Here is a 55,041-nt window from a genome sequence, read left to right as displayed (position 1 = left end):
TTCGCGGTCACCGACATGCTGTTCCGCCAGCAGAACGATTGGGTGCTGAAGAACACCACCGAGACCCTGACGCGGATCGGCAAGCAGGCCGGCCTCACCCAGCAGCAGGTCGAGGCCTGCCTGAAGGACCAGGCGCTGCTCGACAAGATCGCCGCCGACCAGAAATATGCCAGCGACGTGCTGAAGGTCGATTCGACGCCGACTTTCTTCATCAACGGCGAGAGGATCAAGGGCGAGGCCTCGTTCGAGGAATTCGCCAAGAAGATCAATCCGCTGCTGAAGAGCTGATGTTCTCGCTCGACGCCTGATTCGCATCTCGAAAGCCGTATCTTTCCCGGCATAAATCCCTTGGGAAAAGCGGCTTTCGCTGGTTGCCCTCGCGGCGCACCGCGGCCATTGTCCAGCCGCATGAGCCGCTTCGCGCGACTCACCCAGACAGCGACATTGCCTTCCATGGTATTGTCCCGGCAGGGAGATTCGCGCCTGCCAACAGAGATGCGTGTTTATGAAAATCACCCGCCTGCGCCTTCACGGCTTCAAGTCCTTCGTTGAGCCCACGGACTTCGTCATCGAGCCCGGCCTGACCGGCGTGGTCGGTCCCAACGGTTGCGGCAAGTCGAATCTCGTCGAAGCGCTGCGCTGGGCGATGGGCGAAACCTCGTACAAATCGCTGCGCGCCGCCGACATGGACGCGGTGATCTTTGCCGGCTCCGGCAACCGTCCGGCACGCAACCACGCCGAAGTGACGATGACGATCGACAATGCCGATCGCACCGCGCCGGCGGCGATGAACGACAGCCAGCTTCTGGAAGTCTCCCGCCGCATCGAGCGCGAGGCCGGCTCGGTCTATCGCATCAACGGCCGCGACGTGCGCGCCCGCGACGTACAGATCCTGTTCGCGGACGCCGCCACCGGCGCGCGCTCGCCGGCTCTCGTCCACCAGGGCAAGATCGGCGAGATCATCCAGGCCAAGCCGGAACAGCGCCGCCGCGTGCTGGAAGACGCCGCCGGCGTCGCCGGCCTGCATGCCCGCCGCCATGAGGCCGAGCTGCGGCTGAAGGCGGCCGAAACCAACCTCACCCGCGTCGAGGACGTGATCGGCCAGCTCGCGGGCCAGATGGAAGGCCTGAAGAAGCAGGCCCGCCAGGCGGTGCGCTATCGCGAGGTCGCCGCCAAAGTCCGCAAGGCCGAAGCCACGCTGTACCATCTGCGCTGGATCGGCGCGCATGCCGACGTCAACGAATCCGGGCAGACCCACGATCTCGCGGTGCGCGAAATGGCCGAGCGCACCCAGCACCAGGCCGAAGCCGCCCGCATCCAGGCCATCCGCGCCGCCGAAATGCCGGCGCTGCGCGATGCCGAGGCACGCGCCGCAGCCGGGCTCCAGCGCCTGACCAATGCCCGCGAGCTGCTCGACCGCGAGGAAGAGCGCGCCAAGGAGCGCGTCGCCGAGCTCGAGCGGCGCCTCGCGCAGTTCGAAGGCGACATCTCCCGCGCCCAGCAGCAGACCATGGACGCCGACGTCGCCCTCCAGCGGCTCGACGCAGAAGACGCCGAGCTGAAGGAAGAGATCAAGTCGCGCGTCGAGAAGCGCTCCGGCGTCGACGAACGCGTCGCCGAAGCCGAGGCGGTGCTGACCGAAACCGAGCAGAAATTCGCCGAGCTCACCACCGCGCTCGCCGACCTCACCGCCAAGCGCAACCAGCTCGAGGCCAACGTCCGCACTCACCGCGACAAGCTCGCCCGGCTCGACCAGGAAATCGCGAATGTGGCGGCCGAAGAGCAGAAGCTTGCGCAGGAGACCGGCGGCTTCGGCGATCTGGACGAGCTGACCGCTGTGGTCGAGACCGCGGAGCAGACGCTGGCCGCCTCGGAAGCCGCGGCACAGGCGAGCGAAGCGGCCCATGTCGCGGCGCGTCAGACGCTGGAATCCTCCCGCTCGCCGCTGGTCGAGGCCGACAAGCGCGTGCAGAGGCTCGAAACCGAGGCGCGCACGATCTCCAAGATCGTCAATGGCGAGACCAAGAATCTGTGGCCGCCGATCATCGACGGCATCACCGTCGACAAGGGCTTTGAAAAGGCGATCGGCGCCGCGCTCGGCGACGACCTCGATGCGCCGATCGACCCGTCGGCGCCGATGCGCTGGACCAATGTCGGACACACCGAAGGCGATCCGGCGCTGCCCGAAGGCGTCGTGCCGCTCGCCGATCACGTGCAGGCGCCGGCCGAGCTGGCGCGCCGCCTGGCGCAGATCGGCGTGGTACCGCGCGAGCGCGGCGCGGAGCTCGTGTCGCAGCTCAAAACCGGCCAGCGACTGGTCTCGCCCGAGGGCGACGTCTGGCGCTGGGACGGCTTCGTTGCCGCCGCCCACGCCCCGACCGGCGCCGCACGCCGCCTTGCCGAGCGCGCCCGCCTCGTCGACATCGAGAACGAGCTGGAGCAGGCCCGCATCGACGCGCAGATCAAGCGCCAGGCGCTGGAGAACGCCGAGGCCGAGCTGCAGATGGCGTCCAGCACGGAAGGCGCGTCGCGCGAAGCCTGGCGCGCCGCGCAGCGCGAGCTCAACGTCGCGCGTGAGCGCCATGCCACCGCCGAGCGCGAGATCGGCCGCCACGCTGCGCGCAAGGCGACGCTGTCGGAAGCGCACAGCCGTCTCGCCGCCGACCGCGCCGAGGCCGAAGCCGCGTATGAAAACGCCGCAGCCGGCATCTCCGAGCTGCCGTCGAGCGAGGACACCGAAACGCGTCTCGCCGCCGTCCGCAGCGACATCGAAGGCCATCGCCGCATGGCCGCCCAGGTCCGCGCCGAGGCACAGGCGCTGGCGCGCGAAGCCGAGCTCGCCGACCGCCGCGTGCAGGCGATCCTCGCCGAGCGCACCGAGTGGCAGAATCGCAAGGAGAGCGCGGCCTCCCACATCGACACCATCCAGGCCCGTATCGCCGAGCTCACGGTCGAGCGCAGCGAGCTCGAAAACGCACCGGCCGTGTTCGCGGAGAAGCGCAGCGCGCTGATCACCGAGATCGAGTACGCCGAGAACGACCGCCGCATGGCCGCCGACGCGCTCGCCACCGCGGAAAGCGCGATGGCGGAGACCGATCGCGTCGCCAAGCTGACGCTCGAGGCGCTGTCCAGCGCCCGCGAGACCACTGCCCGCGCCGAGGAGCGCATGGAAGGCGCGCGCCGCCGGCTCGAGGATGTCGAGCGCGAGATCCGCGACATGCTCGAGGTCGAGCCGCAGGCGGTCGCCGGCCTCGCCGAGATCGAGCCAGGCGCCGAGCTGCCGCCGCTGCACGACATCGAGGAAGACCTCGAAAAGATGCGCCGCGACCGCGAGCGCCTCGGCGCAGTCAACCTGCGCGCCGAGGAAGAGCTGCGCGAGGTCGACACCCAGCACACCAGCCTCGTCACCGAGCGCGACGACCTGGTCGAGGCCATCAAGCGGCTGCGTCAGGGCATCCAGAGCCTCAACAAGGAGGCGCGCGAGCGGCTCCTGACCTCGTTCGAGGTCGTCAACAACCACTTCAAACGCCTGTTCGTCGAGCTGTTCGGCGGCGGCGAGGCCGCGCTGCACCTGATCGAGAGCGACGATCCGCTGGAAGCCGGTCTGGAAATCATCGCCAAGCCGCCGGGCAAGAAGCCGCAGACGCTGTCGCTGCTCTCGGGCGGCGAGCAGGCGCTGACCGCGATGGCGCTGATCTTCGCAGTGTTCCTCACCAACCCGTCGCCGATCTGCGTGCTGGACGAAGTCGACGCGCCGCTCGACGACCACAACGTCGAACGGTACTGCAACCTGCTGCACGAAATGACGAGCTCGACCGACACGCGTTTCATCATCATCACGCACAACCCGATCACGATGGCGCGGATGAACCGCCTGTTCGGCGTCACCATGGCCGAGCGCGGCGTGTCCCAGCTCGTGTCCGTCAGTCTGGCCGAGGCGGTGGACATTCTCGATCAGAACGTGGCGTGATAGCTCCGGCGTCATTCCGGGGCTCGCAACGCGAGAACCCGGAATCTCGCGCTACAATCCCGAGCTTCCGGGTTCGCGACTTCGTCGCGCCCCGGAATGACGGTGGGCCAACATGATCGCCCCCACCCTCCCCGCCGAGCTGAAAGCGGCCCTCGACGGCAAGCTTCAGGGCTTCTCGCGCAGCGATGCCGCACAGCGCTCCCAGAAAATCTCGACCACCTATCGCGCAGGCGGCGGCTCCGGCACGATCAAGTCGGAAGCCGATGCCCTCGCCTACGCGCTTGCGCGCATGCCGGCGACCTATGCGGCGGTCGCCGCAAGCCTGAACGCGCTGACCGAGATCGCACCAAGCCTTGCCCCGGAAACGCTGCTCGACGTCGGTGCAGGCCCGGGCACCGCGAGCTGGGCCGCTGCCGAAGCCTTTCCGTCGCTGCAAGACTTTACCCTGCTCGATGCCAACGCCACGCTGAGCCGGCTCGCGCTCGAACTGGCGCGTGACAGCTCGCGGCTCGCGGAGTGCCGCTACCTGCCCGGTGACGCCGGCGGTAACCTCATCGAGGTCTCGCCAGCCGATCTCGTCGTTGCAAGCTACATCATCGGCGAGCTCAGCGAGACGGAGCAGCGCGCGCTCACCGAGGCGATGTGGGCGAAGGCGCGCCACGCGCTGGTCGTGATCGAGCCCGGCACGCCCGCCGGCTACGCCCGCATTCTCGCACTGCGCCAGCAATTGATTGCGGCCGGCGCTTTTGTCGCCGCGCCCTGCCCGCACGAAAAGCCCTGCCCGCTCACTCCGCCCGACTGGTGCCATTTCAGCCAGCGCCTGCCGCGCTCGCAGGCGCATCGCCAGATCAAGGGTGCCGAGGTGCCGTTCGAGGACGAGCGCTTCATCTACGTGGCCCTGACCCGCACGCCGCCTGCAACGCGCGCGGCGCGCGTGCTGGCACCGCCGGATGTCGGCAAGGCCGAGATCACGGCAAGGCTCTGCACCCAGAGCGGCATTGAACTTGCGAAGGTGCCCCGCCGCGACAAGACCGCCTATGCGCGTGCCCGGCGCTGGCGTTGGGGCGATGCCGTTGTTGCCGAAAGTTAACCTCGTTTGAGGGCTTTCGCCTTGAACTCGGATGGCTCCCGGTCCGACCAAGTCTTACCTTTCCCCTCGGACTCTCATCCTGCGCCAATTTGGTCTACCCTGGCGCCCGTCTTCTTCCCTCTTCAGGAGTTCTCCATGTCGACCGGCTGGATCGTTCTCGGCGTCATCGTCGTCCTCGTGCTGTTCGCCTTCAGCGCCTATAACCGCCTGGTGGCGCTGAGCCAGCGCGTCGGCCAGGCCTTTGCCGACATCGACGTCCAGCTCAAGCAGCGTCACGATCTGATCCCGAACCTGGTCGAGACGGTGAAGGGCTATGCCTCGCACGAGCGCGGCACGCTCGACGACGTCATCAAGGCGCGCAACTCGGCGATGTCGGCGCAGGGCCCGGCGCAGGTCTCCGCAGCCGAGAACCAGCTCTCCGGCGCGCTCGGCCGGCTGATCGCACTGTCGGAGGCTTATCCCGACCTCAAGGCCAACGCCAACTTCCAGCAGCTCGCAAGCGAGCTCTCCGACCTCGAGAACAAGATCGCGGCGAGCCGCCGCTTCTTCAACAACGCGGTGCAGGAGTACAATACCGGAATCCAGCAGATGCCCGCTGCGCTGTTCGCCGGCATGTTCGGCTTCACCAGGAAGGACTTCTTCGATCTCGGCGCCAGCCGTACCGAGGTCGAGGCCACGCCGCAGGTGAAGTTCTGATTGCCTCGCATGCCGATCGTTTTCCTCCGTCATTCCGGGGCGATGCGTAGCATCGAACCCGGAATCTCGAGGTTCCGGGTTCACGCCTCCGGCGCGCCCCGGAACGACGGACTTTGACAAAGACGCGCCATGGCCGCGTATGGTCTCTACACGCACATTGCCTCGAACAAGTTTCGTTCGATGCTGCTGCTCGCCGGCCTGTTCATGCTGGTCTACGTGCTGGTCTATGCCGGCGCACTGGTTGCCGAGGTCGTCATCGACGGCAATGGCACGGTCACCTACTATCTGAGCCGCGCCCTCACCGACCTGCTCAAAGCCGCGCCGTTCGCGACGATCGCGGCGGCGCTCTGGGTCGTGATCGCCTATTTCTTCCACCAGTCGATGATCGACGCCGTGACCGGCGGCCACGACGTCACCCGGCAGGAGCAGCCGCGGCTCTACAATCTGCTGGAAAACCTCTGCATCTCGCGCGGCATCACCATGCCGAAGCTGAAGATCATGGAGAGCCCGGCGCTGAACGCATTCGCGACCGGCCTCAATCCGCGACAATACTCCATCACCGTCACCACCGGCCTCCTCGACGCGCTGAACGACAAGGAGATCGAGGCGGTGCTGGGCCACGAGCTGACCCATATCAAGAACGGCGACGTGCAGCTCATGGTCGTCGCCGTCATCATCGCCGGCGTGGTCGGCTTCTTCGGCGAGTTGTTCTTCCGCCTGTTCACGAACTTCAACTGGAGCTCCGGCTCCAGCGGCTCGCGGTCGTCGGGCTCCTCCTCGTCATCGAGCGACAGCAAGAACTCCGGCGGAGGGGCGGTGATCGTCATCATCATCGCGGTCGTGCTGATCGTGGTGGCCTGGCTGTTGTCCCAGGTGGTGAAGCTCGCATTGTCGCGGTCGCGCGAATTTCTCGCCGACGCTGGCTCCGTCGAGCTGACGAAAGATCCTGACGCGATGATCTCGGCGTTGCGCAAGATCGAGGGCCGCGGCGAGCTGCCTGGCGCGACCTCGGCGGTGATGGAGCTCTGCGTCGACAATCCGCGCGAGGGCTTTGCCGATTTGTTCGCGACCCATCCCTCGGTGCAGTCCCGGGTCGACGCGCTGGTCAAGTTCGCCGGCGGCCACGACCCCGGTCCGCTGCCGGACCCCGCTGAAGCGACGGATCAGCCCGAGACGGAACAACCGGAGGCGCAGGCCACCCCGCAGGATGCGCAGCCGCTGCCGCATGGGCCGTGGAGCGACACAGGCCGCCCAGCCAATCCGCCGCCCGTGCCCGCTCCAGGCCCCTCAGGATCCCCGGCGGGCAATCCGATGGGACCTTGGGGCCGCCACTGAGGGCGTGATTTACCGCTATACGCGGCGGGTTTCCCAGTGATCAGGAAAAACCTCGGGAATTGCCGTAGTTGGGGCCCAAGGAATTGAATTCTCCCTTGTTTCTGCCATGTTCGCGCCCAACAGCAGACTTGGGACCATCTTTGGGACATCGATTTGGGGCCTGGCCGATTGCGACCTCGCGATCGGGGGCGCGCGTTAGGGGACAGCAATGGCAAAGCCGGCAGTGGTTGTGGTGGGCGCGGACAAGGGCGGGGTCGGCAAGACCACGGTATCGCGGACCCTGCTCGATTATTTCTCAGCCAACAACGTGCCGACGCGCGCGTTCGATACGGAGTCTCCGCGCGGAACCCTGAAGCGCTTCCACCCCGACATCACCGAGATCGTCGACATGACGACGACGGCGGACCAGATGAAGATCTTCGACACGCTCAATGCAGTGAGCCCGTCGGTGACCGTCATCGACGTCCGCGCCGGCCTGCTCTCGCCGGCCCTGGCTTCGCTGCGCGACATCGGCTTCCTCGATGCCGCCAAGGCCGGGCAGATCACCTTTGCCGTGTTCCACATCCTGGGCCCCTCGATCGCCTCGCTGGAGGAGATCGCCGAGACCGCGGGCTTCATGGGCGGCGCGAAATATTTCCTGGTGAAGAACTTCATCAACGACACCCAGTTCTTCCAGTGGGACCAGGCGACCTATAATTCCTACTTCCACCGCATCAAGGACGCGACCGAGCTGACCATCCCGAAGCTCAACGAAATGGCCTATGAGCAGGTCGAGGTCTCCTCCGTCCCGTTCCTGAAATTCGTCGCCAACAAGGGCATCAACGACGAAGCCGCGAACTACTCCTTCGTGCTGCGCGGCTATGTCCGGCACTGGCTGGCCAATGTCTGGAGCGAGTTCGACCGTATCCGGCTGACCGACATCGTCGGTTCGAAGCCAGCGACCCGCAACAGTGAAAAATAGTTGCGGTGCCCGGGCGGATACGGCTGGATTGGGCGGTGAGTTGGCCTGATATAGCTGTCGATGCCCGCGACACCTGTCTACATCATCTGTTCGCCCCGCCCGCAGGTCGGCAAGACCCTGCTGGCGCGGCTCCTGAGCGAATTCCTGCTGCTCAAGAACGGCAACGTCGCAGCCTTCGACGTCAACCTGAAGGAGCCGTCGCTGCTCGACTATCTGCCGAAGGTCACCGAAACCGCGGACGTGATCGACACCTACGGCAAGATGCAGCTGATGGACCGCGTCATCCTCAATGACGGCGTTGCCAAGGTGATCGACCTTGGCTTCCACGCCTTCGACGAGTTCTTCAAGATGACCGACGAGATCGGCCTCCTGAAGGAGGCGGCACGTCGCCATGTCGCACCGCAGATCCTGTTCGTCGCCGACACCGACCGCGTCTCGGCCCGCGCCCATGAGATGCTGCGCGGTCAGATTCCGCGCATGAACCTGATCACGGTGGACAACGAATATGTCATGCGCGGCGAACTGCCGTCCGCGATGGCAGGCGGCCGGCTGTTCCGCCTGCCCGCGCTACCCGGCTTCCTCAAGACCTATATCGACCGGCTGAGCTTCTCCTTCACCGGCTATCTGCGCCAGGAAAAGGACTCCTCGACCGAGCTGCATCAGTGGACCCGGCGGAATTACATCGCCTTTCGGGAACTCGAACTCAGCCTGATCCTGCAGCGGTCCTGAGAGATGTCATTCCGGGGCGCGACGAAGTCGCGAGCCATGGTGCCCACTTGCGCACCTGAATTCATCGAGCCACAGAGGCGACCCCGCAATGGCGTCCGGGTTCGCGCTGATGCGCGCCCTGGAATGACGGGGGAAGCAAGGCCGCCCTCACTCCGCCACACTGAGGTACAATAATTTTACCCGGATAATATTGACGGCGAGCTGGAGCCGGCTTATTGAGGCGGGCATCGATATCCCCTTAGCAAGGCTTGCTACCCGTGAGCATCGACCGGAAAGCAGCAATCGCCGCCTACAAGGAGCGCAAGACCATTGCCGGCATCTACGCCGTGCGCTGCGCGGCGTCGGGGCAGGCCTGGGTCGGCCAGGCGTCGAACCTGGAGACGATTCAGAACCGCATCTGGTTCTCGCTGCGCCAGGGCAGCCACATCTGCCGCAACCTCCAGGCTGCCTGGAATGCGCATGGCGAGGCCGGCCTGACCTTTGGCGAATGCGAGCGTCTGGACGACGAGGAGACCGCCTATGTCAGGAACGCGCTCCTGAAGGAGCGCCTGCTGCATTGGCGGGCCGAGCTGAACGCCGAGGCGATCTAAGGATCGCGGCAGCCTCTCAGTGTCCCTCGAACGTCATCAGCGTGCGCACCGGCACGTCCATCGCGCGCAGCTTGGCGGCGCCGCCGAGCTCGGGCAGGTCGATGATGAAGCAGGCGGCGACCACGTTCGCCCCGATCTGCCGCAGCAGCTTCACCGCGCCCTCGGCCGTGCCGCCAGTGGCGATGAGGTCGTCGACCAGGATGACGCGCTCGCCAGGCTGGATCGCGTCGACATGCATCTCCATCTCGTCGATGCCGTATTCCAGCGAATAGGCGATGCGCACGGTGGTGTGCGGCAGCTTGCCCTTCTTGCGGATCGGCACGAAGCCTGCCGAGAGCTGGTGCGCCACCGCACCGCCGATGATGAAGCCGCGCGCCTCCATGCCGGCGACCTTGTCGATCTTGTTGCCGGCCCAGGGGTTGACGAGCTCGTCCACGGCGCGTCGGAACGCGCGCGCGTCCGCGAGCAGGGTCGTGATGTCGCGGAACATGATCCCCGGCTTGGGATAGTCGGGGATGGTGCGGACGCTCGCCTTGATGTCGTGGTCAAAGGTCATTCGTTTCTCGTTTCGTTGTCATTCCGGGGCGGCTCGAAGAGCCGAACTCCGGTGCGCAATTGCGCACCAGAGAATCTCGAGATTCCGGGTTCGATGCTGCGCATCGCCCCGAAATGACGAGCATGAAGCATGCACTCAATTCGCCCCCGCTTGCAGCTGGAAGGCATTTTCAACAATACGTAGCCCCACCTCGCCGCCGAGCGACATCAGCGATTCCGGGTGGAATTGCACGCCGGCCACCGGCAGGGTCTTGTGCTCGAGCGCCATGGCGACGCCGTCCTCGGTGCTGGCGGTGACGCTCAGCACCTCCGGCATGCTGTCGCGCTCGACGAAGAGCGAATGATAGCGGCCGATGACGATCTCGTTCGGGAGATTGCGCATCAGGCGACCACCGCGCACCTGCACCCGCGAGGGCCGGCCGTGGGCGGGATGGGTGAGCTGGCCGAGCTCGCCGCCGAAATATTCGCCGATCGCCTGCACGCCGAGGCAGACGCCGAACACCGGCAGCTTCTTCTCCAGCGCCGCATCGATGGTCTTCTTGATCCCGAAATCTTCGGGCCTGCCCGGGCCGGGCGATAGCACCAGCAAATCCCACCTCTTCTGCTTGAGCATCTCGAGCGCATGCACATAGCGGACCACGGTGACGCTGGCGCCGACCTGGCGGAAATAGTCGGCGAGCATGTGCACGAAGCTGTCGTCGTGGTCGATCAGCAGCACCTGCTTGCCCGAGCCGGTGGCATCGGGTGCAAAGGTCGACAGCGGCTTTGGCGGATCGCCGCGCAGCGCCTGGAACAGCGCGGCGGCCTTGACCTGGCACTCACGGTCTTCCGCCGCGGGATCGGAATCGAACAGGCAGGTCGCGCCGACGCGCACCTCGGCAAGCCCATCTTTCATGCGGATGGTGCGGATGGTGAGGCCGGTGTTGATGCTGCCGTCGAAGTTGACCGCGCCGATCGCCCCCGCATACCAGCGCCGCGCCGAGCGCTCGTGATCCTCGACGAACTGCATCGCCCAGAGCTTTGGCGCGCCTGTCACGGTCACCGCCCAGGCATGGGTGAGGAAGGCGTCGAGCGCGTCGAAGCCGGGGCGCAGCATGCCCTCGACGTGATCGACGGTGTGGAACAGCTTTGAGTAGGTCTCGATCTGGCGGCGCGCCAGGACCTTGATGGTGCCGGGAACGCAGACACGTGCCTTGTCGTTTCGGTCGACGTCGGTGCACATGTTGAGCTCGAACTCGTCCTTCTCCGAGTTCAACAGCTGGCGGATCTGCTCGGCATCGCCGATCGCGTCGGCGCCGCGCGCGATCGTGCCGGAGATCGGGCAGGTCTCGACCCGGCGACCATCCGAGCGCACGAACATTTCCGGCGAAGCCGAGACCAGAAACTCCCCCTCGCCGAGATTCATCAGCGCGCCATAGGGCGACGGGTTGATGACGCAGAGCCGCTGAAAGACTTCGGCTGGCGAGCGATCGCAGGGCTCGGCGAAAAGCTGCCCCGGCACGGCTTCGAACAGATCGCCGCGGGCAAACGCCGCGCGCGCGGTCTCGACCGTCGCCTGATACTCACCGGGTGCGTGATCGGCAAAGCCCTGGCGCGGCGTCTTCAAGTACGGGCTGTCGGCGGTCTCGTGCGGCAGGCCCTCGGTGGATTTGCCCTTCCACGCGAAATCGTAAGTGAGCACCACGCCGCGGCCGGTGGCGCGGTCATAGGCCAGCAGGCGATCGGGCACATAGAGCACGATGTCGCGCTGGTCGGCCTCGCGCGGGCGCTTCTGCACGAGGTCCTCGATCTGGAACACGAGGTCGTAGGCGAAGGCGCCGAACAGGCCGAGTAGCCCGTCGTCATTGGCCGAGAAGGCGGCGACGAGGTCACGCACCAGCGACATCACGCTGGCGCGGCGCGTGCGCTGGTCCTCCTCGACCGGCGCATCGCCGCGGATGATGTGGCCGGCAAGGCGCGAAGCGGTGCGCTCGGAGATCACGACGCAGGGCTCGCGGAGGACGTCGGCGAGAAAGGCAATCAGCACCTGCCCGCGTTCGTTCAGCGCTTCCAGCTTGAAATTGACGCCCACAGTCTCGAGCTTGAGCGGCGGATCGGAGAAGCCGAGGTCGAAGCTCTCATAGCGCCCAGGCACGGTCGTGCCCGAGGACAGCACCACGCCGCGGCGGCGGTCGAGCAGACTGACGAGGTCGTCGAGCCTGTTGGCGCCGCCGGTAAACTGCTCCGCCACGCGCGTGATCGCGAGGCCTGCGCGGGTCACGTAGTCGCTTCTGGCCGGGAGGGCGAAGACTGTCCTGTTCATGTGGTCCTCTTACGAGACTTGCCGAGGGAACGCCACACAGGACAAACGATCAGGCCGCCGCGCTGTGCTGGCGACCTCAGACGATTTGGGAAAGGAAAATCGCACCGGCCACCTCGTTAGGAGGTGCGCCACCAAAGACGGGCTGGGCGGACGGCGGTGCTCATGGGCGGATACTCACCATGGCACGCGGGCGGCGTCAAGGGCCGGAACCTCGGCCAGTTCGGACTGAAGCGCCCGCCAGCCGGCGATTGCCCGCGCGTGACTAAAGGTCGTCGGCCTGAGGCACCCAGTCAAACTTGCGTTTCTTCCGATCCCATTTCAGGACAGAGCTATCGTCGCATTCCATGCACGCCGAGGCGACCAGCGTGCCACCCTTCCCTTTCCGAAGCGCGCCGAACTGACGGCCCGTGCGCACAGCGTTGACAAACCGGATCTTTGGCTTTCCGTCGGCGGGGTGATCGAGGATCAGGATGAACCGGCCCTTCGGGCCGCCGCATTCCTGAAAGACGCCGACCACCGCGACCTGCCTTGCCGCCGTGCCGTCGAAGCGGCCTTCGACGGCAAACGACATGCCGGCCGACTGCATCACATCGACACCACCTTCGAACAGCAGCTCTTTCGGGATCAGGTCCTTGCGGAATTCAGTCGCCTTGCACCAGCTCTTGCGGATCTGGTTCGCGGGGATGCCACGGACCTCGGTCGTGAACGGATGGAAGTCCGCGATGAGCCACCAGACCTCTTTCTTGAGGTCGCCTTTCAGCGTGACGAATGCCTGCTGTGCTGCGGCCTGAGTTGTCGTCAACGCGATGGCGCAAGCGACGCCGGCCATCGACCGAACGATCAGGCCGAGCACGCCGCGCGTAAGAGACGATGTCGACATACTTCGGCTGCTCCCGATCGATCGCTCCGGCTTATCCCAGGTGCTTGCGGAAAAACTCCGTCGCCCTGCCCCAGGCGAGCTCGGCGGCAGCGCGGTCGTGCACAGCCTGGCGCTGCTCGTTGACGAAGGCGTGCTCGGCGTCATAGCGGAACAGCTCCAGCGACTTGCCGGCGGCCTTCATGGCCTTTTCGAAGCCATTGACCAGCTCCGGCGTGCACCAATCGTCCTTGTTGGCGAAATGGGCCTGGAGCGGGATCTTGACGTCGGCGGGCTTGGCCGCCTGCTCGGGCGGGATGCCGTAGAACACGACGCCGGCCGCAAGCTCCGGGATCTTGGTCGCGCCGATGATGGTCACGGCGCCGCCGAGACAGAAACCGGTCAGCCCGACCTTGGCGCCGTTGCGCGCAAGATATTGCGCGGCGCCGCGCACGGTCTGCGTGGTGGCGTCCATGAAGTCGAGCGAGTTCATCTCCTTGTTGGCGCTCTCCGTGTCGTGATAGGGCACCACCTTGCCCTTGTAGAGATCGGGCGCCAGCGCGTCGAAGCCGGCCAGCGCGAAGCGATCGCACAGGCCCTTGATCTGGTCCGACAGGCCCCACCATTCCTGGATCACGACCACGCCCGGCGCGTTGCCGCGCGCGGCGCTGGCGAGATAGCCCGAGGCGTCCTTGCCGTCCGGTCGCTTGAAGGTGATGGCGGTTCCCATGGTGTCCTCCGATGAGTTTTTGAGGGAGCGGTTGGCGGTATTTTGGCCGTTGGCAGGGGATGACGCAATCCACACTCTCGTCATTCCGGGGCGCACGGATTGCGAACCCGGAATGACGAGAGTGTGGAGCCAGCAAAAAAGCCCCCTCGCGGGGGCTTCTCCATTTCTCGTCTTGCCTCGCGCCGCTCAGTGCGAGTCGGCCCAGACCTTCTTCTTGGTGAAATACATCAGGCCCACGAAGATGATCAGGAACACGAAGACCTGGAAGCCAAGGCTCTTGCGCGCTTCCATGTGCGGCTCTGCGGTCCACATCAGGAACGTGGTGACGTCCTTGGCGTACTGCGCGACCGTGGTCGGCGAGCCGTCGTCATAGGTCACCTGGCCGTCGCTGAGCGGCTTCGGCATCTTGATGGCGTGGCCCGGGAAGTACTTGTTGTAGTAGGAGCCCTCCGGGATGGTCACGCCCTCAGGCACCTTCTCCTCATACCCCTGGAGCAGCGCGGTGACATAGTCAGGCCCCTGCTCCTGGTACTGGGTGAAGACGTCGAAAATGAACCAGGGGAAGCCGCGCTTGTAAGAGCGCGCCTTGGTAATCAGGGACAGGTCGGGCGGCGCCGCACCGCCGTTCGCCGCACGCGCAGCCTGCTCGTTCGGGAATGGCGAGGGGAAATAGTCCGCCGGCCGGCCCGGCCGCTCGAACATGTCACCCGCATCGTTCGGACCGTCCTTGACCTTGTACTCGGAAGCAAATGCCGACGCCTGCGCCACCGAATAGCCGGGCCCGCCGGACTCGGCGAGGTTGCGGAAGGCGACATAGGACAGGCCGTGGCAGCTGGAGCAGACTTCCTTGTACACCTTCAGGCCGCGCTGCAGCGCGCCTCGGTCAAACGTACCGAAAGGGCCCGAGAACGACCATTTGTTGCCCGGCGGCGTGTCGCTGCCTTCAGATGCTTTCGCGCTGTCGATCGAGCCCGCGAACAACGAACCGGCGAGCGCCAGCACGATCGCGGTCGAGACCATCGGAGTCGACCTGCTTCCGGTCTTGGCCAGGACTGCATCCGAGATCGAGTTCGGCACCGGCCGCGGCTTCTCGATGCGCGCGAGCAGCGGCAGCACGATCAGGAAGTAGGCGAAGTAGCAGAACGTCAGGACCCGGCCGGCAACGACGTAGATGCCTTCCGGCGGCTGCGCACCGAGATAGCCGAGCAGGATGCAGACCGCGACGAAGATCCAGAAGAACTGCTTCGCGAGCGGACGGTACTTCGACGACTTCGTCTTGGCGCTATCGAGCCAGGGCAGGAAGCACAGGATGATGATCGCCCCGAACATCGCGATGACGCCCGCGAGCTTGTCCGGAATCGATCGCAGGATCGCGTAGAACGGCAGGTAATACCATTCCGGCACGATGTGCGGCGGCGTCACGCCCGGGTTCGCCGGAATGTAGTTGTCGGCGTCGCCGAGATAGTTCGGCATGTAGAAGATGAACCAGGCGTACAGCAGCATGAAACAGGCGACGCCGAACATGTCCTTGATGGTGGCATGCGGCGTGAACGGCACCGTGTCCTTTTCCGTTTTCGGCTCGACGCCGTCAGGATTGTTCTGACCGGCGACGTGCAGCGCCCAGACGTGGAGCACGACGACGCCCGCGATCACGAAGGGCAGGAGATAGTGCAGCGAGAAGAAGCGGTTCAGCGTCGGGTTGCCGACCGAATAGCCACCCCACAGCAGCGTCACGATGCTCTCGCCGACATAGGGAAAGGCGGAGAACAGGTTGGTGATGACGGTGGCGCCCCAGAAGCTCATCTGCCCCCACGGCAGCACGTAGCCCATGAAGCCCGTCGCCATCATCAGGAGGTAGATGATGACGCCGAGGATCCACAACACCTCGCGCGGCTCCTTGTACGACCCGTAGTAGAGGCCGCGGAACATGTGGACGTAGACGGCGACGAAGAACATCGAGGCACCGACCGCGTGCATGTTGCGCAGCAGCCAGCCGTAGTTCACGTCGCGGACGATCAGCTCGACCGACTTGAAGGCAAGATCGGCATTTGGCGTGTAGTGCATCGCCAGGATCACGCCGGTCAGGATCTGCATCCCCAGCATGAAGGAGAGGATGGCACCGAAGGTCCACCAGTAGTTCAGGTTGCGCGGGGTGGGATAGGCAACGAAAGACGAGTGCATGAGACCAAAGATCGGCAGACGCCGCTCGATCCATTGCAGGGCCGGATTGCTCGGCTGGTAGTCGGATGGTCCGCTCATGATGCGATCCTGAGGAAATAATACGACGAGACGGCGCGAAGCTTCGGACGAAAGTCCGAGGCTCAGCCGATCTGGATTTTGGTGTCGGAGACGAACTGGTACGGCGGAACCGGCAGGTTCAAGGGCGCGGGCCCCTGGCGGATGCGGCCGGACGAATCGTACTGCGAACCATGGCAGGGGCAGAAGAACCCGTCGTAATTGCCTTCATGAGCGATCGGGATGCAGCCGAGATGGGTGCAGATGCCGATCACGACCAGCCACTGCTCGTGGCCGGACTTGACCCGGGCTTCGTCGGTCTCCGGATCGGGCAGGCTCGCCACGTTGACGGCGCGTGCCTCGTCGATCTGCTTCTTGGTGCGGTGGCTGATGTAGATCGGCTTGCCGCGCCAGAACACCTTGATGTCCTGGCCCTCGGCGATCGGGCTGAGATCGACCTCGATCGGCGCACCGGCGGCGATGGTCGAGGCATCAGGATTCATTTGGGAGATGAAGGGCCAGAGCGCAGCCGCGCCCCCTACTGCTGCAGCTGCCCCCGTTGCAACGAATAAGAAATCACGGCGTGTCGGATGGTCCGCCGAAGACGCTGTCGTCACGATTCCAACCCTTTCTTCTTGTGCTGCCGGTGGAACCGCTCCGAGGGGCGCCAAGAGGTCCCCGGAAAGGCTGCCGGCGCCCGCGGCCCCCCGCGGCGGCAGAACTTGGCTTGTTCACCTCTAAACGGGTGAAACAGCAGTCCAGAATCGTTCTATTGGCACCCTTGCCGGGCGAGCGCAAGCCCGCTAACGGCGTGGGAGCGTGCCATGCACGAATTCCCGGGCGGGCGATGTTTTATTGAGACATTCCGGCCCGCATCGACCCCCGACGCAGCCCATGCAGATAGCGCTTTTTCAACCTGACATCGCTCAGAACACCGGCACGATTCTCAGGCTCTGCGCCTGCCTGGGCATGGCCGCCCATATCATCGAACCTGCGGGCTTCCCCGTCTCCGACCGCTTGTTCCGCCGGGCGGGAATGGATTACCTCGACCATGTCAGGCTGACCCGCCATGACTCCTGGGCGAAATTCGAGGACTGGCGCGCCGCACAGGGCTACCGGCTGCTGCTGTTCACCACCAAGGCTGCGACCGACTACCGCGATTTTCATTACCAGACGTCGGACATCCTGCTATTCGGGCGCGAGAGCGCCGGCGTCACCGACGCGGTGGTCGAGGCCGCAGATGCGCGGCTGGTGATCCCGATCAACGCGGGGCTGCGGTCGCTCAATGTGGCGATGAGCGCGGCGATGGCCGCAGGCGAGGCGCTGCGGCAGATCCGGAACCCGCAAGTCTGACAGGTTGAGGAGAGACGATTGAGTTACGCGGTCAAGGAAATCTTCCTGACCCTGCAAGGCGAAGGCGCCCATGCCGGTCGTGCGTCCGTGTTCTGCCGCTTTGCCGGCTGCAACCTCTGGAGCGGCCGCGAGGCCGACCGCATGGATGCGACCTGCAAGTTCTGCGACACGGATTTCGTCGGCACCGACGGCACGCTGGGCGGCCGTTACGCCTCGGCCACGGAACTCGCAGACACCATTGCCGCGCAATGGACGGCCTCAACCGACAACCGCTACGTGGTGCTGACCGGCGGCGAGCCGCTGCTGCAGGTCGACGCCGAGCTGATCGAGGCGCTCCACGCCCGCGGCTTCGAGATCGGCGTCGAGACCAACGGCACGATCGCCGCGCCGGAGGGGCTCGACTGGATCTGCGTCAGCCCCAAGGGCGGCAGCGAGCTGGTCCTGCGCCAGGGCCACGAGCTGAAGCTGGTCTATCCCCAGGCGCTCGCCACGCCCGAGACGTTCGAGGATCTCGCCTTCGAGCGCTTCTCGCTCCAGCCGATGGACGGGCCCGAGCTCGCCCAGAACACCGCCCGCGCGATCGACTACTGCCTGCGCCATCCGCAATGGCGGCTCAGCATTCAGACGCACAAGTCGCTCGGCATCAGATAGGATCGGGTTTTCGAACAGATGTGGGAATTGACGAAATCGTTTCGCTTCGAGGCGGCGCACTCCCTGTCGGGAACGACCTTTGGCGCGGCGAGCGAAGAGATCCACGGCCACTCCTTCCGCGCCGAGGTGACGGTCCGCGGCACGCCAGATCCTGACACCGGCATGGTGATCGATCTCGGCCTTCTCCAGCGCGCCATCGAGGATGTCCGGCTTGCGCTCGACCACAAGTTCCTCAACAAGCTCGAGGCGCTGGGCAAGCCGACGCTGGAAAACCTCTCGCGGTTCGTCTGGGAGCGGCTGGCGCATATCGGCAAGCTGACCCGCGTCAGCATCCACCGCGACAGTTGCAACGAGAGCTGCACCTATTACGGTCCGCAGGGCTAGGACTTCGCAAGGGGGGCAAAGCGCAAGCGTGCCCACCATTCAAGGATAACGGTGAAGGTGGCGGGCACGGCGCAAGGGCACCTTTGCCCACCCTCCGGCAGATTCGTTTGGGAATGGAAGATGGACGCCTCAACGATAGACGACCGCAAAGCCCGCGCCCGCACCTGGTTCGAACGTTTGCGCGACGACATCTGCGCGAGCTTCGAGCGGCTCGAGGATGACGCACCGCAAAGCCTCTATCCCGGCGAGGCCGGCCACTTCAAGCGCATGCCCTGGCAGCGCACCGATCATACCGGCGCGGCCGGCGGTGGCGGCGTGATGTCGATGATGCATGGCCGCCTGTTCGAGAAGGTCGGGGTGCACTGCTCGACCGTGCACGGCGAGTTCGCGCCTGAATTTCGCGCACAGATTCCGGGCGCCGCGGAAGACCCGAAGTTCTGGGCCTCCGGCATCTCGCTGATCGCGCATATGCGCAACCCGAACGTGCCCGCCGTGCACATGAACACCCGCTTCGTCGTCACGACCAAGGCCTGGTTCGGTGGCGGCGCCGACCTCACGCCGGTGCTGGAGCGAAGGCGGACGCAGGACGACGCCGACGCCGTGGCCTTCCACGCCGCGATGAAACAGGCCTGCGCGCAGCCGAATGGCGTTGCCGACTACGACAAGTACAAGAAGTGGTGCGACGAATATTTCTACCTGCCGCACCGGAAAGAGGCGCGCGGCATCGGCGGCATCTTCTACGACTGGCACGACAGCGGCGACTGGGACGCCGACCTCGCCTTCACCCAGGACGTCGGCCGCGCCTTCCTGAAGATCTATCCCGAGATCGTGCGGCGCAATTTCGCCACAGGCTGGACCGCGGAGGATCGCGAGGAGCAACTGATCCGGCGCGGCCGCTATGTCGAGTTCAACCTGCTCTACGACCGCGGCACCATCTTCGGACTCAAAACCGGCGGCAATGTGGACTCCATCCTGTCGTCGCTGCCGCCGGAGGTGAAGTGGCCATGACCACGATGAAGCTCGCAGTGAGGCCGCTGCCGCGCGCCATGCTGATCGACATGGACGACACCATCCTGTCGGCCTATGGGCGGCCGGAGATCGCCTGGAACACGATCGCGAGCGAGTTTGCCGAGGAGCTGGCGCCGCTGCCGCCGGCACAGGTCGCAACCGCGGTGCTGGCTTTCGCGCGAGACTTCTGGGCGAACGCGGAAGCCGCGTGGCGGATGAAGCTCGCCGAGGCGCGGCACCTGACGGTCAAGGGCGGTTTTGCCGCGCTTGCGGCGGCCGGCCACCGCGCCCTGCCCGACGACCTCGCCATTCGCCTTGCCGATCGCTTCACCGCCTATCGCGAGGAAGAGATGTTCGTGTTTCCCGGCGCGCATGAGGCGATCGACGAGTTCAAGGCACTCGGCATCAAGCTCGCGCTGGTCACCAACGGCGCCGCGGACATGCAGCGCGCCAAGGTCGAGCGCTTCGAGCTGGCGCACCGCTTCCACCACATCCAGATCGAAGGCGAGCACGGCTTCGGCAAGCCCGAGGAGCGCGCCTATCTGCATGCGATGGAGGCGCTCGGCGTCACCGCCGAAGAGACCTGGATGATCGGCGACAATCTGGAATGGGAAGTCGTGACACCGCAGCGTCTCGGCATCTACTCGATCTGGATGGACGTGCATGGAGACGGCTTGCCCGAAGGCTCGACGGTCAGGCCAGACCGCATCATCCGCTCGCTCGGCGAGCTGCTGCCTGACCAGGCGTAACCAAGCAAAACACAAAACAGCGAAAACAACCCCATGCAAAGTAAGCGCCTGCTGGAATTTCAAGCACTTACCGTTTCGCCGAAATTTTTCCTGATCCGTCGGGCAAAACAGGGGTAGAGTGTCATCGTCGCAAGGTTCGGCCGACATAACCAGCAGGCCCCCTCGAACCTCTCGCGCATGACCACTGCGCCGCGCCAGATCGAGGCGCCCGTGATCAGCCTGTCACAACGGCTTGCTAGCGTCACGTTTGATCTACCTGAAAGGACCACCTCATGGACTTGAAAGCCGGCGACGTCGTCATGCTCAAATCCGGTGGCCAGCCGCTGACCGTTGCGGAAGTGAAGGGCGATGAGGTTGTCTGCCTGTGGATGGGCATGGAAGGCGAGCTGTTCCGCGAGACGCTGCCGCTCGCCGTGCTCGAGCGGCTCGAGGAGGACGAAGTCGAGGACGACGAGGATGAAGAGGACGACGAGGACGACGAATAGCTCCGCCTCAGCGCATCCCGCGATGGCGCGCGCCGGAACCAAATCGGGAGGCGCCGATTGGGATGTGATGCCTCGTCCGCATCAATTTTGCCGCCCGGATCGCAAGCCTCGCGATCATCGCCTCGCTCGCTGCGATGGCCTGATCTCGATCGCATGCCGCGGACTCCGCGCCCGCGGCGACGACACTGAAGGCTCCCGCCGACTTCTCGTCGATCGCCGATCCCGCCGATTGCTCGCGCGCGATCTTCATCGAGTTCGGCAGGGTGCTCACCCACCCGCGCTGCATGAACGACGCCGATCATCAGGCCAGCGTGGGCCGCAAGTGCACTGCGACCCGGGCAGCATAAGACGCGAGGACATCGCGCCGGCTCGCCTCAATTCGCCTCGACGCCCGCGGTCTTCACGATCGGTGTCCACTTCTCCACTTCCTTGATGACGAAGGCCTTGAACGCTTCCGGCGTCGACCCCTCGACCGAGAAGCCCTGCGCCGCGAAATAGTTCTTGATGTCGGCAGACTGCAGGATCTTGTTCACCTCCGCGCTCAGCTTTTGCACCACCTCGGGCGGCGTGCCGGCCGGCGCGAACAGGCCCTGCCATGACAGCGCCTCGAAACCCTTCAGCCCCGATTCATCGAGCGTCGGCACCTCCGGCAGCAGGGGGTGTCTCGTTTTCGAGGTGACGGCCAGCGCGCGAACCTTGCCGGCCTGGATCTGCGGCATCAGCACCAGGACGTCGCCGAACGTGACCTGGATCTGACCGCTCATGAGGTCGGTGAGCATGGCGGCGCTGCCGCGATAGGGCACGTGCACCATCGAGACGTCGGCGGCCTGCTTGTACATCTCGCCGGTGAGATGCATCGACGTGCCGTTGCCGGCCGAGCCGAAACTCAGCGCTCCCGGTTTCGACTTGACCAAAGCGAGAAACTCGGCCGCGCTGTTCGCCTTCACGTCGGAATTGACGGCCAGCACCAGCGGCGCAGTCACCATGATCGACACGGGCGCGAAGTCCTTGATCACGTTGTAGGGCAATTTCGGGTACAGCGCCTGCGCGATGGCGTTGCTGCCGGTGACGCCCGCGAGCAGGGTGTAGCCGTCAGGTGCGGATTTGGCGACGAAGTCGGCGCCCAGGGCGCCGCCGGCGCCGGGGCGATTTTCGATCACCACGGGCTGGCCCCAGGCCGTGGCGAGCTTGTCGCCCAGACGCCGCGCGAGCACGTCGGTGCTGCCGCCGGGCGCGAACGGCACGACGATATGGATCGCCTTGTTCGGGTAGGTTGCCTGCGCATGACCCGACGCAGGCAGCAGCATCGCGATGGCGGCCAGGACGAGCGTTGCGCGGCGCGAAACAAGCAGATCGATCATGGGTAATTTCCTACATGGGGTTTCGTGGCGTCAGCTGAAGCAGGACCCCAGCCACCACCGCCGGCGGTCTCGATGATGAGCCGATCGCCGGCGGACCAGGCGATGCGGGCACGCGCGGGCAAGAGCTCGATCGCTCCGTCCACACGCAAGATACGGGCCACCGAATTTGCGCCGGGCTCGCCGCCTCGCGCACCGCGCGCACGACCGACATGGCGCTCTCCGCGATAGGCGATCCACCCCTGACCTTCGAGCAGGCGATAGACGCGGCGCACGCCATCGCCGCCGCGTTGCGCGCCGGAGCCGCCGCTGCCGCGACAAATCTCGTAGCATTCGACACGCAGCGGCGCTTCGGCCTCGATCACCTCCACGGGCGTGTTGCGCGCGTTGCCGACGTCCGTGGAAACGCCCGCGCGCCCCGGCGCATCGGTGCTGGCGCCGGCGCCGCTGGCGATGATCTCGGTGAACATCCAGCACACTCCGTCCATTCGCGTGCCGCTGAGCACAAGCACGGTGGCGACGCCGGCATGCGGCGCCACGCCCGTCCCGCTTGCCGCCCGCGACCAGGCGCCGAGAATGGCGTTGCAAGCCAGCTTCACGGTAGCCGTGCGCGCATTGACCGCCGCCGGCAGCTTCGGATTGACCAGGCTGCCGGGTGGAAGCTTCAGCGTCAGCGGCACCAGGCAACCTGCATTGTTGGGAGCCTCCGGCGCCAGCGTGCGCATGAAGAACAGGGCTGCCGACAGCATCGCCGCCGGCGAGGCGTTGAGCGGTCCACGAACCTGCGGCGCGCTCCCCTCGAAGTCGATCTCCAGCGCGTCACCCTGCTTGCGCAAGGTCACCACGATGGCCACCGGCGCGCTGTCGACGCCGTCGCCATCCAGTTGATCGCGCCAGATCCATTCGCCGTCGGGCACGGCCAGAAGGGCAGCGCGGGTCATGCGCTCCGTCTGCGCAATCAACGCATCGCAAACCTCGGAGAAACGAGGTCCGGTGTGACGCGCGATCTGACTCAGTTCGCGCGCGCCTTGCGTCAGCGCTGCCCATTGCGCCTCCAGATCGCCCCGCAGATTGTCCGGTGTTCGCGAGTTGGCGGCCAGGATGGCGTCGATGTCGGGTCGCACCCCCTCGGCGCTGCGCCAGCGCACCGGCGGCAGGCGCAGGCCCTCCTGATAGACTTCGGTGGCGTCGGGCGGGATGGAGCCCGCAGCCATGCCGCCGACATCCTGGTGATGCAGATTGGCGGCGGCCAGGGCAATCACCTCGCCATCCTGGAAGACCGGGTGGACCAGGGCGAGGTCCGGCAAATGCGTGCCGCCAGACCAGGGGTCGTTGAGCAGATAGGCGTCTCCTTCCGACATCGCCGAAAGCGGAAAGCGCGCGAGCACGCCGGCAACGGCCGGTATCAGCGATCCCAGCAACAGCGGCAGCGAACGCGCCTGGGCCAGCAACCGTCCGTCCGGAAGGAACAGCGCTGCGGCACAGTCGCCGCCCTCGCGGGCGATGGACGACACGGCGGCGCGCATCATGCCGGCCTGCATGCGGTCGGCCGTGCCTTGCAGCGCCAGACGCAGCGGCTCCATGCGCAGTGCGATGGCCTCATCGGGTGCGAGGTCGCTGACGCGCGTCATCAGACCTTCGCCTCCAGCGCGAGCGTCTGATCCGGCATCAACCGCCAGGACCAGCCTGCCGGCACCCAGACGGTGGTCATCGGCGCGAACAGCGATTGCGGCCCCTCGCCTTGCAGCGGCAGCGACCCCCACGGGCTTTCGCTCGCCGCCATGCGGACGTCGCCCTCGTCCGGACCGCAGAGCATGCCCAGCGCCGCCATCACCCCGGCGTGCGGCAGCACCAGCACGCGGCGCATCCCGGCGAGCTCCGCGACTTCGGCCGCATGCTGTGCGCCGCCTCCGCCGATGGCGACGAGCACCGCATCCGCCGGATCCAGCCTGCGCTGGAAGGCGTGGGTCTTGAGCGCCTCCGCCATCCCGGCGGCGGCCGCGCTCACGACGGCTTCGGCCGTGCGCGGCAACGAGAGACCGAGCGCGCCGGCCACATCGCGCAGCGCCGCGTCCGCAGCGGCACGGTCCAGCGCCATCCCGCCGGCCAGCCGGGGCGGCAGGCGATCCAGGACGCACAGCGCATCGCCCAGCGTCGGCAGGTCACCGCCCAGACCGAAGGCGGCCGGACCGGGCCAGGCGCCCTGCGAGCGCGGCCCGAGCCGCAGAGCACCGCCCGGCAGCACCGAGATCACGCTGCCGCCTCCGATGCCGATGGAGGTGATGTCTGCGCAGCGCTGGCGGATCGGCAAGCCGCCACATTCAAGCTCTTCGGTGAACGTCGGCCGGCCGTCGCGAAGGACGCTGATGTCGGCACTGGTGCCGCCGACGTCCAGACTGATCGCGGGCTCCCGCCATGCACCCAGGCAGGCAGCCACGCCCTGCAAGGCCGCGCAGGGGCCGGACATGGCCAATCCGATCGGCTGCGCCGCCATCTCCTGCCAGGACGCGGTGGCGCCCGCCGATCGCATCAGACGCAGCGAAGGCAGAGCGCGTTTGTTCAACGCTTCGGCGAGCGTGCGCAAATAATCTGCGGTCAGCGGCTTGGCATAGGCGTCCAGCGCCGTGGTCAGCCAGCGCTCGAATTCCCGCGGCTGCGGATCGACCTCGCTGGACAGGGAGATGTCCAGATCCGGAAGGCGCGCGTTGAGCGCGGCACGTAGCGCGCGCTCATGCGCGGGATTGCGGTGCGAGAACAGCAGGCCGATCGCCACCGCGCGCACGCCGGCCGCGCTCATGGCATCCGCGATCGTACCGATGGCCGACACTTCGAGCGGATCGACCTCGTGACCGTCGGCATCGATGCGTCCGCCGATCTCGAAACGCAAAGATTCGGGAAACAGCTTCGCTTCGGGCACGGCCGGCTCGATCACCGGCTCATACAATTCCTTGCGGTCCTGTCGCGCCAGCACCGGCACATCGCGCATCCCGCGCGTCAGGACGAGGGCGACCGGCGGCTCGTTCAGCTCCAGCAGCAGATTGGTGACGATCGTCGAGCCGTGCACCACGCGGTCGACGTCGCCGGACACGATGCCCGCCTGCGCGCACAGTCGATCGAGTGCCTCGACGATCGGCTCCGCCAGCCCGCGTCCTGCGCGCGGATGTTTGAGCGCCGCGACGTGGCCGTCTCCGCGCAAGGCCACTGCATCGACAAAGGTGCCCCCCATGTCCACGGCAAGCGACCACCGGGCGGTCACCGGAAGCGCCCCGGCGAAAAGGGCGCCAGATCCACCTGCGTCGGGCGGCCGGCCACCAGATGCGCGATCTCGCGACCGGTTGCCGCACCCATGCACATGCCCATATGGCCGTGGCCGAAGGCGAGCCAGGCGTTGTCAGCCGCATGGACCGGACCGACCACCGGCAGACTGTCCGGAAGACAGGGCCGATGGCCCATCCAGCGCGTGACGGACGACGTATCCAGATGGGGAAACAGCTGCTGGCCCTGGCGAAGCAGAGCGTCGGCGCGCGCCATGTTGGGCGGCGCTTTCAGGCCGGCGAACTCCACCGTGCCGGCCAGCCGCAGGCCCATGGCCATCGGATTGACCATGAGATTGTGCTCGACCGCCATCACCGTGTGGCGGAGCGCCAGGTTCGAACTCTGCACGGTGACATGGTAGCCGCGCTGGGTCTCCAGCATCACAGGGCTGCCGAGCGACGCGGCCAAGGGCCCCGACCAGGCGCCGGCCGCCACCACCACGCCATCCGCCGCCAGCGGCTCGCCGCGCTCCAGGGTCACCGCCGTGACGCGCCGGCCCTGCCGTTCGAAACCGCGGACGCGGTCGCGGACGTGGCGCGCGCCATCGGCGATGCAGCGATTGTAGATCGCCTTGACGAGCGCGGACGGGTCGGAGGTCGAGCCGTTCTCGGGCGCGAGAATACCGAACCGGAAACGTCCCTTCAAATCGGGCTCCAGCGCTTCCAGCTCATCCTGCTCGACGTCCTGCATCCGCACGCCCAGCGATCGCCGCAGGTTCATGCCCCAGGCCCATTGCGCCGCGGTCTCGCGCGAGGAGAACACGTAGAGGCAGCCGCTGCGCCGGACCAGATCCCGGGCATCGGCATGGGCGACCAGCGGATCGTAACAGTCGAAGATGGGGGACAGCAGCGAACGGAGCGCGGTGGCGATGCGCGTCACTTCTTCGCGCGATGAATGAGCGAGCATGCGCAACAGCCATGGCATCACGCGCGGTGCATACGTCCAGCGCACCGTCAGCGGCCCCAACGGATCCAGCAGCCAGCGCGGCACCTTCTTCCACATGCCCGGCATGCCCACCGGCAGGCAGGCGCTGGGCGAAAGCGAGCCGGCATTGCCGAACGAGCAGGCTTCGCCCGCATCCAGAGGATCGACGAACGTCACGTCGTGGCCGTCGCGCTGCAGCCAAGCCGCGCTGCAAGCGCCCACGATTCCGGTCCCTATGACGACAATATGCATGGCGGTGAATTCTGAAAAATAATTCCACCATCACACAAGCGAATTCTTTTAATACTCTTATCAGGTTTTCTGATAATCGCTGCATATCGACCGAGGATATTCGATGCGCCCCGCAGACCTCTCCCATCTCAGCGTGCGCCAGATGCGCGCCTTCGCCGCAGTCGCGCGCGCCGGCAGCTTCACGGCGGCAGCGCGACAGATCCACCTGACGCAGTCGGCCGTCAGCATGCTGGTGCAGCAGCTCGAGGACACGCTCGGCCTGAAACTGTTCGACCGGGGCGCGGTGGTACTATTGACGGCGGCGGGCCAGCAATTGCTCCCCTTCGCGCGTCGCATCCTGGATGACCTGCAACAGATCGCGGAGGGCGCTTCCGACCTTCGTGCGCTCCGTACCGGCCTGTTGCGCGTTGTTGCGCCGCAGATGCTGGCGTGCACATGGGTGGCCGCGGTCCTCGGCGAATTCGAGCGCGATCATCCGGATATCGGCCTGCGCGTGGCCGACGCGATGGCGGACGAGGTGGTGAGCATCGTGCGGCGCGGCGAGGCCGAACTGGGCGTCGGCCCCGAGCGCGCCACCGGCGAGGATGTCACCAGCACGTTCCTGATGGATGTCCCGATCCGGGTGGTCTGCTCAGCCCGGCACAAGCTGGCGCAGCAACGCGCCGTCTCGTGGCGGAAGCTGCGCGACGAGCGCTGGGTGATCTATTCCAGCGAGTTCAACCGCCACATCGAGCGCCTGCTGCATGCGCACGACAGCTCGCTCTCGATGCAGACCGCCGTCGAGGTCAAATATCTGACCACCGCCTTGTCATTGGTGGGCGTCGGCACCGGCCTTGCGCTCGTCCCGGACTATGGACGCCTGTTCGCGCCCAATTTCGACGTGCGCTTCATCAAGCTGCGCGCTCCGGACATCCGCCGCCGCTACTATATCTATCAGCGGCGGGGGCTCGCGCTCACGCCGCCGGCGGAGGCCTTCGTCAAGATGCTGCGCAGCGCCGCGCGCAGCGACGGTTGAGGCCACGCGAGAATTGCAGGCGCACCGGCTTCCAAGGGAACGCTCTTCGCCGGGAAGCCAGACCAGCTGCCTCCCTGCGGCCGAGATCATCACCAGCCTGCCGGCGATCACCGCGACATCGAGGATCGCGGTGTGGACGTGCAGCGGCATGCGCTCGACGAAGGCCGTGGCGAGAAACGCGCCGGGGATCGTGATCGCGCCGATCAGCAGCGCGAAGGCGGCAAGGCAACTGTCAGCAAGGCACGCGGCAGGCGACCTGGCCGCCGCGTCCAGCGTCATGCGGCGAACCGGCCGGCCCTGATGACGGGGGTGAACCGGGGGCGGCCCTTGGCGCCGCCTTTGGCCATCGTCGGCGGCACCGAGGCGTCGGATCGAAAGGCGTCGTAGGCCGCCTCGTCCCGCCAGTCGATCAGGACGATGACCCTGTCCGAGCCATCCGATGCGAACAGCACTTCGGCCCCGAGGCTTCCATGCGCCTCCCGCTTGTTCCGGCCGTCCGTTGCGAAGATGGAAAGAAAGCGCGCGAGATCCTCGATCTCGACTTCGGCAATGGTCGTGTACATCGCTGGCCCTCTCAGAGCGGCGCCCGCGTCGTACGCGACAGCGGCAGGTTGAGGCTGAAGGAGGAGATGACGGGGTCGGTCACGCCAAAGGCGGCGAGACGCGGGCGATGCTTGGCCACATAGGCGGCGGCAGCTTCCGGCGTCTCGAACAAATAGACGCCCCCCGCGCGGCCCGCGCTGCGGTTCTCGCCCCAGAGCTTCCAGATGAGCCCGGGCTGGGCCGCGATGTCGTCCGCAAGATCGCGGCAGGCGACCTGGAGATCTTCGCCCCACGGCCCATCGAACGCGAAGTCGAATTGCAGCAATGTCGTCATGTGGTACCTCTTGTTCGCAACGGCCCGATCGGGCTCGCGCGGCGATCTACGTCGCCGACACGCTTGCGAGAAGTCACCGTGTGGTAGGATCGATGCTGACTGGGAGTGTGGGATAGGGCCATGGATACGCTGAGCAGCATGCGTGTTTTCGTGCGGGTGGTTGAGCTCGGCGGCTTCAACGCGGCGGCCCGCGCCTGCGCGATGTCGGCCGCGATGGTGGCCAAGCATGTCGGTCATCTCGAGGAGCGCACTGGAGCCCGGCTTCTGGACAGAACCACCCGGTCGGTCCGGCCGACGCCGGAGGGGCAGCTCTATCTCGAGAAGGTGCTCGCAATCCTCGAGGCCGTCGACGAGGCGGAGGGCACCGTCGGGGCGGAGAACCGGGAGTCGCGGGGGACGCTCCGCGTGACGGCGCCGGTCGAGCTCGGCCAGGACCACCTGGCGCCGCTGCTAGTCGATTTCATGTCGCGGCATCCCGGCATTGCGGTCGTCGCCGACCTGACGAACCGCCCGGTCGATCTCGTGCAAGAAGGCTTCGACATGGCGATCCGGGTCGCACCGTCGCTCGACACTGCACTGATAGGACGCAAGCTCGCGACAACCAACTTTCGCGTCGTGGCAAGCGCGGACTTCCTGGCCCGGCACGGCGTTCCCGACACGCCTGAGATGCTCTCGGCCTTGCCCGCGCTGACCTTCTCGCAGCCCGCACCTCGTCTCGATTGGTCCTGGCGCCGGCGTGACGTGCACGGGAAGGTCAGAATGACCGCCCGGCTCGCCTCGACCAGCGCCGATACGTTGCGCAAGGCAGCCGTTGCCGGGCTTGGCGTCTCGTGGCTTCCGTCATTTGTCTGCGGCAAGGACATCGAGGCAGGCCTGCTGGTCCCGATCCTGGAGGACTGCGACTGGGGCAGCCTCGGCGTGCATGTCCTGTACCCGCATCGGCGTTTCGTACCGAGCCGGCTCCGCCTCTTCATCGACTTTCTTGCAGAGAGCCTCGGTGATGATCCCTCAGGGGACCCGTGGGCGCCCCGGGCGGAAGACCGCCGCGTTATGCGTGCGGGAAGGCGGTCGGCCTAGCTGACCATGCGGCTGGCGTTGGCAAAGCTCCCGGAGACCGCGATGATCGCCACCGTGGGCTCGGCACCGAAGCCTACGGCTTCTCATCGCGGCTGACGCGTGCGACGGCTTGATCGGCGATGGCAGCGAGCGCGGCTTGCTCCAGTGGAAAATCCGCCGCAAGCCAGGCGTCCTCGGCGAGCGTCAACACATGTCCGAGCGCGGGTCCTTCGGCCAGACCGCGTGCGATGAAGTCGGCGGCCTTCAGCGGAAATTTCGGCGCGGTCCAGCGCTGCGGCAGCTCGGCGAGCGCGCGCCAGTGCGGCGAACTGACGTCGTCGTTCCTCGCCCAGCCCAGCAATACGCGATCGTGATAGCGCTCGGCACCGAGCCGGTAGAGCAGCCGCCGTGCATTGGCTTCGTCCTTTCTGGAGAAGCGCCACCAGCGATGCCCCATCGAATCCAGCGCCTTGGCCTCGGCATTGGAGAGCCGCAAGCGCGCGGCGACGCGCTTGGCGTCTTCGGTCACGGCGACCGATAGCGCGGCCAGGCGTCGCGTGCTGCTTGGCGCAAGACCGAGCTCGCGCTCGATCGCGATCATCGTCGAGAGGGGGCCCGTATAGACGACGCCGCCGATCAACACCTGCAGCAATCCGCCCTCGGCCATGGCCAGCACGGCCGCGGCTGCGCCGCCGGCCACCAGCAATTTCAGCATCTCCATGCGCACCCGCTCGGCCGAGAGGCTGGCCAGGCCCGCACGTCCCCGGATGCAGGCGAGATAGCCCTCGCGGTCGGGCTCGCCGGCACCGAAGGCGGCGTGGATGCGGAAGAAACGCAGGATGCGCAGATAATCCTCGGCGATGCGCTGGCCGGGATCGCCGATGAAGCGCACGCGGCGGGCTCTCGCATCGGCGATGCCGCCGACATAGTCGTACACGACACCATCAGCATCGACCGACAAGCCGTTCATGGTGAAGTCGCGGCGCTCGGCATCCTTCACCCAGTCGCGGCCGAACGCGACCCTGGCCTTGCGGCCGAAGGTCTCGGTGTCCTCGCGTAGCGTGGTGACTTCATAGGGGTGCCCGTCGATCACCAGCGTGACGGTGCCGTGGTCGATGCCGGTCGGCACGCCCTTGATGCCGGCGAACTTGGCACGCCGCATCACCTCCTCCGGCAGCGCCGTGGTCGCGATGTCGATGTCGCCAGGCAGGAGACCGAGCAGCGCATTGCGCACGGCGCCGCCGACCACCCGCGCCTCCTCGCCATCAGTGCTGAGCAGTTCCAGGACACGCGCGGTCCCGCCTGCGGTCAGCCAGGGCGCATGGGCAAGCAAAGGCTCCGCGCTCATCGGTCGCCCCCTATTTTTCTGCGCCCGGCACGAGCTTGCCGTTCTCGACATGGGCGGGAACGTAGGTCGAATCCGGCGGCGCGCCGGAGAAATGGGCAAGGCCGATCAGGCCCGCGATGACCAGCACGATCGCCGCCAGCGCAAGGCGCGCGACGATCGGGACCGGCCAGGAGGATCGCGCGAACAGGCCGGACCGCGTCGCGGCCAGAAACAGCGCATAGACGGCAAAGGGGATGAGGAAGATTCCGATCTCGGTCAGAACCGTCCGGATCATGATGAATAGATCCGCTCATACAGCACACGCAGCATTCCCGCCGTCGCACCCCAGATGTAGCGTTCCGCGAACGGCATCGCGTAGTAGGAGCGCTCCATGCCGCGGAACTCCTTGCTGTGCACCTGGTGGTTCACCGGGTCCATCAGGAAGGATAGCGGCACCTCGAACGCATCATCAACCTCCGAATGGTTGATGGTGAGCGAAAAGCCGGGCCTGACCCTCGCGACCGTCGGCAGGATGCGGAAGCCGAAGGCGGTGCCGTAGAGATCGAGATAGCCGAGCGGCTCGACGAAGTCTCTGGACAGCCCGACCTCCTCCTCGGCCTCGCGCAGCGCCGCATCGAGCGGCGAGGAATCGGTCGCGTCGATCTTGCCGCCGGGAAACGCGATCTGACCGGCATGGTCGTTGAGATGCGCCGAGCGCTGCGTCAGCAGGATGGTGGGCTCCGGATGGTCGACCACCGCGATCAGGACCGCCGCCGGCCGCACCGGCTGCTCGCGCGCGATGATCTCGAGCATCTTGTCGGTGCCGGGATCCCCCGAGGCCGGAATGATGTTCGGATCGTAGAGGCCCGGCGGCACGTCGAAGCCGAACTTCGCCCGCGAACGGGCGAAGAAATCCGCCGCGCCCAGGATGGCGGGATCGCTTCTGGGGATAGGCTTGTTCAAAGCGCGGCCCTCACCTGCTCCGCATCGGCCATGGCGAAGAACTCGCCGGCCGACTCGACACCGAACATCGGCTGGCCATCGACCATCCGCTCCTCACCCATGTCAACCAGATCGTAATAGAGCGCCCTCGTGACCTTGGCCCAGAGATCGGCGCGGACGTGCAGGTAAGGCGTCAGCCCGCCATCCTGTGCCTGCTCGAATCGCAGCCGGTGCGCGGCATCGCAGGTCACCCAGTCATCGACATTGGTGCGGAAGCGCAGCACGCGATGGTTACCCTCGCCGTCCTTCTCCATCTCGACCGCCATGAACGGCGCATCATCGACGCGGATGCCGACCTTCTCCACCGGCGTGACCAGGAAATGCTTGTCGCCCTCGCGCTTGAGGATGGTCGAAAACAGGCGGACCAAGGCAGGACGCCCGATTGGCGTCCCCAAGTAGAACCAAGTACCATCGGACGCGATTCGGATGTCGAGATCGCCGCAAAACGGCGGATTCCACAGATGCACCGGAGGCAGACCCTTTTTGGCGCCCTCGGCATTGGCAGCGCCTTTGGCGGCCGCAGTCAGCCCCTCAAGACCGCGATCGGCGCTCTGCCCTTGGTTCGCCATTGTTTGCCCTGACTTTGTGATTGGCACGATTGGTGCAGGTCTACGTTGTCGTCGGGTGTGCGGTTCCATCCGGAATAGTCCGGTGTGGAGGTCGCCACTTCGTGATGCCGTACATACCCCGAAGCCGATAAGGTGGGGATAGGTTAATTCAACGAATACATGGCCTTCCTGCAAGTCTAGCATAGGGCCCATGACGTGACGTGATGACCCCGACGTGACGTGCTGACGTGACGATGCAAGCAAGCCGCGTGGCAGGCTGAAGGAGCGAGCGAATGGCGGAGAGTGTCGAGAAACTCGAGGACGGGATCGTCCGTTCGGCCGAGCAGGTGTCGAGCCAGGTTCGCGCGGCAAAGGATGCGATCGCCTCAGTCATCTTCGGCCAGGATCGCGTGATCGAGAACACGCTGGTCACCATTCTCTCCGGCGGCCATGCGCTCCTGATCGGCGTGCCGGGCCTCGCCAAGACCAAGCTGGTGGAAACGCTCGGCGTCACGCTCGGTCTCGATGCCAAGCGCATCCAGTTCACGCCCGATTTGATGCCGTCGGACATTCTCGGCGCCGAGGTGCTGGATGAGAGCACCGCGGGCAAGCGCGCCTTCCGCTTCATTGCCGGTCCCGTGTTCGCGCAGCTCCTGATGGCCGACGAGATCAACCGCGCCAGCCCGCGCACCCAGTCGGCGCTCTTGCAGGCGATGCAGGAGCAGCACATCACGGTTGCCGGTGCGCGGCACGACCTGCCCAAGCCGTTCCACGTGCTCGCGACGCAAAACCCGCTGGAGCAGGAAGGCACCTATCCACTGCCCGAAGCCCAGCTCGACCGCTTCCTGATGGAGATCGACGTCGACTATCCCGATCGCGATGCGGAGCGCCGCATCCTGTTCGAGACCACCGGCGCGGAGGAGACTCTGGCCAGGGGCTCGATGACAGCGGATGCGCTGATCACCGCGCAGCGGCTGATCCGGCGCCTGCCGGTCGGCGATTCCGTCGTGGAGGCGATCCTGTCGCTGGTGCGCTCGGCCCGCCCGGGTCCGGACGCCGGCGAAGCCGGCAAGTTCATCGCGTGGGGACCCGGCCCGCGCGCAAGCCAATCGCTGATGCTGGCTGTACGCGCACGTGCGCTGATCGACGGACGCCTCGCGCCCTCGGTCGACGACGTGCTCGACCTCGCCGAACCCGTGCTGAAGCACCGCATGGCGCTGACGTTCCAGGCGCGCGCCGAAGGCCGCACGATTCCGGACGTGATCCGGCAATTGAAGACACGGATCGGTTGATGGCGGCAGAGAACGGGCACGCAGCGAAGGAGACACTGGCGATCCGACGTGCCGATGGCGAAAGCCGCACGCTCGCCGCTTCGCTGCCGCGCCTGGTGCTCGAGGCCCGCCGCATCGCCGCCAACGTCATCCACGGCCTGCATGGGAGGCGCCGCGCCGGCGCCGGCGAGAATTTCTGGCAGTACCGCCGCTTCGTCTCGGGCGAACCGGCGCAGAATGTCGACTGGCGCCGCTCGGCGCGTGACGACCATCTCTATGTCCGCGAGCTCGAATGGGAAGCCTCGCACACGGTCTGGATCTGGCCTGACCGCTCGCCCTCGATGGCGTTCGCCTCGAAGACCGCGCGCGAGTCCAAGCTCGAGCGGACGCTGATCGTCGCCTTCGCGCTGGCCGAACTGCTCGTCGCCGGCGGCGAGCGTGTCGGCATTCCCGGGCTGATGGCGCCGACCGCAAGCCGCAGCGTGATCGACAGGATGGCGCAGGCGATGCTGCACGACGGTGCCGACCGGCTGAGCCTGCCGCCATCCTTCGTGCCCGCGGCGCTGGCCGAGATCATCGTGCTGTCGGATTTCTGGTCGCCGATCACCGAGATCAGGACGACGCTCGCAGGCCTCTCCGGCGCCGGCGCGCACGGCACGATGGTGCAGGTCGTCGATCCCGCCGAGGAAACGTTTCCCTATTCCGGCCGCGTCGAGTTCGTCGAGCCCGAAGGCTTTGGCGTGATCACCGCCGGCCGCGCAGAGAGCTGGGCGCAGGATTACACCGCACGCCTCGCGCTGCACCGCGACCAGATCCGCGCCGAGACCAACAAGCTCGACTGGCTGTTCACGACGCACGCGACCGACCGCTCGGCCGCGGAGCTGCTGCTGTTCCTGCATGCCGGCATGCAGGTGAGCAAGTCCGGCGCCCGCACCACGACGATCAAGGCGGGGCCGGCCGCATGATGGGATTGCCGCTCGCCTTCACTCAACCGCTGCTCCTGATCGGCCTCGTCAGCCTGCCCGTGCTGTGGTGGCTGCTCCGCGTGATGCCGCCGCGGCCGCGCCGCATCGAATTTCCGCCGACGCGCCTGCTGTTCGACATCGCCCCCAGGGAGGAGACGCCCTCGCGGACGCCGTGGTGGCTGACTGCGCTGCGCCTGCTCGCCGCCGCGCTGGTGATCTTTGCCGCCGCCGGCCCGATCTGGAATCCGCAAACAGGCAGCGCCGGCAGCAAGGCGCCGCTGATGATCATGTTCGACGACGGCTGGAGCGCCGCATCGCACTGGGACGTCAGGATCAGGACCGCCGACGAGTTGATCGCAAACGCCGACAACGACCGCCGCGCCATCGCGCTGGTGCCACTGTCGGAGCCGAACCGCGATATCACCCTGATGCCGGCGGGTGCGGCGCGCGTCGCGCTGCGGCAACTCGCGCCGAAGCCCTATTCGATCGATCGCGTCGAGACGCTGGCTGCGGTCGACCGCTTCCTCAAGGCCACCGGCGACTGCGAGATCGCCTGGCTCTCCGACGGCGTCGACACCGGCCGCGGCGAGGACTTCGTGCAGGGCCTCGGCAAGACCATCGGCGATCGCAGCCTGACCGTGTTCGAAGGCGGCACCTCCTCGCCGCTGGCGCTGGTCGCGGCCGAGAACGCTGCGGCGAAGATGACGGTGAAGGTGCTGCGCACCGACAGCGGCATCGCGGTCGGCACCGTGCGCGCGCTCGACCAGAAGGCTTCGCCGATCGGAGAAGCGCGCTATTCGTTCGGCCCGCAGGACAAGGAGACCGAAGCCGCGTTCGATCTGCCGGTCGAGCTGCGCAACGACATCACCCGGCTCGAAATATCCGGCGAGCGCTCCGCCGGCGCGGTGCAGCTGCTCGACAAGCGCTGGCGCCGCCGCGCCATCGGCGTCGTCTCGGGCTCGACCAGCGAGACCGCGCAGCCGCTGCTCGCGCCGACCTTCTATCTCACCCGCGCACTGGCGCCGTTTGCCGACGTCCGGCTCGCCGACAAGGGCTCGCCGCAGCAGGGCATCACCCAGTTCCTCGACCAGAAGCTGCCGATGATCATCCTCGCCGATGTCGGCACCATCTCCCCCGAGCTCCGCGAGCGCCTCAATGGCTGGATCGACCAGGGCGGCGTGCTGGTGCGGTTCGCCGGTCCCCGGCTGGCACAGGCCGAGGACGATCTCGTGCCGGTCAAGCTGCGCAAGGGCGGCCGGACGCTCGGCGGCAGCCTGACCTGGGAGAAGCCCCAGCATCTGGCCTCCTTCGCGGCCGACGGTCCGTTTGCCGGCATCATGGTCCCCAAGGACGTCACCGTGAGCCGCCAGGTGCTGGCCGAGCCCGACGCCGTGCTCGCCACCAAGAGCTGGGCCTCGCTGGAAGACGGCACGCCGCTGGTGACCGGCGAGCATCGCGGCAAGGGCCTCGTCAGCCTGTTCCACGTCAGCGCCGACATGCGCTGGTCGGACCTGCCGATGTCGGGCACCTTCGTCGAAATGCTGCGGCGGGTGGTCGACATGTCCGGCTACACCGCCAAGCCCGGCGCGGGCGTTGCCGGTGAAGCGACCGCCGAGACGGTGGCGCCGCTGCGCATCCTCGATGGCTTCGGCGCCTTCGGCCCGCCGCCGGCGACCGCAAAGCCGTTGCCTGCCGATTATCGCGATCGGGCCACACCCGATCACCCGCCGGGCTTCTATGGTCCGGCAGAAGGACCGCTTGCCGTGAACACACTTGCCGCCGCCGACCGCATCGCGGCCCTGAACACCGCGAGCCTGCGGGCCCGGCACGCCACCTACACCAATGCTGAACCGCGAGACTTGCGCGGCTGGCTGCTGTCGACGGCGCTCGCGTTGTTCCTGATCGACGCCATCATCGTCGCGGTGCTCGGCGGCGGGATTGCCGCGCTGCTGCACCGCCGCGCTGCGCCCGCAATGATCGTGTTCACCCTGGTGCTCGCAGGCCTGATGTCGTTTGCGCCGACGCCGGCGCGCGCCGACGGCGCCGCGGACGAGTTCGCGATGAAGGCGGTGTCGCAGACCCGTCTCGCCTATGTCGTAACAGGCAATGCCGACGTCGATTCCATCGTCAAGGCGGGCTTGAACGGGCTGACGCTGTTCCTGGCCCAGCGCACCGCGCTCGAGGCCGGCGATCCCGTCGGCGTCGATCCGGCGCGCGACGAGCTTGCCTTCTTCCCGCTGATCTACTGGCCGATCGTGCCGGGCGCGCCGAAGCCGCCGCAGGACGCCATCAACAAGATCGACGCCTACATGAAGCAGGGCGGCACCGTGCTGTTCGACACCCGCGACGCGATCGAGGCACCGCCCGGCGCAAACGGGGCCTCGCAGACTCCGGGCATGCAGACGTTGCGCGAGATCCTGTCGTCCCTCGACGTGCCCGAGCTCGAGCCGGTGCCGCGCGAGCACGTGCTGACCAAGACCTTCTATCTGCTGCGCGACTTTCCCGGCCGCTTCACCGCCGGCCAGACCTGGGTCGAGACCCTGCCGCGCGAAGAGGACGAGGACAGCGCGCAGCGGCCGGCGCGCGGCGGCGACGGCGTCTCGCCGATCATCATCACCTCGAACGATCTTGCCGGCGCCTGGGCCGTGCGGCCCGACGGGCAGGCCATGCTGCCGGTGACCGGCGGTGACCCCCGCCAACGCGAATTCGCCTACCGGGCCGGCGCCAACATCGTGATGTACACGCTGACCGGCAACTACAAGGCCGACCAGGTGCACGCACCGGCGCTGATCGAACGGCTGGGGCAATAGAGATGCGCGTGAGCTTGAACCACACGCCCCGTCATTCCGGGATGGTCCGAAGGACCAGACCGCAGGTGCGCATTGCGCACCGGGGAATCTCGAGATTCCGGATTCGATGCTTCGCATCGCTCGGGAATGACGTTGATAGGTTGGTCTGATGAATTACGGCATTGCGTTCACGCCGCTTGTTCCCGCGATCGTGCTGTGGCTCGCGCTCGCCGCGATCGTCGTCATGGCGCTGGTGCTGCTGCTGGCGCGTGCGCGCGGCGCCGCGGTGCGCGTGGCCGCGCTGGCGCTGATCCTGCTGGCACTCGCCAATCCCTCCTTCACGCGCGAGGACCGCGATCCCCTCACCTCGGTCGCGGCCGTCGTCATCGACAAGAGCCCGAGCCAGAATTTCGGCAACCGCAACCGCGAGGCGGCCCAGGCGCAGGAAGCGCTGGTCGACAGCCTGAAGAAGATCAAGGGCCTCGAAGTCCGCGTCGTCGAGGCCGGACAGGCCGATGGCGAGACGGACGGCACCAAACTGTTCGGCGCCCTCGCCTCGGCCTTGGCGGACGTGCCGGTCGACCGCGTCGCCGGCGCCTTCCTGATCACCGACGGCCGCGTCCACGACATTCCGGCGAACGCCGCCGCGCTCGGTTTCCAGGCGCCGGTGCACGCGCTGGTGACGGGGCAGAAGGACGAGCGCGACCGCCGCATCGCGATCACGGCGGCGCCGCGCTTCGGCATCGTCGGGCAGACCCAGACCATCAGCTACCGGCTCGACGACCAGGGCGTCTCCGGCGAGCGCGCCAAGGTCACGATCCGCCGGGACGGCGAGGTCATCAACGAGCGCACGCTGGGAAGCGGCCAGAGCGCCAGCGTCGACGTCGACATCAAGCACGCCGGGCCGAACATCGTCGAGATCGAGGCCTCGCCGCTCGAACGAGAATTGACGCCGGTGAACAACCGCGCCGTCGTCGCCATCGACGGCGTGCGCGACAAGCTGCGGGTGCTGCTGGTCTCGGGCGAGCCGCATTCGGGCGAGCGCACCTGGCGCAATCTGCTCAAGTCCGACGCCAGCGTCGACCTCGTGCATTTCACCATTCTGCGCCCACCGGAGAAGCAGGACGGCACGCCGATCAACGAATTGTCGCTGATCGCATTTCCGACGCGCGAGCTGTTCCAGCAGAAGATCAACGAATTTCAGCTGATCATCTTCGACCGTTACGCCCGCCAGGGCGTGCTGCCGATCGCCTATTTCGACAACATCGCGCGCTATGTGCGCTCGGGCGGCGCGGTGCTGGTCTCCGCCGGCCCGGACTACGCCTCCAACACCAGCATCTGGCGCACGCCGCTGGATTCGGTGCTGCCGGCCGAGCCGGTCGGCGTGACGGAAAAGCCGTTCTACGCGCACCTGTCGGACGTCGGCAAACGCCATCCCGTCACGCGCGGGCTGGAGGGCTCGGGATCCGAGCCGCCGCACTGGAGCCGGTTCTTCCGCACCGTCGACACCCGCAATGCCGTCAACCCGCCCGTCATGACCGGCGCCGACGGCAAGCCGCTCCTGTTCCTGTCGCGCTTCGGCGAGGGCCGCGTCGCGCTGCTGCTCTCCGACCACATCTGGCTGTGGGCGCGCGGCTATGAGGGTGGCGGGCCGCATCTCGATCTGCTCCGGCGGATGTCGCACTGGCTGATGAAGCAGCCTGATCTGGACGAGGAGGCGCTGCGCCTCCAGGTGCAGGGCAAGGACCTCGTCGTGGTGCGTCAAACCATGGCGGACAGCGTCCAGCCGGTGAGCGTGACCTCGCCGTCGGGCGTGTCGCACGATTTGACGCTGGCGCCTGCCGATCCCGGCGAGTGGCGCGCCAGCCTGCCGGCGAACGAACTCGGCCTCTGGCAGGCCACCGACGGCACGCTGAAGGCGCTGATCAATGTCGGCCCGACCAATCCGAAGGAGTTTTCGGAAGTCACCTCCACGGTCGATACGCTGAGGCCGCTGACACAGGCAACGGGCGGCAACGCCGTGCGCGTGACCAGTGGCTCCGGCGTCGAACTGCCGCGCATCCTGCCGGTGCGCTCGGCGAGCGTCTTCAACGGCGACGGCTGGATGGGGGTGCGGATGCGCGACGCCAGCGTGGTGAAGGGCGTCGGCGTGCTGCCGATCTTCTCCGGCCTGATCGGCCTGTTGCTGCTGCTCGGCGCATTCGCCGCGACCTGGGTCCGCGAGGGACGCTAGTTGCCGGAACGACACATCGGGTCGGCGGTCTGCATGCGCTGATCCCCCCGCCGTTGACATCCGCTGACCGATCGGGCGATGTTACACTATAACATCGCGGCGTCCTGGGATTGACGCCCTGATGTGGGGGTGGCGTTTCCAGATGAAGTGGTTCCGGTCGAATATCAGGCACGGCGCCCGGCTCGCGTTGTTCGCGATGCTGGTGCAATTCGCGCTGACGTTCGGCCACAGCCACTGGTTCGCCCAGGCCGCGCCCCTCGCCCAATCCTCGCTGCAGCAGACCGACGGCTCCAAGGGCGTTGCCGCGATCGACCGCGCCGCGGTCCACAAGCAATCGCCGGCAAGCCCCGACCGAGAGCATCAGGGCGAAGACAATTGCGCTATCTGCACCATCATTGCGATGGCGGGCACCGTCGTATCGGCGACGCCGCCTGTGCTGCTGCTGCCGCAAGCGATCGAGCTGCTCCGCCGCACCACGGATGCCGAATTCATCCATCTGAAATCGGCCGGCACGGCGTTCCAGCCCCGCGCGCCTCCTGCGTCCTGACTTCCAACGCTTGATCACGCCCGGCCTCGCCGCTTTCAGGCGAATGCCCGGGAGAAGTTGAAGTCGAATTCCGTCGCCACCGCGACGGCAGGCCGCCTCCGATCAGCAAACCATCATCCGGACGGCGCCTGACTGGAATCAGGACAATGTCATTTAAATCGCGACGCGCGCAACGTCTTGGCGGAGCAAGCCTGCTCCTGCTCGGCGCTGCCGCCACATCTGCGTTCGCTCAAGACTCGGCGCAGGACAAATCGTCGACCGAGCTTCCCGCCGTCACCGTGACGGCTCCGAGCCCCATCGTGCGCAGAGCGGTGGTGTCCCGCAACGCCGGCCGCGGCACGCGGACCGCACGGGTGCGCAGCCGCGAGCAGACGGCTGAAGCAACGCCTGCAGCCCAAGCGCCCGCCGCGCCCCAGCAGGGCGTGCTGCCAATCGTGACCGACCAGTTCGCCACCGTCACCGTGGTGCCGAACGAGGAGATCCGGCGCGAGGGCGGCGGTCAGCTCGGCGATCTCCTGTTCTCCAAGCCCGGCATCACCGGATCGAGCTTCGCGCCCGGCGCATCCAGCCGGCCCATCATCAGGGGTCTCGACGTCAACCGCGTCGGCATCCTCGAGAACGGCACCAATGCCGGCGGCGCCTCCGACCTCGGCGAAGACCATTTCGTCCCGATCGATCCGCTCGCGACCAACCAGGTCGAAGTGGTGCGCGGGCCGGCGGCGCTGCGCTACGGCTCGACCTCGATCGGCGGCGTGGTCAGCGCCACCAACAACCGGATTCCGGATGCGCTGCCCTCCTGCGCGCCATCGTTCCAGACCTACGGCCTCCCGACCAAGGCGCCGCTCGCGAGCGCCGCGACCTCGCCCTGCGTCACCGCCGAGACGCGAACCGCCTTCAGCTCGGTCGACCGCGGTGTCGAAAGCGGCGTGCTGCTCGATACCGGCGGCGGCAATTTTGCGTTCCATGCCGACGCCTATGGCCGCACCACCTCGGACTATTACATCCCGAGCTATCCCTATCTGACCGACCAGTCGCGTCCCGTGAACGGCCGCCAACCCAACTCGGCGACGCGCTCGGACGGCGCCTCGATCGGCGGCTCCTACTTCTTCCAGGGCGGCTATATCGGCGCATCGATCACGCAGAACGACTCGCTCTACCATATCCCCGGTATCGACGGCGCCGACCACAAGACGCGGATCGACGCGCACCAGACCAAGATCAACGTCAAGGGCGAGTACCACCCCGACGCGGCCGCCATCGACGCGATCCGCTTCTGGGCCGGCGCGACCGACTACCGCCACAACGAGATCGGCCTCGCCGATCCCGCCGACCTCAACACCGACGGCATCAGGCAGACCTTCACCAACAAGGAGCAGGAGATCCGCACCGAGGTGCAGCTGATGCCGTTCAACGCCCGCTTCGCCGAGGTGACGACCGCACTGGGCTTCCAGGTCGGCCATCAGGAATTGAGCGCGCCGAGCCCGGACAATCCCGGCACGCTGTTCAACGGCCTGTGGGACCCGAACAACAGCACGCGCGTCGCCGGTTACACTTTCAACGAGTTCAAGTTCACGGAGACCACGCGGGCGCAGATCGCCGGGCGCATCGAGCATGTCGAGCTGCACGGCACGACGCCGGACTTCCCGGCGGATTACCTGCCCGACGGCACGCCGCAGACGCCGATCGCGCGCAATCCGTCCTTCACGCCGAAGAGCGGCAGCATCGGCCTGCTGCAGGACCTGCCGGGCGGCATGGTCGGCAGCATCACCGCACAATATGTCGAGCGCGCGCCGAAGGCGGCCGAGCTGTTTTCCCGCGGCGGTCATGACGCGACGGCGACATTCGACATCGGAAACCCGAACCTCACCATCGAGACCGCAAAATCGGTCGAGCTCGGAGTACGCAGGGCGACCGGACCGTTCCGCTTCGAGGCGACCGTCTACTACACGCATTTCGACAATTTCATCTATCGCCGCCTCACCGGGGTCATGTGCGACGACGACTTTGCCTCGTGCGGTGCGCCCGATGGCGAACTGAATCAGGCGGTCTACTCGCAGCGGAACGCGAACTTCCGCGGCGGCGAATTCCAGTCGCAGCTCGACGTCGGCGCCTTCCAGGGCGGCATCTGGGGCATCGAGAACCAGCTCGACTTTGTCCGCGCCACCTTCAGCGACGGCACCAACGTGCCGCGGATTCCGCCCATGCGCATGGGCGGCGGTGTGTTCTGGCGCGACGACAACTGGCTGATGCGGATCAACCTGTTGCATGCCTTCGCGCAGACCAACGTGGCCGAGATCGCGGAAACGCCGACGGCGGGCTACAATTTGTTGAAGGCCGAGGTCAGCTACAAGACCAAGCTCAGGCCGAATCCGTTCGGCGCGCGCGAGATGCTGGTCGGCCTCGTCGGCAACAACCTGCTCAACGAGAACATCCGCAACTCGGTGTCCTACACCAAGGACGAGGTGCTGCTGCCCGGCATCGGCGTCAGGGCGTTCGCGAACTTCAAGTTCTAGCGCTGATAGGCCGGGCCTGCGGGCCCGGCACATCTCGTCATTGCGAGGAGCTCTTGCGACGAAGCAATCCAGACTGCCTCTTCGGTAAGATTCTGGATTGATTCGCTACGCTCGCAATGACGGAGCATGAGGAGCCGCTCTCGTACTCACAATGCACGGCGTCGTAGCCCGGATGAGCACAGCGATATCCGGGGACAGTGCATCTGCGGTGACGAATCTCCCGGATGTCACTGCGTTCATCCGGGCTACAGCGACATCACGAGCCCCTACCCCCGCGCCTTGCTCCAGTCGGGACCGACCGGGCCGGATACGCCCTCGAACGCACCGTCGACGAGCTCGAACACCAGGATGCGGGCGGCGTCGACAGGGCCCGGCATGGTGACGCGGCCCTTGGGGACCGGCTTGAAGCCGACACGGCTGTAATAGGGCTCGTCGCCGACCAGCAGCACGAGGCGGTGGCCATTCGCCTTCGCGTCCTTCAGCGCGCGCTCCATCAACAGACGGCCGACGCCGCGGCCGCGGAACGGTGGCTCGACGGTGAGCGGCCCGAGCAGCAGCGCGGGCGTATCGCCGATCAGGATCGGCAATTGCCTGACGGAGCCGACCAGCAGCGTGCCGATGCGGGCGGTGAAGGACAGTTCGAGCAGATGGTCGACGTGCTCGCGAATCCGGTAGGCGCTCAGCACGAAGCGGCCGGGACCGAAGGTACGTTCGTGCAGCCGCTCGATCGCCTGAGCGTCGCCGGCGGCCTCGGGAAGGATGGTCACTGAGAGATCGTTCATGTCAATTCGCGGAGTAGCACTTGCGCTTGTGAAGGTCCATGGGCGGTGTCAGTGCCGGGCTTCTCCCCAGGGGGACACGTCAATTGCATGCTTGGTCCGCACGGACACCCGTCCTGATTTGGGTTCAACCTCCGTCCCGTTTCAACGACGGCTGCGACAGGTAGGCCAGCATCTTCATCTCCCGCCGCCCTCGCGTGACCGTGTCGAGCACGAGGCCCGACGACGCCGACAGCAGGGCCATGATCATCAGGCCCATCGACAGCACGGCGGTGGGCAGGCGCGGCACGAGGCCGGTTTCGATGAAGGTGATCACAATCGGGATCGCAAGGATCACCGAGGCCAGCGCCAGCAGGATTCCGATCACCGTGAAGAAGCGCAACGGCCGCTCCGAACGGTAGAGCTTCAGCATGGTGCCGAGGATGCGGAAGCCATCGCGCCAGGTGTTGAGCTTCGAGAACGAGCCTTCAGGGCGCGCGTAATAGGGCGTCTCGATCTCGGCGACCGGCAGCGACAATTCCAGCGCATAGACCGCGAGCTCGGTCTCGATCTCGAACCCGTCGGAGAGGACGGGGAAGGACTTGACGAAGCGGCGCGAGAACACCCGGTAGCCGGACAGGATGTCCTTGAAATCGTGACCGAAGGTCGAGGACAGGAAACCGGTCAGCATACGGTTGCCGGTGCGGTGGCCGAGCCGGTAGGCGGCCTGGACCTGATCGACCCGAAGGCCGACCACCATGTCGAGGTGATCATCGAGCAGCCTGTCGATCATGCGTGGTGCGCTCGGCGCATCGTAGGTGGCATCGCCGTCGACCAGCACATAGACGTCGGCCTCGACGTCCGCGAACATGCGGCGCACGACGTGACCCTTGCCCTGCCGGCGCTCGGTGCGCACGATCGCGCCGGCTTCGCGCGCGACCGCGGCGGTGCGGTCGCGCGAATTGTTGTCGTAGACGTAGATTTCCGCCGAGGGCAGCGCCCTGCGGAAATCGGCAACGACGGTCGCGACCGCCGCCTCCTCGTTGTAGCAGGGCACGAGCACGGCGATGCGAAGTTGCGCTGAGGTCATCGCGACGGCACTCCGAGGCTTGTCGGCCCGCGCCCGAACGGCGCAGCCTGCAGGGGCAGCGTGCGCGCCTCGCTCCAGCGCGCCATCGTGACGATGTTGCTGGCAAGGATCGCAAGACAGATCAGGCCGAAGGCGGGCTTGGCAATCTTCATTAGGTTTCCGTGGTATGCGTCGAGCCGGTTACTAGCACAGGCCGTCCTCAGCGCCACGTCGCAATCAAGGGCCGGTCATCGAGCACTTCCGCGATCCGCAGCCGCGTGCCGGGCGTGGTGCCCTCGGGCAGCGCCGCGATCGCGAAGAACCCGCATTCGACGATCTCGCGGTTGGGCGCGGGCAGGCGATCCTGCCTGAATTGCCTGACGACGTAGACCGCGACGTGGTCGCGGCGGGAGACGTGGCTGTTGAGGAAGATGCCGTGCAGCACGGCATCTCCGGTGAGATCGATGTCGCCCTCCTCCTTGAGCTCGCGCCGCATCGCCTGCTCCATGGTCTCGCCGTGGTCGACGCCGCCGCCAGGCAGATACCAGCCGCTGACGTAGCTGTGCCTGACCAGGAAGACCCGATCCTCGGCATCCAGCACCACGGCGCGGACGCCGAGCGTCATGCCGCGGACGAGCATGAAATAGGCGTGGAAGAGCCGCCGCAGCAGCGGCTCGGCTTTTCGTCGGACACCGTTTAGACGTTCTCCCATCAGACTTCCCTGCCGCCCCGTTTCAGGCGCAGCTTGCGCGCCGGCTGCGACCTTGCCATTACAGCAGAGCAATAGCGAGGCAATCGCGCCCCATGGCTCCCTTCACTCTCGCCCATCTGTCCGACCCGCATCTGCCGCCTTTGCCGAAGCCCCGGCTGATCGAGCTCGCGGGCAAGCGCGCGCTCGGCTATGTCAACTGGACGCGCAACCGCCACAAGTATCAGCGCCGCGAGGTTCTCGACGCGCTCGTCGCCGACATGAAGGCGCAGTCGCCCGACCACATCGCGGTGACGGGCGATCTCGTCAACCTCGCGCTGGAGGCGGAATTCGCGCCGGCCCTGCACTGGCTCAAGAGCGTCGGCCCGCCCGAGCACGTGACCGCGATTCCCGGCAACCACGACGCCTATGTCCGTGCCACCTCTCATCGTTTCGGCGAGACGTTTGCGCCCTATCTTGCCGGCGACGACGGCCGCATCGGTTTCCCGTCCGTGCGCCGGCGCGGGCCGCTTGCGCTGATCAGCCTGTCCACGGCGGTGCCGACCCTGCCGCTGATGGCGACGGGCACGCTCGGGCCCGATCAGCTCGCATCGCTCGAAGAGCTCCTCGAACGGCTCGCGGCCGAGGACGTCTTCCGCGTGCTGCTGGTGCATCATCCGCTGAAATCCGAATCCCGCCAGAAGCGGATGACGGACGCGCCCGCTCTGCTCGCGCTGCTCAAGCGCCACGGCGTCGAGCTGATCCTGCACGGGCACGACCACGTTCATTCGACGGTGTGGGTCGAGGGCCCCAACGGCAACATTCCCGCGCTCGGCGTCCCCTCGGCCTCCGCGCTCGCGCACGGACGCTACCCGGCGGCGGCGTATAATCTGTTGACGATCGAGAAGGACAATGCCGGCTGGCGCTGCGAGCAGACGGTGCGGAGCCTGGGGGCTGGATTCCAGATCGGGCAGATCAAGCATGCGAGGTTGATTTAGACCCCTGTCATTCCGGGGGCATGCGAAGCATGAACCCGGAATCCATCAGGCCGCCGTCCGTGCTGATGAATGGTTTCCGGGCTCGCGCTTCGCGCGCCCCGGAATGACGAGGGCGAGAGTCTCACCAGCTCCGCAAAGCCGCCAGCACCGCGACCCCGAACAACGCGGCGGCGCCGAGCACAAATCCGAACACGAACGGCCAGATGCGCGAGCGGCGCGGCGGCACGGTGGCCGGTGCCTGCGGCTCGGGCGGGACCACCATCGCACGCTCGCGCTCGACCATGCGGCGCGCGACATAGTCGGTGACGGCCTCGACGATCACAGCGGTATCGTGCGATTCGGCGAGCACGATGCGGCCGAAGCGGGTGTCCTGGACGAAGCGGTACATCCGCTTGTCGCGCCCCATCACGACGTGGGCGACGACGTCGATCCAGAGTCTCGGCGTATCACCCTGGCTGATGCCGCGGTCGAACAGGTCGATCTGATCAGGCACCTGCGCGAACAGGGGATCGAGCGCGTCGTTGAGGATCTCGAGCCGCGCCACCTCGGCGTCCCTGAGATCGACGACGACGCCGGTCCGGTCGGCGGCCTCGATCCGCGCGCGCAGCAGTGCATCGCGCAGCCGCACCGGGCGCGGCTGGCCGGGATGGGTCCCGCTGGTCTCGGGCTCTGACATTGTCGGCCTCGTACTCGACTTTCCTGCATTAACCTATCAGCAACCAATCCTTCCGCAAAGGCCCACAATTCCAGATACTTACAGCGCCCACAGCCACGTCACCTGTGCCAAAAACAGACGATCCCACCCAGGCAGGGCCTGGATGGGACCATCAGTCCTTGGACGTCTTCTTGGTTCAGGTCGGCAGCCGCCTGGTCAGGCTGCCGGAGCGCGCTGCGGCTCTTCCACGATCGAGAAGCGGACGCCGGCCTTGTGGCGGCTCTCTTCCGACACCTCGCGCCAGCAGTCCTCGGCTTCCTTGCGGGACTTGAACGGACCTTTGACCTGGGCCGAGCCTTCCACGAGCTTGTGGAAGTTCATCGAACCGAACTCGCCGCCGATCACCCAGAAATTGCTGCCTTTGGTCATTGTCAGTCTCCTATCGAGAGTAGCGTGGTTCGTTAGCCGAACTGGTTCATCGTATTGTGGGCGCCGCCCGCCTTCAGGGCCGCCTCGCCGGCGAAGTACTCCTTGTGGTCGTCGCCGATGTCGGAGCCGGCCATGTTCTGATGCTTCACGCAGGCGATGCCCTGACGGATCTCGGCGCGCTGGACATTCTTGACGTAGCCGAGCATGCCCTGCTCGCCGAAATACTCCCTGGCCAGATTGTCGGTCGAGAGCGCTGCCGTATGGTAGGTCGGCAACGTGATCAGGTGGTGGAAGATGCCGGCGCGCTTGGCCGAATCCGCCTGGAAGGTGCGGATGCGCTCGTCGGCTTCCTTGGCCAGTGGCGTGTCGTCGTACTCCGCCTTCATCAGCTCGGCACGGTTGTACTTGCTGACGTCCTTGCCGGCTTCCTTCATCGCGTCGTAGACCTGCCAACGGAAGTTGAGGGTCCAGTTGAACGAGGGCGAGTTGTTGTAGGCCAGCTTCGCGTTCGGAACCACCTTGCGGATGCGGTCGACCATCTTCGCGATCTGCTCGATATGCGGCTTCTCGGTCTCGATCCAGAGCAGGTCGGCGCCGTTCTGCAGGGAGGTGATGCAGTCCAGCACGCAGCGGTCCTCACCCGTGCCCTGGCGGAACTGGTAGAGGTTCGAGGGCAGCCGCTTCGGGCGCATCATCTTGCCGTTGCGGTTGATGATGACGTCGCCGTTCCTGGCGTTCTCCGCCGTGACTTCCTCGCAATCCAGGAAGCTGTTGTACTGGTCGCCGATGTCGCCGGGCTTGTGGCTGACGGCGATCTGCTGCGTCAGGCCTGCGCCGAGCGAGTCGGTGCGGGTCACGATGACGCCGTCTTCGACGCCGAGCTCGAGGAAGGCGTGGCGGCAGGCGCGGATCTTCGCGAGGAAGACCTCATGCGGCACGGTGACCTTGCCGTCCTGGTGGCCGCACTGCTTCTCGTCGGAGACCTGGTTCTCGATCTGCAGCGCACAGGCGCCCGCTTCGATCATCTTCTTGGCGAGCAGATAGGTCGCCTCCGCATTGCCGAAACCGGCGTCGATGTCTGCGATGACGGGCACGACATGGGTCTGGAAGTTGTCGATCTTCTCGATCAGCTCCTTCTCCCTGGTCTTGTCGCCTTCCTTGCGCGCCTTGTCGAGGCTGCGGAAGATGTCGTTGAGCTCGCGTGAATCGGCCTGACGCAGGAAGGTGTAGAGCTCCTCGATCAGCGCCGGCACCGAGGTCTTCTCGTGCATCGACTGGTCGGGCAGCGGACCGAACTCGGAACGCAGCGCGGCGATCATCCAGCCCGAGAGATACAGGTAGGTGCGATCGGTCTTGCCGAAATGCTTCTTGACCGAGATCAGCTTCTGCTGGGCGATGAAGCCGTGCCAGCAGCCAAGCGACTGGGTGTATTTGGTGGGGTCGCCGTCATAGGCGGCCATGTCCGCGCGCATCAAGGCCGCGGTGTAGCGGGCGACGTCGAGACCGGTCTTGAAGCGGTTCTGCAGGCGCATGCGCGCGACGGCCTCGGCCGTCACACCGTTCCAGGTCGGCTGGGTCTCGAGGAGCGCCTGAGCTGCCTCGACCTCGCTCTGATAGGAGGCGGGACGCAGGAGGGGGCTGATGCCGCGGGGCTGGTAGTTCATGGACCTGATCCTTTCGCTGACGATGGCGATGCTGGCCATCGACATTCTTGACAGTGCATTGCGAGATACGTGTCAGGAGCTAAACGCGAAAATGGAAAATTCGGATAGAGGGCTTGTTTCCGATTGGTGATGTCATGTAACATCAGAACATGTAATAGATGTTATTTTGTAAATTTTGTAAAAAAATAGGTCAAAGAAGCTGACCTTGATGAGTCCGGAGATCTGAGAAAATGCCCGCCAATTCCGGCAAGAAGCTCTTCGTCGGCCCGCGCTTCCGGAGGATCCGGCAGCAATTGGGGCTATCGCAGACCCAGATCGCCGAGGGACTCGGGATCTCGCCGAGCTATGTCAACCTGATCGAGCGCAACCAGCGCCCGGTGACGGCGCAGATCCTGCTGCGCCTGGCCGAGGCCTATGACCTCGACCTGCGCGACCTCGCCACCGCCGACGAGGACCGCTTCTTTGCCGAGCTCAACGAGATCTTCTCCGATCCCTTGTTCCGCCAGATCGACGTGCCCAAGCAGGAGCTGCGCGACCTCGCCGAGCTCTGCCCCGGCGTCACCCACGCCTTACAGCGGCTTTACGCCGCCTATACCGAGGCGCGCCAAGGCGAGACGCTGGCCGCCGCGCAAATGGCCGACCGCGACGTCGGCACGCGCTATGAGGCCAATCCGGTCGAGCGCGTGCGCGAGCTGATCGAGGCGAACCGCAACTATTTCCCGGAGCTGGAGCAGGCCGCCGAGACTCTGCGCGATGAACTGAACGTCCCGGCCGAAGGGCTGTATGCGGCGCTCGCGGCGCGGCTGCGTGAAAAGCATTCGATCCAGACCCGCATCATGCCTGTGGACGTGATGCGCGAGACGCTGCGGCGCTTCGACCGGCATCGCCGCCAACTCTTGATCTCCGAGCTGGTCGACCAGCCCGGCCGCGCGTTCCAGCTTGCCTTCCAGCTCGGCCTCGGCGAATGCGCGCAAGCCCTGGAGACCATCATCGGCCGCGCCGGTCCGCTGGACGACGCGCCGCGTCGCCTGTTCCGCATCACGCTCGGCAACTATTTTGCAGCGGCGGTGATGATGCCCTACCCTGCGTTCCTGGCCGCAGCCGAAGCGCTCAATTACGACATCCACGTGCTGGCGCAACGATTCAATTCCGGCTTCGAGCAGGTCTGCCACCGTCTCACGACCCTGCAGCGGCCGAACGCGCGCGGCATTCCGTTCTTCCTCCTGCGTGTCGACAATGCCGGCAACGTCTCGAAGCGCTTCTCCTCCGGCACCTTCCCGTTCTCGAAATTCGGCGGCACCTGCCCGCTGTGGAACGTGCACTCGACCTTCGACACGCCGGACCGCCTGCTCAAGCAGGTGATCGAGCTGCCGGACGGCACGCGCTATTTCTCGATCGCGCAGATGGTGCGCCGCCCCGTCGCGCCGCACCCGTTGCCGCAGCCGCGCTTCGCCATCGGCCTCGGCTGCGAGATCCGCCACGCCGCCCGACTGACCTATGCCGCCGGCATCGACCTTGAGAAGACCGAGGGCACGCCGATCGGCGTCAACTGCCGTCTGTGCGAGCGCGAAAACTGCGCCCAGCGCGCCGAGCCCCCGATCACGCGCACGCTGATCCTGGACGAGACGACGCGGCGGGTGTCGAGCTTTGCGTTCTCGAATGCGCGGGAGCTGTGAGGCACAGCTGTCATGCCCCGCGCAGGCGGGGCATCCAGTATTCCAGAGACCTCGAGATTCACAACGACTGCCGCGGCGTACTGGATCGCCCGCCTTCGCGGGCGATGACAGTTGAATGTGAGGCGACAGCCTCCGACCTATGCCAGCGTATGCACGATCACCGGCCCCGCCACGGCGCGCGCGTCGCCGGCCAGCAGCGGGCCCAGATTCTTCTCGATCCAGGCGATCGCGCGCCGGTTCGCCTCCTCGGCCTGCTCGAACTTGTCGAAGATCGAGATCGCGGTCACCGTGTCGTCGCCGGCATAGACGACGTAATAGGCGCGAAAACCATCGACGTCGCTGATGATCGGAACGGCGCCGTCCTTGATGCGGCGCGCCAGCTCTTCCGCACTCCCGCTTTTCGCCTTGGCCTGACGGATGGCGGCATACATGGCATCCTCCCTTCCGGCAATTGGGGTTGGTGTCCCCGCTTCATGTTACGCCGAAGTGCGTGGCCGATCCACGCTTGGTTAACCCCGCACTAATCCGCCTGCGCGATCCGCAACCAGGGATTAAGCACGCCTCAACATCGGCGCCTTAGTCTCGCCCCACTCACGTTTCGCAAACAACGGCGGCCTATTCTGCCGGGCGAAGTGACATCAGGGGGTTCATCATGCGCATTGCGTTGCTGCTGACCGCAACCATTGTCGGCGCGCTCTTCGCCAATCCATCCCATGCCGGGTCGCTCGATGCCGAGGCGGCGCCGTCGTTGCCGCCGGGCTTCCAGGGCTACCGCGGCTACATGTTCGACCTGTCGGAGAACTCCGACCGCAAGGACGTCGACAAGCTCACCGACAATCTGAAGCAGCAGATCGACGCGGTCGAAGCGGCCGGCCTGTCGCCGCGCGTGCTGCGCTTCTTCCGCACCGTGCCAATCGTCGCGAGCGAGTTCGCCTGCCTCGACGAAGGCGCCGCAACCGCCTGCTACGGCCGCGTCGCGCCCAACGTCGAGCGCCGCGTGCCGCGGACGCTGACGGTGTGGGACCACGACAAGCAGCGCTGGACCAATCCGAACGCCGTCGACCTCGCGGTCGATTCGGGGCTCGGCGTGATCATGCTGCGGCCGGACATGATGCGCTACGAAAAGGAGGCCGTGTTGCTGCACGAGCTCCTCCACGCCTATCACGCACGGCTGCTGCCGGACGGCTACGCCAACAAGGGCGTGATCGCCTATTACGCGCTGGCCAAGTCCAAGGACATGTTGCCCAAGGAAGCCTATGCGATGAAGAATCCCATGGAATTCTTTGCGGTGACCGCCAGCATCTTCCTGGCCGGAAAAAGCGAATTCCACGATCCGAAATCGCGCGAGGCGCTCAAGCAGAAGATGCCGGACTATTACAAATACCTGGTCGGCGTATTCGGCTTCGACCCCGAGCCGGCGGCAGCGAACGGCCCGGTGGCCTCGCTGAAGTGAGGCAGAGCTAGCGTCTTCTCAAGCGAGCCAGCCAAAGAGCCGCGCAAAATGCGCGGCTTTTTTGTTTCATAAGCCGGAAGCTGCGGATGACGCGCCGGCGGGAATTGCCAAGGCGGGGCCCGATCTGCATAGTCCCGCCGCATCGATACCGTTTTTCGAAGAGGATGAGAGAACATGGCGGACGCCGACCTGGATGTCGTGATCCGGCAACTGGCCAGACAGCTGCATACGGGCCTGATGACCCGCGCCAAGGAGCGGCGGGATCGCTTCAACGGCCTTGCGGCCAAGGCCAAGGGCAAGGAGACCGGCGAGCGTTTCAAGATGATGGCCAAGGTCGTCATGGAGCAGGCCACTGCCGCCGCCAAGCGCCTCCAGATGTCCGCCGACAACGTCGCCGACAGCTACGCCCGATCGATGCGTCTGGCCGCCAGCACGCCGGTCGCGGTGAAGGTGGAAAAGAAGGCGAAGGAAAAGCCCGAGAAGAAGGCCAAGGCGAAGAAGGCTAAAGCCAAGAAGGCGAAATAACCCACTTACCGCCGCGGCGCAGAGACCCGGGTCGGCTCGGCGCTGGCGAGCTCGGCGAGCTTGGCGCGCGCGGCTTCTCGCGCCCCGCCGTTCCTGCCGGCGGGCAGCGCCAGCGCGGCCTCGAAATCGGCGCGGGCATCGTCGGCCTGGCCGCGGGCGAGGAACGCGAGGCCGCGATCGAGACGGGCCTGCGCATCGGTGGGGTCGAGGCGGACCGCCGTGTTGTAGCTCAGGATGGCGCGATCGAGATCGCCCATGGCGGCGAGCGCAAGACCACGCTGGTGATAGGGCGCGGCGAGCTTGGGATTATGCGCGATCGCCTCGTCATAATCCGCAATGGCACCCTCGAGCTCGCCGTTCTGCCGGCGCGCCAGCGCCCGCTCGCGATAGAGCGAGGCGCGGTTGGGATTGAGATGGATGGCCTCGTCGAAATCGGCGAGCGCCCGCCTGAAGTCGCCGTGACGCAGCGCGATCCGTCCGCGCCCCTCATAGGCGAAAGCGATCAGCGAGCCGCGGAGCGGCGAGAAGCCGATCACGGCCGAGCAGATGTCGGGATCATCCTCGTCGCCGCAATTGACGACCATGTGCGTGGACAGGCCGACGAGCACGCAAAGAACGATCAGCAAGGGTATGGCAGCTCTGGTCATCTTCGACGGTGGCCGGCAGCGGGCCGGCCACGCATCCCCTTTCGAAGGAATGGTTACGTCGAAGTGTTAACACCGGCCGGGAAGACCCTATGTGCGCCAGGTCACAAAGCCGCAAATCCTCACCGGTTCCGTTAGCCCCAGGGACCGCGGGAAGGACCGCGGGAAGAACCACGTGACTGGCCCCAGGGACCGCGCGGCGGGTGGTTCTCGTTGGCGCCGACCGACGGCGCCGCCTGCCCGCCTAGCTCGGACGCGAGCTGTTGGAGGGCAGCGACACGGTTCTGGGTCGAGGGGTGAGTGGTGAACAGATTGTCCACGCCGTGGCCCGACAGCGGATTGATGATGAACATGTGCGCGGTCGCGGGATTCCGCTCGGCCTCGTAGTTCGGCACCTGATGCGCGGCGCCCTCGATCTTCACCAGCGCCGAGGCCAGCCACATCGGCTGCCCGACGATGCGCGCGCCGAGATTGTCGGCGGCATATTCGCGGGTGCGGCTGATCGCCATCTGCACCAGCATGGCGCCGAGCGGAGCGAGGATCATCATCAGGATCGAGCCGACGATGCCCAGACCATTGTTGTTGTCGCGATTGCCGCCGAAGAACATGCCGAACTGGGCCAGCATGGAGATCGCGCCCGCGATGGTCGCCGTGATGGTCATCAGAAGCGTGTCGTGATGCTTGATGTGCGCGAGCTCGTGCGCGATCACGCCGGCGAGCTCTTCGCGGCTGAGCTGGTTCATCAGGCCGGTGGTGACGGCAACTGCGGCGTTCTCCGGGTTGCGGCCGGTCGCGAACGCATTGGGCTGCAGCTCGTCCATCACGAACACCCGCGGCATCGGCAAGCCAGCACGGCCCGCAAGCTCGGCGACGAGCCCGACCAGCTCCGGGGCGGTCGAACGATCGACCTCATGGGCGCCGTACATCGAGAGCACCATGCGGTCGGAGTTCCAGTAGGTGAAGAGATTGGTCGCGGCGGCAATCACGAGCGCGATCATGGCGCCGGAGGCACCGCCGATCAGATAGCCGACGCCCATAAACAGGGCGGTCAGGCCTGCGAGCAGCATTGCGGTACGAAAATAGTTCATGGCCGTCTCTCCAGGCCGGCCGCGGTCGCTGGAAGCGCCTGCAGACCGGCAAACATCAGGTAGGGATGACCCCGGCCGGGATGCAAGGTTTCCGGGTGCGTCGCGGAGCCGCGGCACTGGTTTGAGCGCCATCATTCCATTAAACTCCGTCAAGAATCGCAGCCTCTCCTCCCCCAGCGGAAACCTCATGCTCCTGACCCGATTTGCGATCGCGGCCACCGCTCTACTCGCGCTCTCCACTCCCGCCTCCGCCCAGTTCGCGCCGCCGCCCGCCAGGCCTGCCGCACCCAAAGCCACCGCCCCCTCGCCGCGCGCGGCCTCGTGCCACAATGGTGCGAGCTTCGATCGTTTCCTGGCCGACGTGAAGCAACAGGCGGTGGCCGCCGGCGTATCGCAGCGGACGATCGCAGAGGCCTCGCCGTATCTCGTCTACGATCAGGGCATCGTCAATCGCGACCGCGGCCAGCGCGTGTTCGGCCAGCTCTTCACTGAGTTCGCCGGCCGCATGGCCGCGCCCTATCGCATGCAGAACGGACAGCAACATATCAAGCGATACGCCGCGGCCTTTGCACGCGCCGAAAAGGAATATGGCGTGCCGCCCGCCGTGATTGCCGCATTCTGGGGCCTCGAGAGCGACTTCGGTGCCAACATGGGCAATCTGCCGACGCTGAAATCGCTGGTGTCGCTCGCCTATGACTGCCGCCGCTCCGAGATGTTCGTGGG

The 55,041-nt window shown here is 66.3% G+C and carries 55 protein-coding genes and 1 pseudogene (2 of these 56 running past the window's edge); 28 read left to right on the top strand and 28 right to left on the bottom strand.

Annotation, left to right across the window (positions count from 1 at the left end):
- From ACSHT2_RS27980 to ACSHT2_RS27945, 8 genes are all read left to right on the top strand, one after another.
- On the top strand, window positions 1–288 hold the 3' end of the coding sequence (locus tag ACSHT2_RS27980) for a DsbA family protein (RefSeq protein WP_440637886.1). It extends 384 nt beyond the left edge of the window; only the last 288 of its 672 coding nucleotides appear in the window; its start codon lies off the left edge, out of view; it ends in the stop codon at window positions 286–288.
- A gap of 217 nt (window positions 289–505) precedes the next feature.
- On the top strand, window positions 506–3,970 hold the full coding sequence (smc, locus tag ACSHT2_RS27975; protein WP_440637884.1) for a chromosome segregation protein SMC: 3,465 nt from the start codon (window positions 506–508) through the stop codon (window positions 3,968–3,970).
- A 112-nt stretch (window positions 3,971–4,082) separates the two neighbouring features.
- Window positions 4,083–5,060 (top strand): small ribosomal subunit Rsm22 family protein, encoded by a 978-nt coding sequence (locus ACSHT2_RS27970; protein ID WP_440637883.1) that lies wholly within the window; start codon window positions 4,083–4,085, stop codon window positions 5,058–5,060.
- A gap of 135 nt (window positions 5,061–5,195) precedes the next feature.
- Window positions 5,196–5,756 (top strand): LemA family protein, encoded by a 561-nt coding sequence (locus ACSHT2_RS27965; protein WP_254145454.1) that lies wholly within the window; start codon window positions 5,196–5,198, stop codon window positions 5,754–5,756.
- A gap of 129 nt (window positions 5,757–5,885) precedes the next feature.
- The gene (locus tag ACSHT2_RS27960) at window positions 5,886–7,091 is read left to right on the top strand and encodes a M48 family metallopeptidase (RefSeq protein WP_440637882.1); all 1,206 of its coding nucleotides are present in this window, start codon (window positions 5,886–5,888) and stop codon (window positions 7,089–7,091) included.
- 208 nt (window positions 7,092–7,299) lie between these two features.
- Window positions 7,300–8,052, top strand: a complete 753-nt coding sequence (locus ACSHT2_RS27955) for a hypothetical protein (RefSeq protein WP_028179390.1) — start codon at window positions 7,300–7,302, stop codon at window positions 8,050–8,052.
- 60 nt (window positions 8,053–8,112) lie between these two features.
- Entirely contained in the window at window positions 8,113–8,781 is a 669-nt protein-coding gene (locus tag ACSHT2_RS27950; protein ID WP_440637881.1) for a hypothetical protein, read from the top strand.
- Window positions 8,782–9,038: 257 nt separating this feature from the next.
- Window positions 9,039–9,371, top strand: coding sequence for a GIY-YIG nuclease family protein (locus ACSHT2_RS27945; protein WP_440637880.1), 333 nt, complete (start codon window positions 9,039–9,041; stop codon window positions 9,369–9,371).
- Window positions 9,372–9,387: 16 nt separating this feature from the next.
- Here ACSHT2_RS27945 and ACSHT2_RS27940 read toward each other — a convergent pair whose 3' ends face one another.
- The 6 genes from ACSHT2_RS27940 to petA all read right to left on the bottom strand — a co-directional run bounded on the left by ACSHT2_RS27940 (window position 9,388) and on the right by petA (window position 16,666).
- Complete coding sequence (locus ACSHT2_RS27940) at window positions 9,388–9,927, bottom strand: adenine phosphoribosyltransferase (RefSeq protein WP_018323310.1); 540 nt, start codon at window positions 9,925–9,927, stop codon at window positions 9,388–9,390.
- 135 nt (window positions 9,928–10,062) lie between these two features.
- Entirely contained in the window at window positions 10,063–12,228 is a 2,166-nt protein-coding gene (locus tag ACSHT2_RS27935; RefSeq protein WP_440637879.1) for an anthranilate synthase component I, read from the bottom strand.
- 262 nt (window positions 12,229–12,490) lie between these two features.
- Window positions 12,491–13,081, bottom strand: a complete 591-nt coding sequence (locus ACSHT2_RS27930; RefSeq protein ID WP_440637877.1) for a hypothetical protein — start codon at window positions 13,079–13,081, stop codon at window positions 12,491–12,493.
- A 58-nt stretch (window positions 13,082–13,139) separates the two neighbouring features.
- Entirely contained in the window at window positions 13,140–13,814 is a 675-nt protein-coding gene (locus tag ACSHT2_RS27925) for a dienelactone hydrolase family protein (protein WP_440637876.1), read from the bottom strand.
- A gap of 186 nt (window positions 13,815–14,000) precedes the next feature.
- Entirely contained in the window at window positions 14,001–16,073 is a 2,073-nt protein-coding gene (gene fbcH / locus ACSHT2_RS27920; RefSeq protein WP_440637875.1) for a cytochrome b/c1, read from the bottom strand.
- A gap of 62 nt (window positions 16,074–16,135) precedes the next feature.
- Complete coding sequence (petA, locus tag ACSHT2_RS27915) at window positions 16,136–16,666, bottom strand: ubiquinol-cytochrome c reductase iron-sulfur subunit (RefSeq protein ID WP_319330125.1); 531 nt, start codon at window positions 16,664–16,666, stop codon at window positions 16,136–16,138.
- A gap of 277 nt (window positions 16,667–16,943) precedes the next feature.
- Between petA and ACSHT2_RS27910 the strand changes: the two genes are divergently transcribed.
- From ACSHT2_RS27910 to ACSHT2_RS27885, 6 genes are all read left to right on the top strand, one after another.
- Window positions 16,944–17,402 (top strand): tRNA (cytidine(34)-2'-O)-methyltransferase, encoded by a 459-nt coding sequence (locus tag ACSHT2_RS27910; protein WP_440637874.1) that lies wholly within the window; start codon window positions 16,944–16,946, stop codon window positions 17,400–17,402.
- A gap of 18 nt (window positions 17,403–17,420) precedes the next feature.
- A complete protein-coding gene (queE, locus tag ACSHT2_RS27905; protein ID WP_440637873.1) occupies window positions 17,421–18,053 on the top strand; it encodes a 7-carboxy-7-deazaguanine synthase in 633 nt (210 codons plus the stop codon).
- 18 nt (window positions 18,054–18,071) lie between these two features.
- Complete coding sequence (locus tag ACSHT2_RS27900) at window positions 18,072–18,437, top strand: 6-pyruvoyl trahydropterin synthase family protein (protein WP_440637872.1); 366 nt, start codon at window positions 18,072–18,074, stop codon at window positions 18,435–18,437.
- Window positions 18,438–18,557: 120 nt separating this feature from the next.
- Window positions 18,558–19,445 carry an oxygen-dependent coproporphyrinogen oxidase gene (gene hemF, locus ACSHT2_RS27895; RefSeq protein WP_440637871.1) on the top strand — a complete coding sequence of 296 codons (888 nt, stop codon included), beginning with the start codon at window positions 18,558–18,560 and terminating at the stop codon, window positions 19,443–19,445.
- A complete protein-coding gene (locus ACSHT2_RS27890) occupies window positions 19,442–20,194 on the top strand; it encodes an HAD family hydrolase (RefSeq protein WP_440637870.1) in 753 nt (250 codons plus the stop codon). Before hemF ends, ACSHT2_RS27890 begins: the two co-directional genes overlap by 4 nt.
- 272 nt (window positions 20,195–20,466) lie before the next feature.
- Window positions 20,467–20,679: a YodC family protein gene (locus tag ACSHT2_RS27885; RefSeq protein ID WP_440637869.1), complete on the top strand. Its 213-nt coding sequence runs from the start codon at window positions 20,467–20,469 to the stop codon at window positions 20,677–20,679.
- Window positions 20,680–20,686: 7 nt separating this feature from the next.
- On the opposite strand, the gene ACSHT2_RS27880 is transcribed toward ACSHT2_RS27885, so the two are convergent.
- The 5 genes from ACSHT2_RS27880 to ACSHT2_RS27860 all read right to left on the bottom strand — a co-directional run bounded on the left by ACSHT2_RS27880 (window position 20,687) and on the right by ACSHT2_RS27860 (window position 26,528).
- Window positions 20,687–20,965 carry a hypothetical protein gene (locus tag ACSHT2_RS27880; protein ID WP_440637868.1) on the bottom strand — a complete coding sequence of 93 codons (279 nt, stop codon included), beginning with the start codon at window positions 20,963–20,965 and terminating at the stop codon, window positions 20,687–20,689.
- Window positions 20,966–21,053: 88 nt separating this feature from the next.
- The gene (locus ACSHT2_RS27875; RefSeq protein WP_440637867.1) at window positions 21,054–22,040 is read right to left on the bottom strand and encodes a Bug family tripartite tricarboxylate transporter substrate binding protein; all 987 of its coding nucleotides are present in this window, start codon (window positions 22,038–22,040) and stop codon (window positions 21,054–21,056) included.
- Complete coding sequence (locus tag ACSHT2_RS27870; protein ID WP_440637866.1) at window positions 22,037–23,668, bottom strand: hydantoinase B/oxoprolinase family protein; 1,632 nt, start codon at window positions 23,666–23,668, stop codon at window positions 22,037–22,039. Before ACSHT2_RS27870 ends, ACSHT2_RS27875 begins: the two co-directional genes overlap by 4 nt.
- Window positions 23,668–25,293, bottom strand: coding sequence for a hydantoinase/oxoprolinase family protein (locus ACSHT2_RS27865; protein ID WP_440637865.1), 1,626 nt, complete (start codon window positions 25,291–25,293; stop codon window positions 23,668–23,670). The genes ACSHT2_RS27870 and ACSHT2_RS27865 overlap by 1 nt, the downstream gene beginning before the upstream one ends.
- The gene (locus tag ACSHT2_RS27860) at window positions 25,290–26,528 is read right to left on the bottom strand and encodes an NAD(P)/FAD-dependent oxidoreductase (protein ID WP_440637863.1); all 1,239 of its coding nucleotides are present in this window, start codon (window positions 26,526–26,528) and stop codon (window positions 25,290–25,292) included. The genes ACSHT2_RS27865 and ACSHT2_RS27860 overlap by 4 nt, the downstream gene beginning before the upstream one ends.
- 142 nt (window positions 26,529–26,670) lie before the next feature.
- Between ACSHT2_RS27860 and ACSHT2_RS27855 the strand changes: the two genes are divergently transcribed.
- Window positions 26,671–27,543 (top strand): LysR family transcriptional regulator, encoded by an 873-nt coding sequence (locus ACSHT2_RS27855; RefSeq protein WP_319330143.1) that lies wholly within the window; start codon window positions 26,671–26,673, stop codon window positions 27,541–27,543.
- 60 nt (window positions 27,544–27,603) lie between these two features.
- On the opposite strand, the pseudogene ACSHT2_RS27850 reads toward ACSHT2_RS27855, so the two are convergent.
- From ACSHT2_RS27850 to ACSHT2_RS27840, 3 genes and pseudogenes are all read right to left on the bottom strand, one after another.
- Window positions 27,604–27,762, bottom strand: a pseudogene (locus ACSHT2_RS27850) (sulfite exporter TauE/SafE family protein); the annotation flags it as partial.
- A 56-nt stretch (window positions 27,763–27,818) separates the two neighbouring features.
- Window positions 27,819–28,106: an antibiotic biosynthesis monooxygenase gene (locus ACSHT2_RS27845; protein WP_440637862.1), complete on the bottom strand. Its 288-nt coding sequence runs from the start codon at window positions 28,104–28,106 to the stop codon at window positions 27,819–27,821.
- Window positions 28,107–28,117: 11 nt separating this feature from the next.
- Window positions 28,118–28,420 (bottom strand): monooxygenase, encoded by a 303-nt coding sequence (locus ACSHT2_RS27840; RefSeq protein WP_440637860.1) that lies wholly within the window; start codon window positions 28,418–28,420, stop codon window positions 28,118–28,120.
- A 120-nt stretch (window positions 28,421–28,540) separates the two neighbouring features.
- On the opposite strand from ACSHT2_RS27840, the gene ACSHT2_RS27835 reads away from it, so the two are divergent.
- Complete coding sequence (locus tag ACSHT2_RS27835) at window positions 28,541–29,497, top strand: LysR family transcriptional regulator (protein ID WP_440637859.1); 957 nt, start codon at window positions 28,541–28,543, stop codon at window positions 29,495–29,497.
- 73 nt (window positions 29,498–29,570) lie between these two features.
- Here ACSHT2_RS27835 and ACSHT2_RS27830 read toward each other — a convergent pair whose 3' ends face one another.
- Genes ACSHT2_RS27830 through ACSHT2_RS27815 form a run of 4 tightly spaced genes read right to left on the bottom strand, consistent with a single transcriptional unit; the run spans window position 29,571 to window position 32,374 of the window.
- On the bottom strand, window positions 29,571–30,824 hold the full coding sequence (locus ACSHT2_RS27830; protein WP_440637857.1) for a CCA tRNA nucleotidyltransferase: 1,254 nt from the start codon (window positions 30,822–30,824) through the stop codon (window positions 29,571–29,573).
- 10 nt (window positions 30,825–30,834) lie between these two features.
- The gene (locus tag ACSHT2_RS27825) at window positions 30,835–31,098 is read right to left on the bottom strand and encodes a DUF6111 family protein (RefSeq protein WP_440637856.1); all 264 of its coding nucleotides are present in this window, start codon (window positions 31,096–31,098) and stop codon (window positions 30,835–30,837) included.
- Entirely contained in the window at window positions 31,095–31,766 is a 672-nt protein-coding gene (locus ACSHT2_RS27820; protein ID WP_319330156.1) for a CoA pyrophosphatase, read from the bottom strand. The genes ACSHT2_RS27825 and ACSHT2_RS27820 overlap by 4 nt, the downstream gene beginning before the upstream one ends.
- Window positions 31,763–32,374 carry a DUF1285 domain-containing protein gene (locus ACSHT2_RS27815; RefSeq protein WP_319330157.1) on the bottom strand — a complete coding sequence of 204 codons (612 nt, stop codon included), beginning with the start codon at window positions 32,372–32,374 and terminating at the stop codon, window positions 31,763–31,765. The genes ACSHT2_RS27820 and ACSHT2_RS27815 overlap by 4 nt, the downstream gene beginning before the upstream one ends.
- 272 nt (window positions 32,375–32,646) lie before the next feature.
- Between ACSHT2_RS27815 and ACSHT2_RS27810 the strand changes: the two genes are divergently transcribed.
- The 6 genes from ACSHT2_RS27810 to ACSHT2_RS27785 all read left to right on the top strand — a co-directional run bounded on the left by ACSHT2_RS27810 (window position 32,647) and on the right by ACSHT2_RS27785 (window position 42,671).
- A complete protein-coding gene (locus ACSHT2_RS27810; RefSeq protein ID WP_440637855.1) occupies window positions 32,647–33,645 on the top strand; it encodes an AAA family ATPase in 999 nt (332 codons plus the stop codon).
- Window positions 33,645–34,589: a DUF58 domain-containing protein gene (locus ACSHT2_RS27805; protein WP_440637854.1), complete on the top strand. Its 945-nt coding sequence runs from the start codon at window positions 33,645–33,647 to the stop codon at window positions 34,587–34,589. Before ACSHT2_RS27810 ends, ACSHT2_RS27805 begins: the two co-directional genes overlap by 1 nt.
- The gene (locus tag ACSHT2_RS27800; protein ID WP_440637853.1) at window positions 34,586–37,399 is read left to right on the top strand and encodes a DUF4159 domain-containing protein; all 2,814 of its coding nucleotides are present in this window, start codon (window positions 34,586–34,588) and stop codon (window positions 37,397–37,399) included. Before ACSHT2_RS27805 ends, ACSHT2_RS27800 begins: the two co-directional genes overlap by 4 nt.
- 148 nt (window positions 37,400–37,547) lie before the next feature.
- Window positions 37,548–39,611: a hypothetical protein gene (locus ACSHT2_RS27795; protein ID WP_440637851.1), complete on the top strand. Its 2,064-nt coding sequence runs from the start codon at window positions 37,548–37,550 to the stop codon at window positions 39,609–39,611.
- 142 nt (window positions 39,612–39,753) lie between these two features.
- Window positions 39,754–40,158: a DUF2946 domain-containing protein gene (locus ACSHT2_RS27790; protein WP_440637850.1), complete on the top strand. Its 405-nt coding sequence runs from the start codon at window positions 39,754–39,756 to the stop codon at window positions 40,156–40,158.
- 146 nt (window positions 40,159–40,304) lie between these two features.
- Window positions 40,305–42,671, top strand: coding sequence for a TonB-dependent receptor (locus tag ACSHT2_RS27785; RefSeq protein WP_440637849.1), 2,367 nt, complete (start codon window positions 40,305–40,307; stop codon window positions 42,669–42,671).
- Window positions 42,672–42,937: 266 nt separating this feature from the next.
- Here ACSHT2_RS27785 and ACSHT2_RS27780 read toward each other — a convergent pair whose 3' ends face one another.
- The 4 genes from ACSHT2_RS27780 to ACSHT2_RS27765 form a co-directional block, all read right to left on the bottom strand.
- A complete protein-coding gene (locus ACSHT2_RS27780) occupies window positions 42,938–43,453 on the bottom strand; it encodes a GNAT family N-acetyltransferase (protein ID WP_440637848.1) in 516 nt (171 codons plus the stop codon).
- 124 nt (window positions 43,454–43,577) lie between these two features.
- The gene (locus tag ACSHT2_RS27775; RefSeq protein WP_440637847.1) at window positions 43,578–44,519 is read right to left on the bottom strand and encodes a glycosyltransferase family 2 protein; all 942 of its coding nucleotides are present in this window, start codon (window positions 44,517–44,519) and stop codon (window positions 43,578–43,580) included.
- Window positions 44,516–44,671 carry a hypothetical protein gene (locus ACSHT2_RS27770; protein WP_440637846.1) on the bottom strand — a complete coding sequence of 52 codons (156 nt, stop codon included), beginning with the start codon at window positions 44,669–44,671 and terminating at the stop codon, window positions 44,516–44,518. Before ACSHT2_RS27770 ends, ACSHT2_RS27775 begins: the two co-directional genes overlap by 4 nt.
- Window positions 44,672–44,718: 47 nt before the next feature.
- Complete coding sequence (locus ACSHT2_RS27765) at window positions 44,719–45,210, bottom strand: NUDIX domain-containing protein (RefSeq protein ID WP_440637845.1); 492 nt, start codon at window positions 45,208–45,210, stop codon at window positions 44,719–44,721.
- A 92-nt stretch (window positions 45,211–45,302) separates the two neighbouring features.
- Here ACSHT2_RS27765 and ACSHT2_RS27760 point away from each other — a divergent pair, with 92 nt between their 5' ends.
- Window positions 45,303–46,184, top strand: coding sequence for a metallophosphoesterase family protein (locus ACSHT2_RS27760; protein WP_440637843.1), 882 nt, complete (start codon window positions 45,303–45,305; stop codon window positions 46,182–46,184).
- Between the two features lie 121 nt (window positions 46,185–46,305).
- Here ACSHT2_RS27760 and ACSHT2_RS27755 read toward each other — a convergent pair whose 3' ends face one another.
- From ACSHT2_RS27755 to ACSHT2_RS27745, 3 genes are all read right to left on the bottom strand, one after another.
- Complete coding sequence (locus ACSHT2_RS27755) at window positions 46,306–46,860, bottom strand: hypothetical protein (RefSeq protein WP_440637842.1); 555 nt, start codon at window positions 46,858–46,860, stop codon at window positions 46,306–46,308.
- A 195-nt stretch (window positions 46,861–47,055) separates the two neighbouring features.
- Window positions 47,056–47,268 (bottom strand): DUF4170 domain-containing protein, encoded by a 213-nt coding sequence (locus tag ACSHT2_RS27750; RefSeq protein WP_027575539.1) that lies wholly within the window; start codon window positions 47,266–47,268, stop codon window positions 47,056–47,058.
- 32 nt (window positions 47,269–47,300) lie between these two features.
- Window positions 47,301–48,932, bottom strand: coding sequence for an isocitrate lyase (locus tag ACSHT2_RS27745; RefSeq protein ID WP_440637841.1), 1,632 nt, complete (start codon window positions 48,930–48,932; stop codon window positions 47,301–47,303).
- On the opposite strand from ACSHT2_RS27745, the gene ACSHT2_RS27740 reads away from it, so the two are divergent.
- Together ACSHT2_RS27740 and ACSHT2_RS27735 are read left to right on the top strand one after the other, a co-directional pair.
- Window positions 48,931–49,062, top strand: a complete 132-nt coding sequence (locus tag ACSHT2_RS27740; protein WP_440637840.1) for a hypothetical protein — start codon at window positions 48,931–48,933, stop codon at window positions 49,060–49,062. The genes ACSHT2_RS27745 and ACSHT2_RS27740 overlap by 2 nt on opposite strands.
- Before the next feature lie 100 nt (window positions 49,063–49,162).
- Window positions 49,163–50,608: a helix-turn-helix domain-containing protein gene (locus ACSHT2_RS27735; protein ID WP_440637839.1), complete on the top strand. Its 1,446-nt coding sequence runs from the start codon at window positions 49,163–49,165 to the stop codon at window positions 50,606–50,608.
- A gap of 137 nt (window positions 50,609–50,745) precedes the next feature.
- Here ACSHT2_RS27735 and ACSHT2_RS27730 read toward each other — a convergent pair whose 3' ends face one another.
- Window positions 50,746–51,039, bottom strand: coding sequence for an antibiotic biosynthesis monooxygenase (locus ACSHT2_RS27730; RefSeq protein WP_035676462.1), 294 nt, complete (start codon window positions 51,037–51,039; stop codon window positions 50,746–50,748).
- A 221-nt stretch (window positions 51,040–51,260) separates the two neighbouring features.
- Here ACSHT2_RS27730 and ACSHT2_RS27725 point away from each other — a divergent pair, with 221 nt between their 5' ends.
- A complete protein-coding gene (locus tag ACSHT2_RS27725; RefSeq protein WP_440637837.1) occupies window positions 51,261–52,061 on the top strand; it encodes a hypothetical protein in 801 nt (266 codons plus the stop codon).
- Between the two features lie 174 nt (window positions 52,062–52,235).
- On the top strand, window positions 52,236–52,586 hold the full coding sequence (locus ACSHT2_RS27720) for a hypothetical protein (protein WP_440637836.1): 351 nt from the start codon (window positions 52,236–52,238) through the stop codon (window positions 52,584–52,586).
- Between the two features lie 5 nt (window positions 52,587–52,591).
- On the opposite strand, the gene ACSHT2_RS27715 is transcribed toward ACSHT2_RS27720, so the two are convergent.
- Window positions 52,592–53,233, bottom strand: a complete 642-nt coding sequence (locus ACSHT2_RS27715) for a tetratricopeptide repeat protein (protein ID WP_440637835.1) — start codon at window positions 53,231–53,233, stop codon at window positions 52,592–52,594.
- Between the two features lie 131 nt (window positions 53,234–53,364).
- Window positions 53,365–54,318, bottom strand: a complete 954-nt coding sequence (htpX, locus tag ACSHT2_RS27710) for a zinc metalloprotease HtpX (RefSeq protein WP_440637834.1) — start codon at window positions 54,316–54,318, stop codon at window positions 53,365–53,367.
- 187 nt (window positions 54,319–54,505) lie between these two features.
- Here htpX and ACSHT2_RS27705 point away from each other — a divergent pair, with 187 nt between their 5' ends.
- Window positions 54,506–55,041, top strand: partial view of a lytic murein transglycosylase gene (locus tag ACSHT2_RS27705; protein ID WP_440637833.1) — the start only. The gene runs 766 nt beyond the window's last position; the window shows 536 of its 1,302 coding nt (coding positions 1–536); the start codon lies at window positions 54,506–54,508; its stop codon lies off the right edge, out of view.

It is taken from the genome of Bradyrhizobium sp. PUT101 (genome assembly GCF_052043945.1).
Taxonomy (GTDB): Bacteria; Pseudomonadota; Alphaproteobacteria; order Rhizobiales; family Xanthobacteraceae; genus Bradyrhizobium.
The sequence above is the reverse complement of the archived record's forward strand: the minus strand, read 5'-3'. Positions and strand labels throughout refer to the sequence as shown.

What these genes read in the sequence shown, in the direction of transcription:
- ACSHT2_RS27925 (WP_440637876.1), bottom strand. Translation starts at nt 13,814, where the DNA reads ATGGGAACCGCCATCACCTTCAAGCGACCGGACGGCAAGGACGCCTCG.
- ACSHT2_RS27890 (WP_440637870.1), top strand. Translation starts at nt 19,442, where the DNA reads ATGACCACGATGAAGCTCGCAGTGAGGCCGCTGCCGCGCGCCATGCTG.
- ACSHT2_RS27840 (WP_440637860.1), bottom strand. Translation starts at nt 28,420, where the DNA reads ATGACGACATTGCTGCAATTCGACTTCGCGTTCGATGGGCCGTGGGGC.
- ACSHT2_RS27725 (WP_440637837.1), top strand. Translation starts at nt 51,261, where the DNA reads ATGCGCATTGCGTTGCTGCTGACCGCAACCATTGTCGGCGCGCTCTTC.
- ACSHT2_RS27720 (WP_440637836.1), top strand. Translation starts at nt 52,236, where the DNA reads ATGGCGGACGCCGACCTGGATGTCGTGATCCGGCAACTGGCCAGACAG.
- ACSHT2_RS27800 (WP_440637853.1), top strand. Translation starts at nt 34,586, where the DNA reads ATGATGGGATTGCCGCTCGCCTTCACTCAACCGCTGCTCCTGATCGGC.
- ACSHT2_RS27935 (WP_440637879.1), bottom strand. Translation starts at nt 12,228, where the DNA reads ATGAACAGGACAGTCTTCGCCCTCCCGGCCAGAAGCGACTACGTGACC.
- ACSHT2_RS27835 (WP_440637859.1), top strand. Translation starts at nt 28,541, where the DNA reads ATGGATACGCTGAGCAGCATGCGTGTTTTCGTGCGGGTGGTTGAGCTC.
- ACSHT2_RS27750 (WP_027575539.1), bottom strand. Translation starts at nt 47,268, where the DNA reads ATGACCAAAGGCAGCAATTTCTGGGTGATCGGCGGCGAGTTCGGTTCG.
- ACSHT2_RS27775 (WP_440637847.1), bottom strand. Translation starts at nt 44,519, where the DNA reads ATGACCTCAGCGCAACTTCGCATCGCCGTGCTCGTGCCCTGCTACAAC.
- ACSHT2_RS27965 (WP_254145454.1), top strand. Translation starts at nt 5,196, where the DNA reads ATGTCGACCGGCTGGATCGTTCTCGGCGTCATCGTCGTCCTCGTGCTG.
- ACSHT2_RS27755 (WP_440637842.1), bottom strand. Translation starts at nt 46,860, where the DNA reads ATGTCAGAGCCCGAGACCAGCGGGACCCATCCCGGCCAGCCGCGCCCG.
- ACSHT2_RS27830 (WP_440637857.1), bottom strand. Translation starts at nt 30,824, where the DNA reads ATGAGCGCGGAGCCTTTGCTTGCCCATGCGCCCTGGCTGACCGCAGGC.
- ACSHT2_RS27735 (WP_440637839.1), top strand. Translation starts at nt 49,163, where the DNA reads ATGCCCGCCAATTCCGGCAAGAAGCTCTTCGTCGGCCCGCGCTTCCGG.
- ACSHT2_RS27745 (WP_440637841.1), bottom strand. Translation starts at nt 48,932, where the DNA reads ATGAACTACCAGCCCCGCGGCATCAGCCCCCTCCTGCGTCCCGCCTCC.
- ACSHT2_RS27845 (WP_440637862.1), bottom strand. Translation starts at nt 28,106, where the DNA reads ATGTACACGACCATTGCCGAAGTCGAGATCGAGGATCTCGCGCGCTTT.
- ACSHT2_RS27740 (WP_440637840.1), top strand. Translation starts at nt 48,931, where the DNA reads ATGGACCTGATCCTTTCGCTGACGATGGCGATGCTGGCCATCGACATT.
- ACSHT2_RS27970 (WP_440637883.1), top strand. Translation starts at nt 4,083, where the DNA reads ATGATCGCCCCCACCCTCCCCGCCGAGCTGAAAGCGGCCCTCGACGGC.
- ACSHT2_RS27760 (WP_440637843.1), top strand. Translation starts at nt 45,303, where the DNA reads ATGGCTCCCTTCACTCTCGCCCATCTGTCCGACCCGCATCTGCCGCCT.
- ACSHT2_RS27910 (WP_440637874.1), top strand. Translation starts at nt 16,944, where the DNA reads ATGCAGATAGCGCTTTTTCAACCTGACATCGCTCAGAACACCGGCACG.
- smc (WP_440637884.1), top strand. Translation starts at nt 506, where the DNA reads ATGAAAATCACCCGCCTGCGCCTTCACGGCTTCAAGTCCTTCGTTGAG.
- ACSHT2_RS27870 (WP_440637866.1), bottom strand. Translation starts at nt 23,668, where the DNA reads ATGACGCGCGTCAGCGACCTCGCACCCGATGAGGCCATCGCACTGCGC.
- ACSHT2_RS27885 (WP_440637869.1), top strand. Translation starts at nt 20,467, where the DNA reads ATGGACTTGAAAGCCGGCGACGTCGTCATGCTCAAATCCGGTGGCCAG.
- ACSHT2_RS27770 (WP_440637846.1), bottom strand. Translation starts at nt 44,671, where the DNA reads ATGAAGATTGCCAAGCCCGCCTTCGGCCTGATCTGTCTTGCGATCCTT.
- ACSHT2_RS27855 (WP_319330143.1), top strand. Translation starts at nt 26,671, where the DNA reads ATGCGCGCCTTCGCCGCAGTCGCGCGCGCCGGCAGCTTCACGGCGGCA.
- ACSHT2_RS27805 (WP_440637854.1), top strand. Translation starts at nt 33,645, where the DNA reads ATGGCGGCAGAGAACGGGCACGCAGCGAAGGAGACACTGGCGATCCGA.
- ACSHT2_RS27875 (WP_440637867.1), bottom strand. Translation starts at nt 22,040, where the DNA reads ATGATCGATCTGCTTGTTTCGCGCCGCGCAACGCTCGTCCTGGCCGCC.
- ACSHT2_RS27785 (WP_440637849.1), top strand. Translation starts at nt 40,305, where the DNA reads ATGTCATTTAAATCGCGACGCGCGCAACGTCTTGGCGGAGCAAGCCTG.
- ACSHT2_RS27880 (WP_440637868.1), bottom strand. Translation starts at nt 20,965, where the DNA reads ATGCAGCGCGGGTGGGTGAGCACCCTGCCGAACTCGATGAAGATCGCG.
- ACSHT2_RS27940 (WP_018323310.1), bottom strand. Translation starts at nt 9,927, where the DNA reads ATGACCTTTGACCACGACATCAAGGCGAGCGTCCGCACCATCCCCGAC.
- ACSHT2_RS27860 (WP_440637863.1), bottom strand. Translation starts at nt 26,528, where the DNA reads ATGCATATTGTCGTCATAGGGACCGGAATCGTGGGCGCTTGCAGCGCG.
- ACSHT2_RS27960 (WP_440637882.1), top strand. Translation starts at nt 5,886, where the DNA reads ATGGCCGCGTATGGTCTCTACACGCACATTGCCTCGAACAAGTTTCGT.
- ACSHT2_RS27790 (WP_440637850.1), top strand. Translation starts at nt 39,754, where the DNA reads ATGAAGTGGTTCCGGTCGAATATCAGGCACGGCGCCCGGCTCGCGTTG.
- ACSHT2_RS27810 (WP_440637855.1), top strand. Translation starts at nt 32,647, where the DNA reads ATGGCGGAGAGTGTCGAGAAACTCGAGGACGGGATCGTCCGTTCGGCC.
- ACSHT2_RS27815 (WP_319330157.1), bottom strand. Translation starts at nt 32,374, where the DNA reads ATGGCGAACCAAGGGCAGAGCGCCGATCGCGGTCTTGAGGGGCTGACT.
- ACSHT2_RS27765 (WP_440637845.1), bottom strand. Translation starts at nt 45,210, where the DNA reads ATGGGAGAACGTCTAAACGGTGTCCGACGAAAAGCCGAGCCGCTGCTG.
- htpX (WP_440637834.1), bottom strand. Translation starts at nt 54,318, where the DNA reads ATGAACTATTTTCGTACCGCAATGCTGCTCGCAGGCCTGACCGCCCTG.
- ACSHT2_RS27795 (WP_440637851.1), top strand. Translation starts at nt 37,548, where the DNA reads ATGAATTACGGCATTGCGTTCACGCCGCTTGTTCCCGCGATCGTGCTG.
- hemF (WP_440637871.1), top strand. Translation starts at nt 18,558, where the DNA reads ATGGACGCCTCAACGATAGACGACCGCAAAGCCCGCGCCCGCACCTGG.
- ACSHT2_RS27730 (WP_035676462.1), bottom strand. Translation starts at nt 51,039, where the DNA reads ATGTATGCCGCCATCCGTCAGGCCAAGGCGAAAAGCGGGAGTGCGGAA.
- ACSHT2_RS27715 (WP_440637835.1), bottom strand. Translation starts at nt 53,233, where the DNA reads ATGACCAGAGCTGCCATACCCTTGCTGATCGTTCTTTGCGTGCTCGTC.
- ACSHT2_RS27950 (WP_440637881.1), top strand. Translation starts at nt 8,113, where the DNA reads ATGCCCGCGACACCTGTCTACATCATCTGTTCGCCCCGCCCGCAGGTC.
- ACSHT2_RS27900 (WP_440637872.1), top strand. Translation starts at nt 18,072, where the DNA reads ATGTGGGAATTGACGAAATCGTTTCGCTTCGAGGCGGCGCACTCCCTG.
- fbcH (WP_440637875.1), bottom strand. Translation starts at nt 16,073, where the DNA reads ATGAGCGGACCATCCGACTACCAGCCGAGCAATCCGGCCCTGCAATGG.
- ACSHT2_RS27955 (WP_028179390.1), top strand. Translation starts at nt 7,300, where the DNA reads ATGGCAAAGCCGGCAGTGGTTGTGGTGGGCGCGGACAAGGGCGGGGTC.
- ACSHT2_RS27780 (WP_440637848.1), bottom strand. Translation starts at nt 43,453, where the DNA reads ATGAACGATCTCTCAGTGACCATCCTTCCCGAGGCCGCCGGCGACGCT.
- ACSHT2_RS27825 (WP_440637856.1), bottom strand. Translation starts at nt 31,098, where the DNA reads ATGATCCGGACGGTTCTGACCGAGATCGGAATCTTCCTCATCCCCTTT.